General features: G+C 67.9%; 64 protein-coding genes and 2 tRNA genes (1 of these 66 running past the window's edge). 31 read left to right on the top strand and 35 right to left on the bottom strand.

Going from position 1 to position 55427, the window contains the following annotated elements:
- The 11 genes from EV648_RS11445 to EV648_RS11395 form a co-directional block, all read right to left on the bottom strand.
- Window positions 1–43, bottom strand: partial view of a hypothetical protein gene (locus EV648_RS11445; RefSeq protein ID WP_241995059.1) — the 5' end (the start) only. The gene continues 281 nt to the left of window position 1, outside the view; 43 of the gene's 324 nt are visible here — the first part of the coding sequence; it begins with the start codon at window positions 41–43; its stop codon lies beyond the left edge, outside the window.
- Window positions 13–861, bottom strand: coding sequence for a Rossmann-like domain-containing protein (locus EV648_RS11440; RefSeq protein WP_132288946.1), 849 nt, complete (start codon window positions 859–861; stop codon window positions 13–15). Before EV648_RS11440 ends, EV648_RS11445 begins: the two co-directional genes overlap by 31 nt.
- Window positions 862–871: 10 nt before the next feature.
- Entirely contained in the window at window positions 872–1933 is a 1062-nt protein-coding gene (locus EV648_RS11435) for a pyridoxal-phosphate dependent enzyme (protein WP_241995058.1), read from the bottom strand.
- Window positions 1930–2244: a hypothetical protein gene (locus tag EV648_RS44000; protein ID WP_241995057.1), complete on the bottom strand. Its 315-nt coding sequence runs from the start codon at window positions 2242–2244 to the stop codon at window positions 1930–1932. Before EV648_RS44000 ends, EV648_RS11435 begins: the two co-directional genes overlap by 4 nt.
- A gap of 586 nt (window positions 2245–2830) precedes the next feature.
- The gene (locus EV648_RS11425) at window positions 2831–3391 is read right to left on the bottom strand and encodes an NADPH-dependent FMN reductase (RefSeq protein WP_132288943.1); all 561 of its coding nucleotides are present in this window, start codon (window positions 3389–3391) and stop codon (window positions 2831–2833) included.
- 105 nt (window positions 3392–3496) lie between these two features.
- Entirely contained in the window at window positions 3497–3997 is a 501-nt protein-coding gene (locus tag EV648_RS11420; protein ID WP_132288940.1) for a MarR family winged helix-turn-helix transcriptional regulator, read from the bottom strand.
- 64 nt (window positions 3998–4061) lie between these two features.
- On the bottom strand, window positions 4062–5069 hold the full coding sequence (locus EV648_RS11415) for a CopD family protein (protein WP_241995056.1): 1008 nt from the start codon (window positions 5067–5069) through the stop codon (window positions 4062–4064).
- Window positions 5070–5071: 2 nt separating this feature from the next.
- Window positions 5072–5584 carry a copper resistance CopC family protein gene (locus EV648_RS11410; protein WP_241995055.1) on the bottom strand — a complete coding sequence of 171 codons (513 nt, stop codon included), beginning with the start codon at window positions 5582–5584 and terminating at the stop codon, window positions 5072–5074.
- A 2-nt stretch (window positions 5585–5586) separates the two neighbouring features.
- Window positions 5587–6273 carry a YcnI family protein gene (locus EV648_RS11405; RefSeq protein WP_132288934.1) on the bottom strand — a complete coding sequence of 229 codons (687 nt, stop codon included), beginning with the start codon at window positions 6271–6273 and terminating at the stop codon, window positions 5587–5589.
- Between the two features lie 59 nt (window positions 6274–6332).
- Window positions 6333–6956 (bottom strand): hypothetical protein, encoded by a 624-nt coding sequence (locus tag EV648_RS11400; protein ID WP_132288931.1) that lies wholly within the window; start codon window positions 6954–6956, stop codon window positions 6333–6335.
- A 99-nt stretch (window positions 6957–7055) separates the two neighbouring features.
- The gene (locus tag EV648_RS11395) at window positions 7056–7895 is read right to left on the bottom strand and encodes an alpha/beta fold hydrolase (RefSeq protein WP_132288928.1); all 840 of its coding nucleotides are present in this window, start codon (window positions 7893–7895) and stop codon (window positions 7056–7058) included.
- On the opposite strand from EV648_RS11395, the gene EV648_RS11390 reads away from it, so the two are divergent.
- Window positions 7894–8823 carry an ROK family protein gene (locus EV648_RS11390; protein ID WP_241995054.1) on the top strand — a complete coding sequence of 310 codons (930 nt, stop codon included), beginning with the start codon at window positions 7894–7896 and terminating at the stop codon, window positions 8821–8823. The two genes, EV648_RS11395 and EV648_RS11390, sit on opposite strands and share 2 nt — an antisense overlap.
- 26 nt (window positions 8824–8849) lie before the next feature.
- Window positions 8850–9536 (top strand): pentapeptide repeat-containing protein, encoded by a 687-nt coding sequence (locus EV648_RS11385; RefSeq protein WP_132288925.1) that lies wholly within the window; start codon window positions 8850–8852, stop codon window positions 9534–9536.
- 409 nt (window positions 9537–9945) lie between these two features.
- Here the strand turns inward: EV648_RS11385 and EV648_RS11380 are convergent, their stop codons facing one another.
- Complete coding sequence (locus EV648_RS11380; RefSeq protein ID WP_132288922.1) at window positions 9946–10710, bottom strand: TetR/AcrR family transcriptional regulator; 765 nt, start codon at window positions 10708–10710, stop codon at window positions 9946–9948.
- A gap of 61 nt (window positions 10711–10771) precedes the next feature.
- Between EV648_RS11380 and EV648_RS11375 the strand changes: the two genes are divergently transcribed.
- Window positions 10772–11656, top strand: a complete 885-nt coding sequence (locus EV648_RS11375) for an alpha/beta fold hydrolase (protein ID WP_241995053.1) — start codon at window positions 10772–10774, stop codon at window positions 11654–11656.
- A 24-nt stretch (window positions 11657–11680) separates the two neighbouring features.
- Here EV648_RS11375 and EV648_RS11370 read toward each other — a convergent pair whose 3' ends face one another.
- The 4 genes from EV648_RS11370 to EV648_RS11355 form a co-directional block, all read right to left on the bottom strand.
- Entirely contained in the window at window positions 11681–12703 is a 1023-nt protein-coding gene (locus EV648_RS11370) for a metallophosphoesterase (protein WP_132288919.1), read from the bottom strand.
- A gap of 86 nt (window positions 12704–12789) precedes the next feature.
- On the bottom strand, window positions 12790–13776 hold the full coding sequence (locus EV648_RS11365; RefSeq protein WP_132288916.1) for a LuxR C-terminal-related transcriptional regulator: 987 nt from the start codon (window positions 13774–13776) through the stop codon (window positions 12790–12792).
- Window positions 13777–13835: 59 nt separating this feature from the next.
- Window positions 13836–14759, bottom strand: coding sequence for a hypothetical protein (locus tag EV648_RS11360; RefSeq protein ID WP_132288913.1), 924 nt, complete (start codon window positions 14757–14759; stop codon window positions 13836–13838).
- Window positions 14760–15463: 704 nt separating this feature from the next.
- Complete coding sequence (locus tag EV648_RS11355) at window positions 15464–16222, bottom strand: DinB family protein (protein WP_132288912.1); 759 nt, start codon at window positions 16220–16222, stop codon at window positions 15464–15466.
- Window positions 16223–16509: 287 nt separating this feature from the next.
- Here EV648_RS11355 and EV648_RS11350 point away from each other — a divergent pair, with 287 nt between their 5' ends.
- A complete protein-coding gene (locus tag EV648_RS11350; protein WP_132288909.1) occupies window positions 16510–16857 on the top strand; it encodes a hypothetical protein in 348 nt (115 codons plus the stop codon).
- A 115-nt stretch (window positions 16858–16972) separates the two neighbouring features.
- Here the strand turns inward: EV648_RS11350 and EV648_RS11345 are convergent, their stop codons facing one another.
- A complete protein-coding gene (locus EV648_RS11345; protein WP_132288906.1) occupies window positions 16973–17509 on the bottom strand; it encodes a hypothetical protein in 537 nt (178 codons plus the stop codon).
- A 712-nt stretch (window positions 17510–18221) separates the two neighbouring features.
- On the opposite strand from EV648_RS11345, the gene EV648_RS11340 reads away from it, so the two are divergent.
- The 4 genes from EV648_RS11340 to EV648_RS11330 all read left to right on the top strand — a co-directional run bounded on the left by EV648_RS11340 (window position 18222) and on the right by EV648_RS11330 (window position 22643).
- Window positions 18222–19439, top strand: a complete 1218-nt coding sequence (locus tag EV648_RS11340) for an IS4 family transposase (protein WP_206751937.1) — start codon at window positions 18222–18224, stop codon at window positions 19437–19439.
- Window positions 19440–19567: 128 nt separating this feature from the next.
- The gene (locus tag EV648_RS43140) at window positions 19568–19822 is read left to right on the top strand and encodes a hypothetical protein (protein ID WP_199234550.1); all 255 of its coding nucleotides are present in this window, start codon (window positions 19568–19570) and stop codon (window positions 19820–19822) included.
- 1666 nt (window positions 19823–21488) lie between these two features.
- Entirely contained in the window at window positions 21489–21998 is a 510-nt protein-coding gene (locus EV648_RS11335) for a hypothetical protein (protein ID WP_132288903.1), read from the top strand.
- 174 nt (window positions 21999–22172) lie between these two features.
- Window positions 22173–22643 carry a VOC family protein gene (locus EV648_RS11330; protein ID WP_132288900.1) on the top strand — a complete coding sequence of 157 codons (471 nt, stop codon included), beginning with the start codon at window positions 22173–22175 and terminating at the stop codon, window positions 22641–22643.
- 167 nt (window positions 22644–22810) lie between these two features.
- Here EV648_RS11330 and EV648_RS42550 read toward each other — a convergent pair whose 3' ends face one another.
- From EV648_RS42550 to EV648_RS11290, 9 genes are all read right to left on the bottom strand, one after another.
- Window positions 22811–23029 carry a hypothetical protein gene (locus tag EV648_RS42550; protein WP_158293966.1) on the bottom strand — a complete coding sequence of 73 codons (219 nt, stop codon included), beginning with the start codon at window positions 23027–23029 and terminating at the stop codon, window positions 22811–22813.
- Between the two features lie 160 nt (window positions 23030–23189).
- Window positions 23190–23262, bottom strand: a tRNA-Ala gene (locus tag EV648_RS11325).
- Between the two features lie 69 nt (window positions 23263–23331).
- A complete protein-coding gene (locus EV648_RS11320) occupies window positions 23332–24156 on the bottom strand; it encodes a hypothetical protein (protein WP_132288897.1) in 825 nt (274 codons plus the stop codon).
- Window positions 24157–24254: 98 nt separating this feature from the next.
- The gene (locus EV648_RS11315) at window positions 24255–24872 is read right to left on the bottom strand and encodes a GNAT family N-acetyltransferase (protein WP_132288894.1); all 618 of its coding nucleotides are present in this window, start codon (window positions 24870–24872) and stop codon (window positions 24255–24257) included.
- Window positions 24872–25360 carry a molybdenum cofactor biosynthesis protein B gene (locus EV648_RS11310; protein ID WP_132288891.1) on the bottom strand — a complete coding sequence of 163 codons (489 nt, stop codon included), beginning with the start codon at window positions 25358–25360 and terminating at the stop codon, window positions 24872–24874. Before EV648_RS11310 ends, EV648_RS11315 begins: the two co-directional genes overlap by 1 nt.
- A complete protein-coding gene (moaC, locus tag EV648_RS11305; RefSeq protein WP_132288888.1) occupies window positions 25357–25839 on the bottom strand; it encodes a cyclic pyranopterin monophosphate synthase MoaC in 483 nt (160 codons plus the stop codon). Before moaC ends, EV648_RS11310 begins: the two co-directional genes overlap by 4 nt.
- Complete coding sequence (glp, locus tag EV648_RS11300) at window positions 25836–27062, bottom strand: gephyrin-like molybdotransferase Glp (RefSeq protein WP_132288885.1); 1227 nt, start codon at window positions 27060–27062, stop codon at window positions 25836–25838. Before glp ends, moaC begins: the two co-directional genes overlap by 4 nt.
- Window positions 27059–27538 (bottom strand): GNAT family N-acetyltransferase, encoded by a 480-nt coding sequence (locus EV648_RS11295; RefSeq protein WP_132288882.1) that lies wholly within the window; start codon window positions 27536–27538, stop codon window positions 27059–27061. Before EV648_RS11295 ends, glp begins: the two co-directional genes overlap by 4 nt.
- Entirely contained in the window at window positions 27531–28919 is a 1389-nt protein-coding gene (locus EV648_RS11290) for a UTP--glucose-1-phosphate uridylyltransferase (protein WP_132288879.1), read from the bottom strand. The genes EV648_RS11295 and EV648_RS11290 overlap by 8 nt, the downstream gene beginning before the upstream one ends.
- A gap of 90 nt (window positions 28920–29009) precedes the next feature.
- Between EV648_RS11290 and EV648_RS11285 the strand changes: the two genes are divergently transcribed.
- Entirely contained in the window at window positions 29010–29570 is a 561-nt protein-coding gene (locus EV648_RS11285; protein ID WP_132288876.1) for a 5-formyltetrahydrofolate cyclo-ligase, read from the top strand.
- On the opposite strand, the gene EV648_RS11280 is transcribed toward EV648_RS11285, so the two are convergent.
- Window positions 29567–32095 carry a penicillin acylase family protein gene (locus EV648_RS11280; RefSeq protein WP_132288873.1) on the bottom strand — a complete coding sequence of 843 codons (2529 nt, stop codon included), beginning with the start codon at window positions 32093–32095 and terminating at the stop codon, window positions 29567–29569. The genes EV648_RS11285 and EV648_RS11280 overlap by 4 nt on opposite strands.
- Window positions 32096–32174: 79 nt before the next feature.
- On the opposite strand from EV648_RS11280, the gene EV648_RS11275 reads away from it, so the two are divergent.
- The 4 genes from EV648_RS11275 (at window position 32175) to mscL (ending at window position 34350) form a co-directional block, all read left to right on the top strand.
- On the top strand, window positions 32175–32639 hold the full coding sequence (locus EV648_RS11275; protein WP_158293965.1) for a DUF1203 domain-containing protein: 465 nt from the start codon (window positions 32175–32177) through the stop codon (window positions 32637–32639).
- A gap of 97 nt (window positions 32640–32736) precedes the next feature.
- Entirely contained in the window at window positions 32737–33108 is a 372-nt protein-coding gene (locus EV648_RS45165) for an FmdB family zinc ribbon protein (protein WP_132288867.1), read from the top strand.
- 69 nt (window positions 33109–33177) lie between these two features.
- Window positions 33178–33801 carry a hypothetical protein gene (locus tag EV648_RS11265; protein ID WP_199234549.1) on the top strand — a complete coding sequence of 208 codons (624 nt, stop codon included), beginning with the start codon at window positions 33178–33180 and terminating at the stop codon, window positions 33799–33801.
- Between the two features lie 162 nt (window positions 33802–33963).
- Window positions 33964–34350, top strand: a complete 387-nt coding sequence (gene mscL / locus EV648_RS11260) for a large conductance mechanosensitive channel protein MscL (protein WP_132288864.1) — start codon at window positions 33964–33966, stop codon at window positions 34348–34350.
- Between the two features lie 67 nt (window positions 34351–34417).
- Here mscL and EV648_RS11255 read toward each other — a convergent pair whose 3' ends face one another.
- Genes EV648_RS11255 through EV648_RS11245 form a run of 4 tightly spaced genes read right to left on the bottom strand, consistent with a single transcriptional unit; the run spans window position 34418 to window position 36444 of the window.
- Entirely contained in the window at window positions 34418–34921 is a 504-nt protein-coding gene (locus EV648_RS11255) for an N-acetyltransferase (RefSeq protein ID WP_241995052.1), read from the bottom strand.
- 31 nt (window positions 34922–34952) lie between these two features.
- Window positions 34953–35519 carry an alpha/beta fold hydrolase gene (locus EV648_RS11250; RefSeq protein WP_199234548.1) on the bottom strand — a complete coding sequence of 189 codons (567 nt, stop codon included), beginning with the start codon at window positions 35517–35519 and terminating at the stop codon, window positions 34953–34955.
- Between the two features lie 45 nt (window positions 35520–35564).
- Window positions 35565–35705, bottom strand: a complete 141-nt coding sequence (locus EV648_RS43135) for a hypothetical protein (RefSeq protein ID WP_199234547.1) — start codon at window positions 35703–35705, stop codon at window positions 35565–35567.
- 55 nt (window positions 35706–35760) lie between these two features.
- Entirely contained in the window at window positions 35761–36444 is a 684-nt protein-coding gene (locus tag EV648_RS11245; RefSeq protein ID WP_132288861.1) for a hypothetical protein, read from the bottom strand.
- A gap of 243 nt (window positions 36445–36687) precedes the next feature.
- On the opposite strand from EV648_RS11245, the gene EV648_RS11240 reads away from it, so the two are divergent.
- From EV648_RS11240 to EV648_RS11210, 7 genes are all read left to right on the top strand, one after another.
- Complete coding sequence (locus EV648_RS11240; protein ID WP_241995051.1) at window positions 36688–37251, top strand: hypothetical protein; 564 nt, start codon at window positions 36688–36690, stop codon at window positions 37249–37251.
- Window positions 37252–37433: 182 nt separating this feature from the next.
- Window positions 37434–38792 (top strand): alpha/beta hydrolase, encoded by a 1359-nt coding sequence (locus EV648_RS11235; RefSeq protein ID WP_132288858.1) that lies wholly within the window; start codon window positions 37434–37436, stop codon window positions 38790–38792.
- A 92-nt stretch (window positions 38793–38884) separates the two neighbouring features.
- Window positions 38885–39379: a SigE family RNA polymerase sigma factor gene (locus EV648_RS11230; RefSeq protein ID WP_132288855.1), complete on the top strand. Its 495-nt coding sequence runs from the start codon at window positions 38885–38887 to the stop codon at window positions 39377–39379.
- Window positions 39376–39972: an META domain-containing protein gene (locus EV648_RS11225; RefSeq protein WP_132288852.1), complete on the top strand. Its 597-nt coding sequence runs from the start codon at window positions 39376–39378 to the stop codon at window positions 39970–39972. The genes EV648_RS11230 and EV648_RS11225 overlap by 4 nt, the downstream gene beginning before the upstream one ends.
- 235 nt (window positions 39973–40207) lie before the next feature.
- Window positions 40208–41371: a S1 family peptidase gene (locus EV648_RS11220; protein WP_241995050.1), complete on the top strand. Its 1164-nt coding sequence runs from the start codon at window positions 40208–40210 to the stop codon at window positions 41369–41371.
- A 143-nt stretch (window positions 41372–41514) separates the two neighbouring features.
- Window positions 41515–41587: transfer RNA gene (locus tag EV648_RS11215), tRNA-Arg, on the top strand.
- 108 nt (window positions 41588–41695) lie between these two features.
- Window positions 41696–42403: a GNAT family N-acetyltransferase gene (locus EV648_RS11210; RefSeq protein WP_241995049.1), complete on the top strand. Its 708-nt coding sequence runs from the start codon at window positions 41696–41698 to the stop codon at window positions 42401–42403.
- Between the two features lie 488 nt (window positions 42404–42891).
- Here EV648_RS11210 and EV648_RS11205 read toward each other — a convergent pair whose 3' ends face one another.
- Window positions 42892–43551, bottom strand: a complete 660-nt coding sequence (locus EV648_RS11205; RefSeq protein WP_132288849.1) for a GAP family protein — start codon at window positions 43549–43551, stop codon at window positions 42892–42894.
- Between the two features lie 439 nt (window positions 43552–43990).
- Between EV648_RS11205 and EV648_RS11200 the strand changes: the two genes are divergently transcribed.
- The 5 genes from EV648_RS11200 to EV648_RS11175 all read left to right on the top strand — a co-directional run bounded on the left by EV648_RS11200 (window position 43991) and on the right by EV648_RS11175 (window position 49387).
- Window positions 43991–45046, top strand: coding sequence for a molybdopterin-dependent oxidoreductase (locus tag EV648_RS11200; protein ID WP_132288846.1), 1056 nt, complete (start codon window positions 43991–43993; stop codon window positions 45044–45046).
- 645 nt (window positions 45047–45691) lie between these two features.
- On the top strand, window positions 45692–46558 hold the full coding sequence (locus tag EV648_RS11190) for a GNAT family N-acetyltransferase (RefSeq protein WP_132288843.1): 867 nt from the start codon (window positions 45692–45694) through the stop codon (window positions 46556–46558).
- A 398-nt stretch (window positions 46559–46956) separates the two neighbouring features.
- Complete coding sequence (locus tag EV648_RS11185) at window positions 46957–47736, top strand: class I SAM-dependent methyltransferase (protein WP_241995048.1); 780 nt, start codon at window positions 46957–46959, stop codon at window positions 47734–47736.
- A 92-nt stretch (window positions 47737–47828) separates the two neighbouring features.
- Window positions 47829–48323 carry an ATP-binding protein gene (locus tag EV648_RS11180; protein ID WP_305000054.1) on the top strand — a complete coding sequence of 165 codons (495 nt, stop codon included), beginning with the start codon at window positions 47829–47831 and terminating at the stop codon, window positions 48321–48323.
- Window positions 48324–48448: 125 nt separating this feature from the next.
- Window positions 48449–49387, top strand: a complete 939-nt coding sequence (locus EV648_RS11175) for an aldo/keto reductase (protein ID WP_132288837.1) — start codon at window positions 48449–48451, stop codon at window positions 49385–49387.
- 37 nt (window positions 49388–49424) lie between these two features.
- On the opposite strand, the gene EV648_RS42545 is transcribed toward EV648_RS11175, so the two are convergent.
- Both EV648_RS42545 and EV648_RS11170 read right to left on the bottom strand, forming a co-directional pair.
- The gene (locus tag EV648_RS42545; RefSeq protein WP_158293964.1) at window positions 49425–49571 is read right to left on the bottom strand and encodes a hypothetical protein; all 147 of its coding nucleotides are present in this window, start codon (window positions 49569–49571) and stop codon (window positions 49425–49427) included.
- 10 nt (window positions 49572–49581) lie between these two features.
- Entirely contained in the window at window positions 49582–49908 is a 327-nt protein-coding gene (locus EV648_RS11170; protein ID WP_132288834.1) for a hypothetical protein, read from the bottom strand.
- A gap of 627 nt (window positions 49909–50535) precedes the next feature.
- On the opposite strand from EV648_RS11170, the gene EV648_RS11160 reads away from it, so the two are divergent.
- The 6 genes from EV648_RS11160 to EV648_RS11135 all read left to right on the top strand — a co-directional run bounded on the left by EV648_RS11160 (window position 50536) and on the right by EV648_RS11135 (window position 54765).
- A complete protein-coding gene (locus tag EV648_RS11160; RefSeq protein ID WP_132288831.1) occupies window positions 50536–50820 on the top strand; it encodes a type II toxin-antitoxin system Phd/YefM family antitoxin in 285 nt (94 codons plus the stop codon).
- Window positions 50817–51065: a type II toxin-antitoxin system RelE/ParE family toxin gene (locus EV648_RS11155; protein ID WP_158293963.1), complete on the top strand. Its 249-nt coding sequence runs from the start codon at window positions 50817–50819 to the stop codon at window positions 51063–51065. The genes EV648_RS11160 and EV648_RS11155 overlap by 4 nt, the downstream gene beginning before the upstream one ends.
- Window positions 51066–51126: 61 nt before the next feature.
- Window positions 51127–52836, top strand: coding sequence for a SulP family inorganic anion transporter (locus EV648_RS11150; RefSeq protein WP_132288825.1), 1710 nt, complete (start codon window positions 51127–51129; stop codon window positions 52834–52836).
- A complete protein-coding gene (locus EV648_RS44740) occupies window positions 52814–53041 on the top strand; it encodes a DUF3560 domain-containing protein (RefSeq protein WP_132290495.1) in 228 nt (75 codons plus the stop codon). Before EV648_RS11150 ends, EV648_RS44740 begins: the two co-directional genes overlap by 23 nt.
- Window positions 52990–53499: a hypothetical protein gene (locus EV648_RS11140; protein WP_132288822.1), complete on the top strand. Its 510-nt coding sequence runs from the start codon at window positions 52990–52992 to the stop codon at window positions 53497–53499. The genes EV648_RS44740 and EV648_RS11140 overlap by 52 nt, the downstream gene beginning before the upstream one ends.
- Window positions 53500–53727: 228 nt before the next feature.
- Window positions 53728–54765, top strand: a complete 1038-nt coding sequence (locus tag EV648_RS11135; protein WP_241995047.1) for an NAD-dependent epimerase/dehydratase family protein — start codon at window positions 53728–53730, stop codon at window positions 54763–54765.
- 1 nt (window position 54766) lies between these two features.
- On the opposite strand, the gene EV648_RS44735 is transcribed toward EV648_RS11135, so the two are convergent.
- Window positions 54767–54901: a hypothetical protein gene (locus EV648_RS44735; protein ID WP_255512838.1), complete on the bottom strand. Its 135-nt coding sequence runs from the start codon at window positions 54899–54901 to the stop codon at window positions 54767–54769.
- Window positions 54902–55427 lie beyond the last annotated feature (526 nt).

Raw genomic sequence — 55427 nt, 5'->3', positions numbered from 1 at the left:
TCGATGCCCCGATCAACAAACAGAACGCGGCCAACGCGAACACGTTGCCGACGGCACCGAGCGCTCGCGGTAGCGGTAGAGGCTTGTCGGGCGGGAGCTGAACTGGGAGAAGGGGAAGGGCTCCGCCGACAGGGCAGTGACACCGGAGCCGAGGAAGGACCGGACCACGGCGCTTCCAGTCTGAGCATAGACCGCCAGCGGCTTCTCTTGCTCACGGCAACGATCAACGAGGACGTCGAAACTCCCGTTGCTCAAGGTCATTCCGGTCGCGACGACGGCATCGGCAGCATCGATAACCTCCGTCATGTCGCGAGAAACCGGCAACCCCGAAGCGGTCCGGCGGAGGTTGAAGTCGCAGGGCAGACAAGTTCCGCCGCGCGCGGTTATCGCGTCCACCAGCGGGTTCGCCACCCCGATCAACCCGACCTTCGACCCGTCACGGACATCGAGGAGCCCTGCGACCGCGGCATCACGCGCCCGCGCCCGGACGTCCGGCGTACCGGCTGGAAGGACGACCTCCTCGGCGCCCGGAGCAGCGTGATGCGGCACGACCGAGGCCAGGTAGGCGTCCAGCGCCGCGATCCGAACCGGCAGAGGCGCATCGGCGATCAGCCTGTCCAGCGGCAACCCCGAGGTCTCCTCACAGAAGGACGGGTCCAACTCGCCGGCCTCGAAGGAGCACGCACCGAAGACCTCACCGACCCGGAGCAGCACGTAGTAGTTCTGGTAGGTGACGTCGGCACCGGGCAGCCGCGTGGTGTGGTGCAACCAGAACGCACTGGTGACGTTCAGTCGAGCGGGCGCCGGCCCACGTTCCCCAGCGAGAACAGCGGCAGCGAGTGAAGCCACGGAAGTGGGCATGCTGATCACCTTAATGCGACGGGGTCGCAGATGGGAATTCTCGGCGCTGGGCCCAGGCCGACTCCCGCCGGTCCCAGGTCATCGCCGACCATGGCACCGCGAGCTCATCCAGCGACTCGATCTCGCGAGGGCGCATCGTGTCCATCGGGCGCGCCTCGGCGTGACGGGCGAAAGCGGACTCGACGTACCGCGTGCCGGTGTCGGCGGCCAGGAAGACGTGCGTGCGGCTGCTGTCGCAGGTGTGTTCCCACAGGGCGGACAGGTACGCCGCGCCCGCCGACAGCCCGGCGAACACCCCGGAGGTCCGGAGCAGGTCCACCGCCGCCGACATCGCGTAGTCGAACGACACCCAGTGCAGCCGGTCGTACAGCTCGTGCCGCACGTTGCGGAACTCGATCGAGCTGCCGATGCCCGCGATGATCATCTCCGGGTCCTGGGTGTGCCCGGCGCCGAAGGTGATGCTGCCGAACGGCTGTACGCCGACCAGGTTCACGTCCCTGCCCCGACCCCGCAGGTACTCCGCGATCGCGCCGGTGGAGGCACCCGTGCCGACTCCCCCGACCAGGCACAACGGCCCGGCGGGGACCAGTTCGGCGACGAGATCCGCGACCGCGCCGTACCCGAGGTAGTGGATGTCGTCGTGGTACTGCTGCATCCAGTGGTACGTCGGGTTGCCGCGCAGGATCTCGCCGATCCGCCGGACCCGGAGGTTCTGGTCGAGCTGCAGGTGGTTCGACGACGGCACCTGCTCGACCGTCGCGCCGAGGATCTCGAGCTGGATCTGCAGGGTCCGGTCGACCGTGGTGGACCCGACGATGTGGCACTTCATCCCGTACCGGTGGCACGCCAGCGCCAGCGCGTGCGCGTAGATCCCGCTGGAGCTGTCGATCAGGGTGTCCCCTGGACAGACGGCGCCCGTCTCCAGCAGATGCCGGACGGCGCCCAGCGCGGAGTACACCTTCATCGTCTCGAACCGCAGGCAGATCAGGTCGTCGCCGACCCGGATCGAGTCAGGATCCTTGATCGCCTCCGCCAGATGGTCGTGCAGTCGGGCAGGCCATCGATCGGTCACCGCGGGTCGCTCCTCGTGTCGGCACTACTGGTCAGCACGGGCGGAGGTGCGGGTTCTTCGGATAGTCGTCGGCCGACGCGGGCGGCCCTCACCAGCCACCGGGTCAAATCGGTGCGTGGCTCGGTCATCACCGCGGCCGGTGGTCCCTGCTCCACCACGCGGCCGGCGTCGAGCACCAGTACGTGGTCGGAGACCGCGGCGACGGGACCGAGATCATGGCTGATCCAGACCAGGGCGGCCAGGCAGGGCGCGAGGGTGGTCTTGCCACTGCCCGAGCGTCCTACTACGCCGAGGAAGCCTCCGGGCGGCACGGCGAGATCGACCTCCTGCAGGATCGGGGCCCCGGCCGCGGGTTCGAAGCGACGCGGACAGGTTCATTGCCTGGAGCAACGGTTCGGCGCCGCCGGTGGTTCCCGGCCCGGCCCGGCGGTCCGCTGCCGACGGCAGAACCTCGACACCGCCCGCCTCGATCACCCGGCCGGCCGCCAGTACTACGACGTGCTGGGCGAGCGCGCGCACCAGGTCGAGATCGTGACTGAGCAACAAGATCCCGAGGCCGCGGGCAGCCCGTCATCGCCGTCAGGCCCAGACCGCCGGCCAGGCCCGGGAACCTTCGTCTGTTCAGCGCTTCGGACATCAGTTTTCCGCACGGTGCGATGGGCTCCGGCGAGGTCCCTCCGCCGGCTCGAATCCTGCCGGTAATAAAAATCGTTGTCAAATTCAGCGCGCATCTGAACGACACCCATCATTCTTCCGGCACGCCGAGTCGCGCCGTCGCCCGTAACGGCGTGTCACCGACCGCTACCTCCGGGTACTGGCGGTCACGCCGGCATTCCCTGGACCTGACAGCGGCCCGGGGCCCGCCTGCTGGCGGGACCCGGGCCGGTGAAAGTTCGGTCAGGCGGCGCGGACTGTGGCCAGCGCGTTGCTCCAGGAGACGACCTGGTCGAGCATCGCGGCGACCTGTCCCTCCTGGTACTCCGCCGGGGTGAACTCGCTGAAGTTCTTGAAGTCGGTCATCAGCGAGAGGGTGACCTGGTTGCGCACGTCGGCGACCTTCAGCTCACCCATCACGAGGCGCAGGTGCTCGACCGCGCGGGCGCCGCCGACGGCGCCGTAGCTGACGAAGCCGGCGGCCTTGTCGTTCCACTCGGCGAACAGGAAGTCGATGGCGTTCTTCAGCGCGCCGGAGGTCGAGTGGTTGTACTCGGGAGTCACGAAGACGAAGCCGTCGAACGAGCCGATCTTCTCCGCCCAGGCCAGCGTGTGCGGCTGGGTGTACTGGCCCATCGACGGCGGGATCGCCTCATCGAGGTGCGGGAGCTTGTAGTCGGCGATGTCGACGAGCTCGAACTCGGCGTCGCCGCGCTGCTTGGCGATGTCCAGCACCCAGTGGGCGACGGCTTCGCCGTTGCGCCCCGGACGGGTGCTACCGAGGATGATCGCGATCTTAGGCATGTCTTTCCTTCAGGGAGGAGGTCGTCCGAGGGGGCTCGGCGACCAAGATGGTGATGTGTCACCAAAAATAGCAGCTCAAGATGACACGTCAACCAAAGTGTCCGGTCAGCAGCCGCCGGCAGGCGAGGTGGGCCCCTCGCGGCACAGGTCCCGGGCGGGCAGATCGGCCAGCACCCGGTCGAGCAGCTTGGTCAGGACTTCCTGCTCGTCACGGCTCAGCTTCGCCAGGAAATAGGCCCGTACGGCGTCCACGTGGTCCGGCGCCGCCGCCTCGATCGCGGCCCGGCCGGCGTCCGTCAACCGGACCATCGACCCGCGCGCGTCCGAGACACACTCCTCCCTGACCACCAGCCCGCGCTTCTCCATCCGGCTGACCTGGTGGGACAACCGGCTGCGCTCCCAGCCGACGGACTTGCCGAGGTCCCGCGTCCGCAGTACGCCGCTCTCCGCGGTCGACAGCGGGTGCAGCAGCGCGTAGTCGGCTCCGGACAGACCGGAGTTGCTGATCAGCCTGTTCTCCAGCGCACTGACCAGTTCGCGATAGGTGTCACGGTACGACTGCCACAGATGCGCCTCGCGCGCATCCAGCCACCGCGTGTCCGTCATCCGTCCATGATACGTACACCTGTTGACATGTCACCGAGCCGAGCCGTGGCGGTCCGATCAGGTTTCACGGGGTGCGCGAGAGGGCGACGGCCAGGCCGACGGTGGCGCACATCAGGACGAGTTCTCCGGCCGCGAGGCGCCAGAAGGCGGCCGGCTGGTTCGCGGCGAGTGCGGGGAGGGTGGCGCGGCGGTGCCACCAGCCGATCCAGACCAGCAGGGCGAAGGCGAAGGTCTTGGCGAACACGAGCGCGCCGTACCCGGTGGTCACCCACTGGGTGATCAGGCCCCAGCCGTCCTGGTGGCCGCCGAGGTGGATCTCGGCCGTCAGCAGACCGGTGATCCCGATCGAGATGGCGCAGACCAGGGCCAGCCGGCTGAAGGTCTCGATGGCCTTGAGGTAGTCCCGGCCGTAGCGCAGCAGTGCGCCGAGCCCGCCGATCCAGGTCGTCGCCGCGTAGACATGCACGACCAGCGATGCGGTCGCGAGGAGCGACCAGAAGGTGGTCCGCTCGATCGCGCCGTGCCCCGTCAGCAGCGGACCGGTGAGCGCCGCGGCCGTCAGCACGAGGGCCAGTCGCGCGACGGCGACCGTGCGGCACCCGCTCAACACGATCGCCAGCAAGGCGGTCAGGACGACCGCCGCCGCGAGCGCCCGGACCTGAAGCAACGACCCCGCGTCGCCGGCTCGGGCTGCCAACTGCGACATCGGGATCCCGAGGATGACCGTGGCCGTGGCGAGGAGGCCACCGATGCTCGCGACCGCCCACACGCCCGCGGCCACGGCGGCGTCCTGGCAGGCGCGAAGCCCTTGTGCGCCGAGCTTCCCGTCTGTTGCCGGGAGCAACACCGCGGCCGCGAGCACGGCACCACCCGTCGCGATGGCAGCCAGGTCGGCCAGCAGGCGCAGTACGGGGACGGCCCACGACACCGGCGTACCGGCTCCGGTCAGGCCCGCGGGCAGCGGCTTCGGGGCGCCGCCCGCGGCGAGCAGGGCGACGACCATCACCACGAGGCCCGCGGCAACGGCTCCGGCGGCGAGCACCTTGCCGGAGACGCGCGCGCCGGTCGCCACCGTCATGACGATTCGGGTCCCGGGCGGCGGCGCACGATCACGACGGAGAGTGCGACGACCACCAGCATCACCAGCACCGCCGCGACGATCACCACCGCGTTCGACCCGCTGTCCGGGGTCGCCGGAGTGGGCGCGGGTACGGCGGCATGACCGGCGTGCGTGATCGTGAAGCTGGCGGAGACCGTGATCGGGTGCCCGTCCGCGGACACGATCCGGGCGTCGACGGTGTACTTGCCGACCTCGATCATCGCGCCGACCGGCTGGGTGACCGACTTGTCGATCACCGTGAGCTGGCCGGTGGACACGTTGGCGCCACTCGGCGACTTGACCTGTACTTCGGCGCCGGTGCTGGCGACCGGTTCGTTGAAGGTCAGCACCACCTGGGTGGGCGGGGCGGCCTGGGTGGACCCGTCGGCCGGGGTCATCGATTCGAGCTTGGCGTGCGCCGCCGCCACCCCGGTGGAGACCACCAGGGTGAGCAGCGACGCCACCAGTACAGCTACCAAGCGGCGCACGATTACGACGTCGCCTTCCCACGCCCGGCGCGCAGCCCCAGACCGAGCCCAACCAGGCCGAGCAGCAACCCGGCGCCGCCGAGGACGCGGGCCAGCGTGTCCGTCCCACCTTCAGGTTCGACGTCCGTGGTGGCCGCGACGGGCGTGATCGCTGTGGTCAGCTTCAGCGACGGCGCGGGGTGTTCGGGCTTGTCGGCGCCGTCCTTGGCGATCTCCTCCCACTTGACCACCTCGCCGTCGCTGTAGGTCTGCACAGCCGGGAAGTTCAGTGAGTCGACACCCTCGGGAATCCTGCCGACGGACAGCGCGAACTCGTCGAAGTCGTTCGGCGGGACGCCACCGGTGGCAGCGGTCCAGGTGACGGTGGTGATCGCCTCGGTCAGCGTGACGTCGCCGACCTTGACCGGCGCGGGCAGCTTCTCCGTGGTCTTGACCACCTGCCAGCCGTCCTTGACCTGCGCGCCGACACTGCTGAAGGGACGGTCCTTGGGCAGCGAGACGACGAGCTTGGTGGTGCTGGCGGTGTCGGATTCGCTCGGCACCCGGAACACCAGCTTGGCGTAGCCGCCGGGCTTCGCGTCCGGCGACGACACCGTGACGTGCGCCGAAGCCGAGTTCGCCGCTCCGACGAAGACGAGCGCGGACGCCGCGGTGATCGCGGCAGCGCGCAGGACGAATTTCTTGGACATGACAGTGAGACCCTTTCGCGGGCGGTTCAGCCGGCCCGCGACTTGCTGCGCGCGGCCGGTCAGGACGAGGCGGTGAGGAGCGCCATCGCCGGCGGCCCGCGCCGCGACACGTTCGAGGTCAGCCACCGCTGCCCGAGCCGCGGAACATCCGGTACGCCGGTCAGGTCGCGGGCGAGAGTGGAAATCACCAGCACCACGGCCGCGGGAAGTTGCGGAACCAGGCGCGCCAGGACCCGCAGTACGCGCGAGGCCCATTGGTGTGCGCGGCCGATCAGCAGGACGCCGGCGAGCAGGACCAGCAGGTGAGCAGTGGTCATGGTCAACGCGCCGGTGACCCCGTCGTGCATGGCAGGCGGTGAGGTTGCCTCCGGCATGGGCATCGACATACCCGGCATGTCGTGGGTGTGGCTGTGACCGGTGTGCATCGCTGGTGGCGCGGCTGCTGGATGGGCGGCGTTCAGGGTCACGTGCACGATCAGCTGGATCCCGGCGAGCACCGCGACCGAGAGCCACCGACGGCCGGCGAGGTACTCACCGAGCAGCCAGCAGGCGGCCGCGAGCGCGAGAAGCCGCGGTACCACCGCGAGTGGGATCGACCCATCGCTGACCAGCACGTGCCCGACTGCCGCGACCGCGACGCTCAGCGTCACGACGGCGGAGGTCGCACTGGTCTCGGCACGCACTACCGGTCACCCTCGTCGGTTCGGAGAAGTCAGCGTGACCCGTTGGGCGGGCCTCGCTTCAGACCACTCTACGTACGGGCGGCATCCGGTGGTTCCCGATCAGTGCGCCGAGACGAAACCCAGTACCGCGGCGAAGAACGCCTGGGGCTCTTCCAGGTGCGCGAAGTGTCCGCTCTCGCCGAAGACCACGAGCTGCGAGCCGGGGATCCCGTCGTGCAACTGGCGGGCGAACTTCTCTCCGCAGATGAAGTCGGCCGCCCCGACCAGCACCAGCGTCGGCACGGTGATCTCGCCGAGCCGGTCCCGCACGTCCCAGAGGCTGGGCTGCCGGTTCGGGTCGAGCGTGAGGTCCAGGGTGGCCATCCAGTCGGCGATCCGGTCCTGGATGCCGCGGAAGTCCTTGAAGTACACCGGTAGCAACCGGCGGAGCGAGTCGAGGTGGGCAGCCTTGTCAGCCGGGAGGTCCGCGTCCTCCCGCCACGCCTGGACGACCTGGTCGGCGACCGGGTCACCCGGGTGCTCGGCGGCGTACTCGTCGACCCTGCGGCCGGCCTCCTCGCCGAGTTCGGGGCCGTTGAACGCCATCGAGTCGTAAACGATGATCCCGGCCAGGCTCTCGGGGTGGTCCAGCGCGAACTGCAGCGCCACGAAGCCGCCGTGCGAGTGGCCCAGGAAGAACACCTTCTCCTCACCGAGCTGGCGGGCCACCTCGTTGGCGTAGTGCGCGTAGTACTCCATGCTGTAGTCGCCGTCAGGCAGCAGGTCGGAGTTCCCGGTGCCGACAGGCTCGATGTAGACCATCGTGAGGTGGTGCTCCAGCTCCGGCATCCGCAGGTACTCGAAGTGGATCCCGGGTCCGCCCGAGTGGGCCAGGCAGACAGGTCCGGAGCCGGCGACGTGGTAGCTGACCTTCACACCGTCGACGATGAGTTCAGACATGTCCACAAGTCTGCCTGACACCCCTGGCCGGTCCGGAGCCATGGTCGGCTCGTCGTGGATGATGGGCCGCATGAGTGCGGGTGTGCCGGTGCTGGAGATCGGCGGGAGTCATGTGACGGCGGCGGTGGTGTCGCCGGCCGGCTGGGACGTCGAGGTGGTGGAACGGGCGAAGCTCGACTCGCAGCGATCGGCCGACGAGATCGTGGCCCAGCTGGTCGCGGCGGCGAAGCAGTTGCCGTTGGCAAGCGGGTTGGCGGTGGCGCTGCCCGGACCGTTCGACTTCGCGACCGGGATCGCCTGGTACCGCGGGGTGGAGAAGTTCGACTCGCTCTACGGGCACGACCTCGGCAAGAGCTTGCGGGAGTTGCTCGAGCTCGATCGGGTCGTCTTCCTGAACGACGCGGAGGCATTCTCTGTCGGCGAGTGGACCGCCGGGGAGTTGCGCGGGCTGGACAGCTGCGTGGGGGTCACCATCGGCACTGGCATCGGCACGGGTTTCCTCGATGACGGTCGAGCTGTCCGGACGGGCGATACTGTGCCGCCCGGCGGTGAGCTCTACAAGGTGTCCTACGAGGGGCGTCCGCTCGAGGACTGGATCTCGGCCCGCGCGATGCTCCGCTCGTACTTCGATCGGTTGGGCGCCGAGGAGGACGGGATCGGTGTGAAGGAGATCGCCGAACGGGCCCGGGGCGGCGAGGCCGTCGCCTTGGAGGTCTTGCTCGACGCCTTCGGGGTGTTGTCCCGGGCCCTCGTCCCGTGGCTCTCACGCTTTGGCGCCACCCGGGTCGTCCTCGGTGGGTCGATCTCCGGCGCCTTCGACATCGTCTCGTCGGTGTTCCCCTTCGACGTTGCTGCCACCGAGGACACGGAGCACTCGGCCCTGATCGGCGCCGCCGCGCATTACGTCCGCAGTACTGGCGGAAACTGACGGAGGGGGTCGCTACGGTGGCGGGCATGGCTTCTCGTAAACCCGCCGCCAAGCTCGCCGCGCCGCGGCTACGTTCCCAGCTCGACGAGACGACCGTCAGCGCGGACGAGGTGGAGGACGAGGCCAGGTTCACCGATCTGGCGCTTACCGAGCAGGATCTGAGCGACGTCGAGGCCGAGCACGTCGAGATCAGCGGGTGCCGGCTGACCAGGTGCAACCTGGGTGGGTCCGACCTGGAGAAGCTGATCCTGGTCGACCTCGAGCTGGATCACTGCGACCTCGCGAACGCCCGCTGGTCGGATGCCTCGGCGATGCGGCTGGCGGTGACCTCGTCACGGCTGACCGGGTTCGCCGGGCCGGGGATGAGCCTGCAGCACCTGACCGTGAAGGACTCGGTGCTCGACTTCAGTACGTTCCGGTTCGCGAAGTTCGTCAAGGCCGAGTTCACCGACTGCCGACTGCAGAACGCCGATTTCGTGTCGGCGGATCTGAGCGGCACGGTGTTCCGGCGCTGCGACCTGACCGCGGTCGACTTCTCGCAGGTCACCGCCACCGGCGCGGTCTTCGTCGACTGCACCTGGGACAGCACCCGCGGCATCGGCAGCCTCGCCGGTGCCACGATCGCCAACTCCTCACCCATCGACACCCTCGCCGTCACCATCGCGATGGCCTCGGCCCTGAACATCACCCTCGGCGACCCCGACGAGCTCTAGTCCTGATCGGCCAGGACGTTGATGGCACTTGCCGCCGGAGCGCTGACGGTTGTTGCTGGTTCGGGGTCTGCCAGTCCGGCCACAGCCTGCTCTGGAGTCGGGTCGCGGGCGCGGGGCTGGTGATCCAGCGGACGGCGTGGTTGGTGAGTGCTGGCCGTCCGGGCCACCCACCACCAGCCATCGCGGCCGCCCAGGTGTCTGCCCGGGCGAGCGCCTGTGTTGGGTTCGAACAACATGCCGGGACCTCGGACAACAAGTGGGGACCTCGCACAAGAAATGAGCTGTCCGAGGTCCCGATTTGGTGTCCCAACCCTCCACAACCACCGCCGCTCCCACAACCACGGGGCGCCGATCGGCCAGACCGGGTCGTTCTTGCCGACCAGTGCGCATCACCGCCGGCAGGGGGTGGTCAGGTGGTGCGGGTGGTGATGCCTTCGAGAATGAGGTTGATGGCTCCGGTGAAGGCTTCTTCGGCGGCGCGTTCCCAGGGCTTGTCGCCAAGGGTCGCCTGCCGGGCGGCGATCGCGAAGGAGTGCGGAAACCGCTCGGCGAAATCCGGCGCCGCCTCGGCCAGTGCTTGGGCGCGAGCTTTCCACCACTCCGGATCCTGGGCGTTGGCAGACTCGATGCGCTGACGAGCCGCACCCTGGACCACGCTGAACAGGGCACTCGTGGCGGCAGGGCGTTCCTTGAGTGGCAGACCCGACTCGGCGAGAACGGCCAGCAGCGTCTCGAGCGCGGCTTGCTCGTGCGGACCGAGCACCGGCCGGGCCGCCGAGATCTGCAACAACCAGGGATGCGTCAGGTAGAGATCACGAAGGTCGGTGCACCAGTGGGTGACGGCCTTCCGCCAATAGGCCCCTCGCCCTCGGCCCTTCGTCGGCGCGGGACCGATCGTCCCGAGATCCTGGTGAACGCTGTCGTACATCAGATCCAGCAACTCACCCCGCCCCGGCACGTAGGTGTAGAGCGACATCGCCGTGCGCCCGAGCTCCTGGCCGACCGCTCGCATCGTGACCCCGTCGAGGCCGTGGCGATCGGCGATCCGCACGGCCGCGTCCACGATCTCCTCGACGCTCGTGGCCTGCCGCGGACCACGCTTCGGCCCCGCCGCCTTGCCCCACAGCAGGGCCAACGTCCGCCCCGGATCACCCTGCCCGGCGTACTCGGTCACTTTTCTCCTTACAACGTAAAGTGTTACTCTCGAAAAACACTATACAACGTAAGGAGTTTCCGTGGCGACCAACAACAACACGGCCACGCAGCACGACGGGACCACGCAGCACGACGCGGCCACCCTGCATGACGGTGCGTCGATCGACTTCGAGGTCCACGGCGACGGTCCGGCCCTCCTCCTGCCGGTGAACCCGATCGCCCCGCCCGAAGGCCCCGCGACCGAACAGATGCGAGCCTGGGGAGCAGACCCGGCCCTGGGTCACGCCCTGGTCGAAGGCTTCAGCCGGCGCTTCCGCGTCATCGCCTTCGACTACGAGGGCCATCTCCAGGCCCACCCCAAACCCGACACCCTCACCCCCGACAACGTCGCCGCCGACTTCCTGGCCGTCGCCGACGCCGCCAACGCCGAGACCTTCGCGTACTACGGCTACAGCTGGCTCGGCATGATCGGACTGCAGCTCGCGATCCGCACCAACCGCCTGACCGCCTTGGCGATGGGCGGCTTCCCACCGCTCGACGGCCCATACGCGGCCATGCTCCAGGTCACCGAAGCCACCCACGAGATGGCCGGCGCCCCCACCACCGGAGCCGAGGTAGAAGTAGGCGACTGGGACTCCACAGAAGTTGCCATGAGCAAAGAGCAGACCCAGCAGTACGCCACCCTCTACCGCGCCCTGGCCACCTTCGACGACCACAGCGTCCAGGACAGGATCACCTGCCCCAAGCTCTGCATCGTCGGCTCAGCCGACAACATCCAGTACGGCGACCGCTGGAACAACGCCTACGTAGCCATCGGCTCAGCCGTCACCACCAACCGCGCACAGCTCGAAACCCTCGGCTGGACAGTACAAATCCTCGACAACCTGGACCACATGCAAGCAATGCATGCCGCCAAGATCCTCCCGGTCGTAGAACCCTGGCTTGCCGTCCAGCTCACCAGCTGAGCTGAGCGGCAAGCACCCCACGGCTCAGGAGGCGAAGGGCACCCGGGTCCAGCTGAGGACGTTCCGGTCGCGCGGGTCGATAGTCACTCGCAGGTAGTTGTCGACTCCGGTGGACCCGTCCACGGTCACCCGAGTCAGGTTGGTCACCGGCTTGGCGACGCCGTACAGCGAGAGCCACTTCGACCCCGCAGCGAGCGGCTGGTCGCTGTTGTAGACGTGGCTGTCGCCGTTCAGCAGATACACCGGACCGCGGAACGTCGCGGACTCCTGGGCGATCGCTTGCACGATCGGCTGGAAGGCGAAGTAGTCCGCGTACGACGGGATGCCGTCGGTCGGGGTGAACATGTCCGCCTGGGTCAGCAGAACCACCGCCCTGTTGTGGTCACGGCGGGCCTGCGCGAAGGTGTCGCGGATCTCCTGGATGCCGGCCGCAGTACGGGTCAGCACTTCGGCGCTCTGCTCCGGCGTCGGCGCGGTCTTGCCTGTCCACGGCGCCAGGCTGTTGTTGCTTCCGACGATGTGCACCGCGGCGAAGGCGACGTTCGCCCGGGTGAAGGTGACGTTCTCGGGAACACCCTGCGCGGCCTGCGTGGTCACCTTGGCCGGGTGCCGGCCGAGCGTCTGCCCCGGCGTCGGGAAGAAGACCGAGCGGACCTTGGCGAGCCGGTCGAGCGGGTTGTAGCCACCGTTGTTGGCGCGATGGCAGTCGGTCCACTCGTTGTCGCCGATGGTGTAGACGAGCGGGTCGGCGAAGTTGTCGAACTCCTTCTTCACCTGACCGAAGTACTCGTCGGTGCACAGCGACGACCCGTCCTTGATGTCACCGAGGTGGCTGACCAGCTTGACCTTCGGGTCGTCGTTGATCTGCTGCACGACGTGCGGGAAATCGGCGATCTGGGTCGGCCCGTAAGGGATGTCGCCGATCACGGCGAAGGTGTAGGTCTCGTCACCGTGACGGGCACTGGTCGCGGTGGCGGACGGCAGGCCCACACTCGCGACGACGAGTGCAACGCAGGCAGAGACAAGAGACGCGCGGCGAATTCTCACAACCACTCCAAGTCCGAAAGGGGAATCCAGCCCACCCAACGCCCCCTCGATGAACCACACGCCTCCCCCGAGTGAACTCCGGCCCCTCAGCGAGCGAGGTACTTTCGTACGTCGTCGGCGACCTGGCTGCGGTTGTCCAGTTCGTACTTCTTGAGGATCGTGCCGAGGTGCGACTTGACGGTGTTGAGGCTGATCCCCAGCTCCGCGGCGAGCGCATCGTTGTCGAGCCCCTGCACGAGGAGTACGGCGACGCCCTGCTGGGCCCGGGTGAGACTGCCGAACCGGCGTTCAGGCCCCTCGTCCGCGTCCAGCATCATCTCGATCAACTCGGACTGCGTTTGTTCCGCGGTACGGACGAGCCTGGCCAGGTGGCCCCGGATCGGCTCCTTCTCCGCCTCGGGCTCGGCCATCGCTTCGTCGGCGATGCCTCGCAGTAGTGCGATCCGGTTGGACAGGTACTCCATCACGTGGTCCGAGGTCAGCAGGTTGGGAGTGTCCTCGCCGGCCGGCAACAACCGCAACGCCTCGCGATCCTCAGCCTCCCGGGACAACACCCGCGCGACCATCCCGGTGAGCCACTCGAACGCACGGACGGCGTTGTCGTCGTACACGCCGCCCTGGTAAGTCTGCATCGACATCATGCCGAACAACTGCTCGCTGTCGTCCTTGCCGGTCCTGAACATCGGCACGATCACCGCATCGGCCGACCTCTTGGTCACATCACCGCACGGCACCCCGCCTTGCAGCACAGCACCGTTGTCATAGGCGAACCGGTAGGTCTGCCGATTCCTCAGCAACCAGGCCGTCGGCCCGTTCGGGCCGAAGTTGTGCGTGGCCGGATCGTCGTACTTGCCGTCCTCGTACCCGTACGGGTAGCGCACGCGGCTCGTCCCCTGCAGGAACCCGATGTAGAACGTGTCGACCTGCGCGAACTTCCCGGCCACCGCGCGCGCATAGTCGTACAGGCCGTAATGATTGCCCCGAAATGATGCCTCGATCTTGTGATACGCCTCGCGCAGAATGATCGCCGTACCAGCGTCGATCCGCACTGGTACGGCCTTCCCGTCCCCCATGTAGCCCCAGCCCCCAACCCACCAACTTCGCCCCCGAAGCAGTCAGCACTATGCCGTGGCTACGGACAGTTGCCAAGAGTCGAGCCACGATCCGGGCGGAGCCGAGCCCAGCTCCGGTCGTCGCCCCAGACCGACAGCGGGTCCAGGTAGGGCCGGATCAGCGCAGTGAGCTCCGGGTCGTCGTGACCCGCCAACTGGTCCGATGCGACCTTCCGGGCTACTCCCGCAAGGAAGTCGGCGACCTGGATGCGCGAGTCGGACGTTGAGTGGACGAGTTCAAGTCCGACCAGTCGGTCGCCGAGATCCAGCCGAGCGATCCGTTGCGGCGAGAGCGACGTCTGCCTGTCGTGAGCGATCGCGACCGGGTACTGGCCGTCACCCCAGTACTCCACCGCCCGCGCGATCGCCGGCAACAACGGATCGAGCGGCGGGATCGCAGTCGGGTCCGCGACAAGCCCGGCGCGGAATGCCTCGGCGGATGGTCTGGCCTTCTTCAGCGCCGCGACTACCTCGTCATCGATCGGCACCTGCTCCAGCGCCTTGAAGAACAACTCGACGGCGTCAGGCGTCTCCCGCGCCCACATCAGGTTGTTGGCCGCCTGCAGGAACCCGTCCCAAGCAGAGCCACCTGTACTCCGGCCCCCGGCGTACAGGCTGTTCGCCGGTCGGCCGACGAGCAGCTGGGTCAATCTGGAGACCAGGAAGAACGCCTTGTCCACCAGCTGCACCTGGGCATTCCCCAGCAGCGGTCCGGACGACCCGAGCAGCCAGAGCAACACCTGTCGGTTCTTGGACCGGAGTACGTGGTTGGCCTTGTACTCCGTCGCAGGCGACCGGATCCGCCGCCGCAACTCCGCGACACACTCCGCGGCGGTTGCCTCGTCCAGCGCCACACTGGCATGCGCGAACACATCGGTAACCCCGCCGACCAGCTTCTCGCCCTCATACCCGGACTCATCACAGGCAATCCCGACGAGACTCATCCCCCGACTCTCCCACCCAGCCGAGCCCACCGCACCCGATTACGACACGGCGAGGGGTGCTCGAGCCTCAGCTGCTGGGGGAAATGAATGTCGAGCGCCCGGATCCCTGAATCCGGGCGCTCCACCATTGGCCGACGCCCCGCCACCGACACAGGCCACCATCACCCCGGGACCAGCCCCTCCCCCAAGCCCCAACCCTGTCACTCAGCGTGTCCTCTGCCCATCCCCCTCCGAATGACGGCTAGCCGGTCCATCCATCACCCCGAGGATGAGCGGCGGTGAGGTCAGAACCGGAAGAGGGAGAAGCTGGCGCCCATGAGATTCGGGACGAGCGCCGCGACTGCCACCAGGATGCGCTTGGCGACTGTCGTACAGGCGAACTCCGGCAGCGAGGCATCACACCGGCCGTTGCCACCAGCCCCTACCCCGGGCGAGCCGCAGCTGTTGGAGCGGTCCCGACGCTATTCGGCAAAACGCCGGGACCTCAGCTGACCAACCCGGCCGGGGCTCACAGGAACAGCCGTAGCCCGCCGGTGCCCTCGGCCACAGACGACAAACAAACCGCCCACGCACCGAGAGCCACCACCCCCCCCCACCCCGACAGCGGCGGGTGCCATCATCGTCGCGGGCCTCCGGTGCGCCGACAATCTGAACGCCAAGGGCGTCATAACACTTGACGGCCACGCGTCAACTCGCGCGGGCAGTCACAGTGCCGGTCCACTCTCGATCGCGTCGAGGTCGCGTACGGCGTAGCGGTGGTGCTCCCACTCCTCCTCGAGGATCACGTGCAGGCAAGACAGGACGGTCTGGGGGTGGTCGGGGGCGTGGGGATTCCTGCGCGTCGCGGCCAGCATGTCCGGTGTGACTCCGGCGAGGAAGTCGCGCACCATCGCGACGCGACCCGCCCGCACCTCGAGCACCTCGGCGTACGACGGTGTGGCCGTCGTGAAGATCGACATATCCAAGCCGTCGTCCTCGGTGCCGGTGTCCGTTTGACCGATGGGGTGGAACGGCTGTTCTATCTCCAGGATCGCCTTGCCCAGCCACATGTCCGTGGCAAGGACCAGGTGCCGCAGCGTCTGCGCGAACGACCACTCGCCGCCCACCGAAACGTCGACCGTGCCGGCCGGCATCGCCGCGACCCGCTCGAGCGTGGCCGCCCAAGTGCGCTCGAGCGCAGCCCAGGCCGCGCGCAGACCATCCGGATCTGCGGCGCGCCGGTCGGCGCGGCCGGGAAAGCGGCGGTCGAGTTCGGCCTCGACGAAGGGGATCACGTCGACGCCGTTGACGCGCAAGAAGTTCTCGCCCTCGGAGAGCCACGGTGCGTCGATCTCCGTCCCCTGCATATCGACGCCGCGCATCACGACGCCGGACAGATCGGCCCCGACGAACCGGGCGCGACGCAGGTCCGCGTCGACGAACTCCGCTCCCTGCAGGTCGTCGGACCGGGTGAAAGTTGCCATGGCTTCTCCTTGTCGAGCGCCGCCCTGTTGCCGCTGGCGAAAGTTAAACACGGCGCTCCGACAACCAACCGCGCATCGCTCAGCAACCCCGGTCACCGCAACCCAGCCGCCGAAATGCAAAAGCCCTCCCCGATGACTCGGAAACGGCCTCTGACCTGGGTGGAGCTGAGGGGATTCGAACCCCTGGCCTACTCGTTGCGAACTCGGTGGACGTCGGCCAGCGACGGCCATCTGAGCGTGGGTCTCGGTCGTCAAAAGGGTGTCCAGGACCATGGTGGCTGGTCCGGTTGCTGTACTTCGTAGCTGCACAGCAGCGAGGTTTAAGTTCGACCAACCTCCGTCCGGCGCGGTTCGTCACGGTCCGCACCGCGCTCGTCACCTGGTTGCTGTATCCCTGGGAACGTGCGCGGATCGGGGTGAACTGCAACTACCCTGCGCTCGAGCCAAAGGGATTCGACGCCCTGACCACTTCTATGCGATGGGCGCGGGTCGCCTGTCCGATGCCCACGGTGCGTGCGCTATTCACCTTGTTTTGCGACGATCTGATGGACGAGTTGCGACGCGTTTCGACCAACTGTCAAGCGTTCGTCTGGGTGCGGATCTCCCAAATTTCTCCCATCCTCCGTCTTCGTTGACACGTACGGGCCACAAGAACGGTTGCATGTCTGCCGAACTGTCCAGCGCAAGCAAGGGGACGCGCCGAGGGGCGCGCCCCCTTGTCTCTTGGACGAGCCGCAGAGGACGAAGCGGCTAGCAGGTGAGCCGGATCGTCCCGCTGAATGGGTCGGTGGCGGAGCAGTTGAAGATCGGTGTACCCACCGGTTGCTCAATGACGAACTGGATGGACGTGACCGTCAGGACTGGGTTGACGCCGGTCCAGTTCGGGTTCGGACAACCAGCCTCTGCCCCCGTGACCGTCGCGGGTGCGGTCAAAGTGGTGGAAACCGAGACTGTCAGGTTGCCGTTCTTGATCGCCGAGGCCGGGAAGATGACCGGAGTGACAACCGGTCCTACCAGCACCTTGTTCTGACCGGCAGCGGTATTGCCGCCCTGGTTCTGACACTGGTAGACCGCGGTTCCGCTGACCGTCTGGATGACCCTCACGTCCTCGTTGCCGAGGCCGGCGAGGGTGGCATTACAGGTGACGGTCTGTGTCGCACCTGTGCCGGAGATGGTGCAGGCGGGCTCGCCGTTCTTCTTGAAGTGCGGGCTTGCGGCCATCGCGGTCGGAGCGGAGAGCGCCGACACAAACAACAGCGTAATGAGAAGCAAGACAATACGGCGCATGATTACTCCCTGGATAGCGCCGGAAATGCAGGTGTTGCTGAAATCTCTTCATCGGGGACTTCGTGTGATGATCCTGCCGCAAGACATGATGCGACCACGCCCGCGATGGGTGGTCCGCGAGCACGAGAGCACGCCGACGGGACCATGACTCCCCCATGACATCCAAAGAGTCGGCGTAGTCGGCTGGGGAGTTCTCCTCAGCGGCGCTACGCCTGGCGCGACCAGATGACAGTCCCCCAGGCCGCCTTGCCCCCAGAGAGCCCGGACTACGTACACCCGCTCGGCGTTGCCCGGGAGTTCGCACGTGAATTTACGCCCGCGACGGTGGGTGGGCAAGAGCATCGCGCCTATTTCGCAGTCGTATAAATTGAATACTTGTATCGGCCACGCGCTTCGTGGCCGATCCATTTCTCATCGTTATTGACAGCGATGTCCCTCGGAGACGAAGACAGCGGACCGTATTCCAGCCACTCCGGGCAGTCTTCACGCATCGCCCCGATAGCTGCCGACCTCAGGTCCGGATCGGTGCGGGTCAAGGGACGAGCTTGCTCGATCGCGCAGCAATGCCGCGTAGTTAAGGCGGTGGGGAGGTGTGTCAAGGCGGGGTTGGTGAAGGTTTGGCTGTGGGCGGTGTGGTGGTGGGGATGTGAGACGGAGCTCCTGTAGTTCAAGGGATTGTCTAGGTCGCCTTGAGTGCACAGGAGCTCCGTTGTTGTCTGAGTCTGCCACTGTCGTTGTGTCGCGGTCGATCAGGGTTGCTGGGGGTGTTTTCGCGCCGGGGCATCTGGGCGAGTTGACGCAGTATCTGCCGTTCGAGTTGGTCGATGACGTGTTGGAGCTGACCGGGGCGGTGCAGCGCAGGCTGCGGGATCTTCCGTCGCGGGTCGGGGTGTATTTCGTGCTGGCGTTGGTGATGTTCCCGGGGTTGGGGTATGCCCGGGTGTGGGCGAAGCTGACCGTCGGGTTGGCGGGGATGGCGGTGCCGTGTCCGTCGGAGAAGGCGTTGCGTGATCTGCGTCGCCGGTTGGGGGCCGCGCCGTTGAAGGCCTTGTTCGAGGTGGTGGCCGGGCCGTTGGCTCAGCCGCACACGCCGGGCGTGCGCTACCGGGGTCTGCGCACGGTGGCCTTTGACGGGTTGAACTCGTTGAAGGTGCCCGACACCGACCGCAATCGGTCCTGGCTGGGCCGGATCAGATACCGGATGGGCTTCGCGGGGTACCCGACGCTGCGGCTGCTGGCGCTGGTCGAGACCGGCACCCGCGGCCTGCTCGGCGCGGTCATCGGATCGGCGGCCGACCGCGACGAGGCCACCTTGGCCCGGCGCCTGCTGCCGCTGCTGCGGCCGGGCATGCTCGTGCTGCTTGACCGGGCCTTCGATGCCAATGCCTTCCTCGCCGAGGTTGCCGGCACCGGCGCACAACTGCTGGTCCGCGCCAAGTCGACCCGCAGCCCCCGGGTCCTGGGGCGGCTGCCCGACGGCTCCTACCTGTCGGTCCTGGACGGTCTGAGGGTGCGGATCATCGAGGCCGACCTGACCATGACCGGCGCCGACGGCACCCGTGTCCGTGACCAGTACCGCCTGATCACGTCCCTGCTCGACCACGACCGCTACCCGGCCGGTGAACTGGTCAGGCTCTACCACGAGCGCTGGGAGATCGAGATCGCCTACCTCGCGCTGCGCCACACCATCCTCGACGGCCACGTCCTGCGCTCCGGCGACCAGCACGGCCTGGAACAAGAGGTCTGGGCCCTGCTGACTGTCTACCAACTCCTGCGCATCGCCATGGTCACCGCAGTCGAGACTCGCCCCGGCACCGACCCGGACCGGGCCAGCTTCACCATCGCCCTGCAGACCGCCCGCGACCAGCTCATCACCGCCACCGGCATCTACCCCGACGACACCAGCGACCGATCGGCCGCGCCGTCCTGACCGCCCTGCTCCCGCCCCGCCGCCCCCGCTACAGCGCGCGGAAGGTCAAATGCTCCACCTCCCGCTACCTCAACCGCGACCACACCCGCCCCGACACCACGACCACCATCACCGCCATCACCATCACCGTGCACACCCCACCGCTCTCCCCGGCACCCCGCCGCGCCCACAACCCGTCGCAAACGCCCCGGATCCCGACCCGCCGCGACCGCGTCACCGCGATCATGACCACCGACCCCCACCGCGCCTGGACCGGCCGCGAACTCGCCGAACGACTCCAGATCAAACCCCGCAACCTGCTCACCCAACTCGGCCAATGGACCCGCGACGGCTTCCTCACCCGCACCGGCCACGGCACCTACACACTCGACACACCGCCATAGACCCTGGACAACCCCACCCAACCGCTAACTACGCGGCATTGGATCGCGCAGCGACGCCGGAGGCGCCCTTGAGGCGTGCCGGGCCGGACCCGCACTTCCCACGATCGCTAGCGGGGCGATGCGGGAGCCTACGGTCAGTCGGCGGATCACCTTAGCCGCGGACTTGGGTTGCCGGCCGATGGAGTGAGCAGTGCAATCGACAGGGTGTTGATCGTTGTCCTCCGTCGACTGATGCGCGACACCCGTCCGCCAACTGATGTGCGACAGTCGGACGCAGATCGCGGCAGAAGTGCGCGGTTGGTGTCAGGCGAACGCTTGCGGAACCTCGGATGACGCATGGCAGTGTGGGCAGGTGGAACCGCCGAAGAGAAAGGGCAGTTTGGCCGCGATGGCGGTTCGGTGGTTGGTATGTGCAAGACCAGTCCGTATGCAAACTCGGTGCCGTCTGCCGCGTGCTGCAGGTTCCTGGTGGCGACGGTGCGTAGCTCGGCCACCTCATGCTCGTAGCGCTGGCGAACTACAGCGGTGTCCTCTGGCCCATCGTTCGAGGCGATGATTGCGGCAGCCAGGTGCAAGGCGGCTATGGACCCGATCGGTGCGTGATGCGCGCGCATCTGCGCCAGCGTGGGGAGCGCGGCGTAACTCGCGCTGTAGACCGTGCCCTGGTGGCACGGACGCCCCCACAGTTCATCCCAGAGCCCCGAGTGAAGACACTGTCGGAATGCTTGCGGAAGCTGCAACCACGCTGAAGCGCCTGAACCTGGAAGACAATGCGGCTATGTTGCTCGAAGCCGCGAAGAAGTTTAAGAATGGGCAACAATACATGTAGTCTCCGCGCCACCTCAGAAAGCGCAGTCCTCCCGCATCGCCCCGATAGCTGCCGACCTTAGGTTCGGTGCGGTGCGGGTCAAGGGTCGGAGATCCCGGAGGGACGCCGTAGGCGCCCTTGACGCGTGCCGGGCCGCACCGTCCCTTCCATGATTGCTAGCGGGGCGATGCGGGAACCCACCAGCAGGCAGCGCAGGTCGATGCCGTGCGGGCAGCGGGTGGCCGGCCTTTCTGGGCGAGTGGTGCATTGACAGGGTGTCGAGCGTTGATGGCGAGTTGTGCTGTCTTCGACCCGGCACCCTGTTGGCACGTGCGCGCCAAGCCAAGGGACGCGCCCAGAACGCAGCGAAGCGGAGTGGCGGGCAGGCGTCCCGCCCTGTGGTGGCGGCGCGCTTTCGGGCCCTGGAGGGGCCGTCTTGAAGACGTAGAGAAATTTGTCAGGCGGACTCACCGGCACTAGGTGTCACCCCCGGCACGACATACGCTCGATGTGGCGCCGCGATGCATCGCGGCGCGCTCGCGCCAACACGCGACTCGAACCTGTCCGCACCAGACCAGGGTTCGGACCAGTGTATCCCCCGGGTTCGATCAAGCAGGTTGTCGCCGATGATCGACAGAAGCCGCGCTTTTCGCGGTTTCTGTCGAGGAGGTACCTGGTATGTGGACTAGAACTAGCACGTCGAGGAAGAGCAAACTGACGATCGCGACGATGGCAGGGCTCCTTTGCGCTGCAGGCGCTGTGGCAGCGGTCCCGGCGAACGCCGCTACACCCGGGTGCAGCCCGCACTGCATTCAGGTCTACAGCGCCAGGTACGGCTCCCCAACGAACCCTCGGTTCGTGGAGACCGTGTATGGCGGTACCGCGGAGGTGGGCACCCCGGCGGTCCTGGCGCCTCCGAGCACCACCAACCCCGCCGGCGACATCATCGTGAGGGTCGCCGGGTCGGTGACGTCCTTTTACGAGGTCGGCATGGTTTCCGCCGCTGTCAACGCACAGTACGGGCCCCTGGATGCTGTGCAACTCGAGTACGCGCCCAACGGCGTGCGCACCGGCCTCTGCTCGGGTCTGCCGGGGACGCCGTACCAGAACGCGGGCCTCACACTGCAGCCGTGCGACACTCCAGGGTCGACGGTGTTCATCCTCGACACCACCGACTCGCCGTCCACCGGCCCCCTGTACTTCCCCATCATCATGGGGAACACGACCGACTTCGAACACCCGTTCGCGATGACGCTGGTAGGTAACCCGGCCCACAAGAAGGTGCCCCAGATCAAGATCCAGCGCCTGCCGGGAAACCCGGACCACGTCCGCCGAAACCAGCTGTGGAGCGCGAACGTCTTGAACTGACGTCCACGGCCGGCACCAAGAGCCGGTAGAGGCCATCGATCTCGGGCGGTGGTGCGGCGGTTGCCCCCTCCATCTATCCTGCGCGGTCACCACCCCCGAGCCGTCAACCTCGCGGTGGTGCGCGACAGCCATCAGCATCACCAAAGCCCGATTAGCACCCCAGAAGGAGCCACCATGACTGTGAACAGCATTCCGTCGCCGCCCGAAGGACAGGACCTGGCCCAAGTGCCCCTGAAGTTCGAGGTGACGCGCATCCCGGTCACCGACTTCGACCGGGCCAAGGACTTCTACCAGCGCCTCGGATGGCAGCTGGACATCGACTTGCAGTTCACCGAGCAGGTGCGCGGCGTGCAGTTCACCCCGCCGGGCTCCCCGGCGTCGGTCCAGTTCGGCCCGCCCGCCGGTCCGCCGCTGGAGGGCCTGCTGCTGATCGTCGACGACATCGAGGCCGCCCACGCCGAGATCCGGAACCGCGGCATCGAGATCGGCGACATCTTCCACGCCGCCCCGGGCGGGAAGCCCGAGCCCGGGCGCGACCCCCAGGGTCGCTCGTACGTTAGCCAGGCGGCGTTCTCCGACCCGGACGGCAACACGTGGGTCCTCCAAGAGGTCACCGAGCGCATTCCCGGCAGGATCACCTACTAACCCCGCCGTCACGACCGCGCCCTTGCAGCAAGCATTGGGAGTGTCAAAGGCGTCTTGCCCATGTGGTCTGCAGGCTCCTAGGCCTGTCGCATATCAGCTGGCGGACATACGTCGCGGATCATCAGCTCGCTGGGAAGGGCGGAGCTGATCGCCTCACGACCACCTAGCTAATAGGTGCTCACGGTGGCTCCAAGCGGCCCAGAGACTGAAGGCCGTTTCCGGCGCAGTCGGCCCGAGGCTTCGAGCTCGCGGATGACCTCGGCTGTGAAGGGAACGTGCGCGGTCGGCTGGTGGCTACCGACTTGAACGACGGTTCCTTCGTCGTTGACCTCGACCAGCTCGGCGAAGATGTCATCGCAGATCCTCCGCCACAGCAAGATCGCCACGACGATGGAGATCTACACCCACATACCGTCAGAGGTGACTCGTCAGGCTCTCAAGCAGCTAGGGGCCAGCCTGGACGGGCTGGGCTCATGAGAGGGACCTACTGCTGTACTTCATGCAAAAAGCCCTTCCCGATGACTCGGAAAGGGCTTCTGACCTGGGTGGAGCTGAGGGGATTCGAACCCCTGGCCTCCTCGTTGCGAACGAGGCGCGCTACCAACTGCGCCACAGCCCCAGGTTGTCGCGGTTGTGCCTTGCGACCGCGAAACTCTAACACGCAGACGGTCGCCGACTGAAACCGGGATCAGTCACCGACCGCCCGGCGGATTTCGGGCTCCTCGACGGGCGCGGCGGGCTCCGGTACGACGGGGGCCGCCTCCTGCTCGGGGTCCGCGGTACGGGCTGAGGAGAAGACTTCCGGGCCGGACAGGCTGATGGTGCGGACGGTCCGGTCGGGGGCCTTTTCCTTCATCACGTACGTCGGGAGCGTCACCGGGACCGGGTCCCAGAGGCCTTCCGCCGGTGGTTCCGGCTTCTTCTCCACGACGATCTGCTCGGGCGCGACCGGGAGCTTGACTTCGATCGTCATCTCGTGGTCCGGGGACGACGCCGGGGCGGTTGCCGGGCCGCGGTCGTGGTGGGCCTCGGCGCGGGCACGGCGTTCGGCGGCCAGGGCGACGCGCTCGCGGGCCTGGCGGCGGAGCTGGACCCGGGTGAGTACGACGAAGGCGACGATCAGCGTGGCCGGGATCGCGACTGTCCACCAGAGCAGCATGCCCAGGCCGGCAAGCGCGGTCACCGACAACAGCGAAAGGGTCAGGATCGACAGCACCCGCCGGCGGCGCATAGCGGCCACCCGGCGGGCTCGGTTCGGGACGTATCGCGTCGGCGGAGATGGATCAGCCGTGACCGCGTCATCCGTGGCACCGGGCGCCGACGGAGGTCGTACGACGTAGCGCGCGCGGGCCTGGACGTCGGTCTGCCGCGACAGCACGCGGGCAGCCGACGACGAGTACATCTCCGCCGAGCGGCGCCTGCTCACCTCGTCGTTGCGCTTCAGCAGCATCGGGACGAGGTAGGCAGCCCACGCGGCGACGATCGCCACATAGATCAGCCCTGTCGTCCCCATGCGACGACGCTAAGACCACGGGAGGGTCAGTTCCGGTACGTGCGCCGGTGTGTCGCAAGAAGACTCGTGTGACTGGTGTGAATAAGCACGCAGGGTGATCAGCGCAGTCGAGCTAGCAGACCGGGCCCGACTTCCTCGGCGTTGAGGGCGAAGATCCGGTGGTCGCGCCACTCCCCGTCGATGTGCAGGAAGCGCGGCCGGTCGCCTTCATAGCGGAAGCCGAGCTTCTCCACGACCCGCAGACTCGCCTTGTTCTCGGGGCGGATGGCCACCTCGATGCGGTGCAGGCCGAGGTTGAACCAGCAGTGGTCGGCTGCCATCGCGACAGCCGTCGGCACGATCCCGCGGCCCGCGTACTGCTCGTCGACCCAGTAACCGAGGTTCGCCCAGCGCGCCGAGCCGTAGGTGATGCCCGACACCGTCAACTGCCCGACCAGTGGTCGCTTGGCGCGACTCCCCGCACCGGCGGCACCGGCGTACGTGATGACGAAGGGGAGCATCCGGCCGTAGCGGGCCTGGCGGTTCCAGTCGCGGGCCATGGAGCGGAAAGTGCGCGCGCCGTCCTCCGCGCCGGGCGGTTGGGTCGCGTCCCAGGGGCGGAGCCAGCTGATGTTGCGTTGCCGGGCGGCGCTCCACTCGGCGCCGTCCGAGGCCTTCAGCGGTCGAAGGCCGACCTGCCCGTGTTGGAGTTCCACGGGCCAGTGCACGACGGCCATCAGTCCTGATCCGTCCTCGGATGGTCTCCGCCGCGCACCTGTTCGACCGCATGGCGCAGGAGCGGCTCCAGTACGACGAGCCCGTCCTTCACGCCGCCCCGCGAACCAGGGAGGTTCACGATCACCGTCTTGCCGGCCACACCGGCCATACCGCGGGACAGCGACGCCGTAGGCACTCCCTGGGCTACTCCATAAGCACGGATGGCTTCGGCGATGCCCGGGATCTCCAGCTCGAGCACAGCCCTCGTACGCTCCGGTGTCTCGTCCGTAGGCGAGATCCCTGTGCCACCAGTGGTCACCACTACGTCGTACGACGCGGTGACCGCCGCGACCAGGGCTTCACCGACAGGAGCGCCATCAGGCACTATCTGGGGGCCGTCGACGGCAAAACCCCAGGTGGACAGGCGTTCCGCGATCAGTGGACCGGTGGTGTCCTCGTAGACGCCGGCGGCAGCGCGGTTCGAGATGCTGACGACAAGGGCTCTCACGGCCGCTCCCAGTGCCCGGTCTTACCGCCTTCTTTCAGCTCCACCCGTACGTCGGACAGCACGGCCGCCGGGTCGAGCGCCTTCACCATGTCGATGACGGCGAGTCCGGCCACGGCCACGGCGGTCAGGGCCTCCATCTCCACCCCGGTCCGATCGGTGGTCTTCACGGCGGCCACGATCAGTACTGCGTCGTCGGCGACCTCCAGGTCGACCTTCGCGCCGGTGATCGCGATCGGGTGGCACAGCGGGACCAGGTCGGGCGTCCGCTTCGCTCCCATGATCCCGGCGATCCGGGCGACCGCCAGCGCGTCGCCCTTCGGCACGCCCTCGCCGCGCAGCGCGGCGACCACCTCGGCCGAGACATAAACCTTGCCTGAGGCAACGGCCCGGCGGGCACTGGTGTCCTTGGCCGAGACGTCGACCATCCGCGCGGCACCGGTGGCGTCCACATGGGTCAGCCCACCAGCTGATTCCGTCATCCGGTCTCCTCGTCCAGCAGCCAGAGCTCCGCCTGGTCGCCGGCCTGGACGGCGGTGACGTCCTCGGGCACCACGATCAGCGCGTTGGAGCGGCTCAACCCGCCGAGCAGGTGCGAGCCGTGGCCGCCGACTGTACTGGCCATCCACCCCTTGTCGCCGGAGGTGGCCGCGGCGCGGACGAACTGGCGCCGCCCGGGCGGTGAGGTGAAAGCGTCCATCACCACCCCCTGGACGGCCTGGCGGCGGTACGGCATCGCCCCCATCAGCTTGCGCAGCGCGGGCCGGACGAACACCTCGAAGGACACGTACGCCGACACCGGGTTGCCCGGCAGCGTGAAGATCGGCACCTCGTCTTCGCCCATCACGCCGAACCCCTGCGGCTTGCCCGGCTGCATCGCGACCTCAGGGAAGTCGATCGTGCCGAGCTTGGTCAGCACTTCCTTCACCACGTCGTACACGCCCTTGCTGACGCCACCAGAGGTGATCACCAGATCCGCCCGGACCAACTGGTCCGACAGGGTGTCCATGATCTTCTTCGGGTCGTCGTCGACGATGCCGACCCGGTAGACCACCGCACCGGCCTGGCGAGCCGCCGCGGCGAGCGTGTAGCTGTTGGAGTCGTAGATCTGCCCCTCGCCCAGCCGGCTGCCCGGTTCGCGGAGCTCGGCGCCGGTGGACACGATGACCACCCGGGGCCGCGGCCGGACCTTGACCCGGGCTCGGCCGACCGCCGCGAGTACCGCGATCTGCCGCGGGCCCAGCACGGTGTCGGCGTCCATCACCTTGTCACCCGCCCGCAGATCCTCGCCGGCCCAGCGTACGGAGGCTCCCAGCCCGGGCGTCTGCGTGATCCGGACCGTGGCGGCTCCCCCGTCGGTCCACTCGACCGGTACGACGCTGTCGGCGCCGCGGGGCATCGGCGCGCCCGTCATGATGCGTACGCTGGTGCCGCCTGTCACCACGATGGGCTCGCTCCGCCCGGCGGCGATCTCGCCGACCACGGGCAGGGTGATGGGGTTCTCCTGGGAGGCACCGGCCAGATCGGCCGCCTGGACGGCGTACCCGTCCATGGCGGAGTTGTCGAAGCCCGGCAGGCTCACCGGCGAGAAGACGTCCTCGCAGAGCACCAGCCCGAGCGCCTCCATCAGCGGCTGCTCGAACGGCGGCAGCGGCCTCACCCGGCCGAGTACGACTTCCAGATGCTCGTCAACGCTCCGTCTCACCCAGAAGACTCTAGTCGTTCCGGGTGGGCGCCCCAGACCATGCGTACGTCCGGCACCCGCTCCTCGTTGGTAGCCCCGTCGGTACGCCGTACCTCCGTGAACCCATGGTGCCGGTAGAACGCCTGGGCCCGGGTGTTGCTCTGGAACGTCCACAGGGCGAGTCCGCCCGGCCGGAGGTCCTTCGCGAGGTCCACGAGCGTCGAGCCGACTCCCTGGCCTGCTACCTCCGGGTCGACGTACAGCTGATCGAGGTCGTCACCGTCGAGCGTGAGGACGGCGACGATCCGCCCGTCGTCCACCGCGACCCAGGTCTGTCCGTCGGGCAGCAGCACGTCCGCGAACCAACCGCGCACCTGATCCTCGCTGTGGATCGCCGGCGGCAACTGCGAGCCCACCGCGTGCCGCGAACGCCACCAGACGTCGGCGGCCTCGTCCGCGTCGTACGGCTCGAGCGGCCGGATCCAGACGTCATCCACGAAGCTCGGTCCCGTCGGCGATCATCTTCCGCTCGCCGGCCGGAGCCTCGACCTCGACGTCCCCCACCACGACCACGTCCTTGCCGAAGGCAACATCACCGCGAACCTCGAGCCGGTCCGCCCGGACCAGTGACGGCGGTCCGGCCTCGAACCGCGCCTCGAAGTCGGCCAGGATCTTGAAGTACTCCGGGTCCAGGTCGACGTACGGCTCGTCGCCCTCGTGCGTGGTGGTCAGGTCACCGGCCTTGTCGAGCTCGTAGACGTCGGAGCGCAGTACCAGCAGGTCGTTCGTGGTCTTCACCGGCTTGAACCGGCTGCGATCCACGACCACCGCCTGGGATCCCTCGAACGTCTCGATCGCGGTGCCCATCCCGGTCTCCAGCTGGATCACCTTCGGCGAGTCCGGATCGGCCGGGTCGAGCGTCTTGTGGTTCACGATGATCGGCAGGCCGAGGATGCCGTCGTGGCCGTCCATCAGCTCGGCCAACCGGTCCAGGTCGATCCACAGGTTGTTCGTGTTGAAGGTCTTGTGCCGGGTGACGTCCTGGAAGAGCTTGGTGTCATCGGCGTGCACCTGGGCGCTGTCCCGCAGGATCAGCCGGCCGTCGGACTTCCGGACCGCGACATGGCCGCCCTTGCGGTCCGAGCGGGTCCGGCGGCAGACCTCCATCCCGAACGGCACGTCGTGCTCAGCCATCCAGGCGGCGATCCGGCCGTCCGGGGTGGCGCCGAGGTTGTCCGCGTTCGAGATGAACGCGTGCCGGAAGCCCTTCTCGCGCAGCGCGTCGAGCGCGCCGGAGGCGACCAGCGCGGTGAAGAGGTCGCCGTGACCCGGCGGGCACCAGGCGAGCTCGGGATCGGCGGGCCACTCGGCCGGGGTCAGGTCGTCCTCGAGGAGCTTGGGCTCCATGTTCTGCAGGAAGTCCAGCGGCAACCCGTCGACCGGGAGGTCGGAGTACTCGCTCAGCACCGCGAGGGACTCCTCCTTGGTACGGAAGGAGTTCATCAGGACCAGCGGCAGGTCGACGCCGTAGGTCTTGCGAGTGCTGAGGATCTGCCGGGCGATGATGTCGAGGAAGCTCAACCCGTCCTTGACCGGGAGCGCCGACTTCGGCCCGGTGACGCCCATCCCGGTACCGAGGCCACCGTTCAGCTTGATCACCACGGTCTCGGCGAGTGCAGCCCGCATCGAGTCCGCGTCGGTGTCCAGGTTCTCGAGGTGAGGCAGCTCCCCCACCGGCTCGATGTCGTCCTCGCGGATCGTGCCCTGCTGGCCCGACTCGAGCAACCGGTAGTAGTGCGAGAAGACCTTGATCGCGACATCCGCGGCCCCCGCGGCGCGCATCTTCTCCTGGGCCTGCCGAAGTCCTGCCTCACTCATGTCCCAACACTAATGGCCTGGTGCAGGACATGAGGGACGGGCCGCCACGGCGACGTTAACTGCGTCACTCCTGGTCCGTAGGATCACTCTGTGTTCTCCCCAAAGGCCGCGCTGCGCCAGCAACTGCTGGACGCACGCCGGGCATCGGCCACCGCCTCAGGCCAAGGGCTACTCGCTGTAGCGCGCGAGCAGGCCGAGGTCGTCGCGGCCCGCCGGATCGCGCTGTACGTCTCGATGAGCCCCGAACCGCAGACCGGGCCGCTGATCGACTGGTTGCTCGCCTCCGGCCGCGACGTCCTGCTCCCGGTCTTGTACGCCGACAACGACCTCGGCTGGGGTCTGGCCCCGGGCGCGGCCGACCTGGTGCCCGGGCGGCTCGGGCTGTCGGAGCCGCCGGTGGACCTGGGCGCCGACGCGATCACCAGCGCGGAGCTGGTGATCTGCCCCGCGCTGGCAGTGGACCTCAGCGGAGTACGGCTGGGTCGTGGAGGTGGTTCGTACGACCGCGCGCTGGCTCGCGTCTCCCCCGGTACGCCGGTCTGGGCCGTCGTACACGAGCGGGAGATCCTCGATTCACTCCCGGCCGATCCCCACGACCGGCGAGTCCACGCGGCCCTGACCCCGTCCCGACTCGTCCGGCTGGGCCCTTAGCCTTCCGGTCTGGTGAAGGTGAGCGTGTGCTGGCGGGTCGCCTCGACGGCGCCCTTGGTGAAGGCCCACGGCAAGGTCTCGCCACGCGCCCAGAGGTCGGTCTGGTCGACGTAGTTCTTGGTGAACGCGTGTCCGGAGACGCCGGTCAGGTTGATCCAGCGGGACTTGTCGAAGTCGGACAGGTCGACCACCATCCGCATCGACGGGGTGGCAGTCACGGTATAGCCGTCAGCAGCGTCCCAGGCGGTCGCATCGACGGTTGACGAACCGCCGCCCAGCTCCCAAGGACCGCGGTTGAACAGCTTGTCCACCAGGCCGATGCCCGACTTGCCCAGCGTCTGGTTCGTCAGGGTCAGCTTGTGCAGCCGGCCCCACTGCCATTGCGAGGGCTCCCGCGCCATCTTCGTGGTGATCTCGGCGCGGCCGTCGATCAGCGCCTCGCGCAGGATGTCGTCGCGGTTCTCCCGCTGCGGCGTGGTCGTGTTGTCCCACCAGGAACTGTTCGGCTGCGACATCAGCGTGCGGACGACCTCGAACCAGCGCGAACCGCCGTCCGGCCAGGTCGACTCCGGCAACTGGTCGTGGAAGGTCAGCGCGAGCAGGTTGCGCCAGACGATGTTGAAGTAAGCCGCCGGCGCCGAGTCCGCCGGCTGGGTGAAGTCCCAGCCGCGCAAGGTGTCCTGGCCCTGCTTGTCGAAGTCGTCGTCGATCCCGATCTGCAGCAGGTACGGCACCAGCAGTTCGGCGTTGCGGTTCTTGGTGTCCAGCTGGATCGACGCCATCGCGTTGGCATCGAGCTTCCCCGCCGCGCGGATCCGGTCGAGGATCTGCTGCGACCGGTAGCCGTAGTCCCAGTCGTTGGTCAGGTAGTACGGGTACGACGTCGGTACGACGGCCTGGTTCGCCGTCACGATCACCCCGTCGGCCGGGTCGAACTCGGTGGGCATCGCCTGGAACGGGATGTAGCCCTTCCAGTGGTACCGCGCGTCCCAGCCGGGCGCCGGCCAGTCGCCGATGCCGCGGTTGCGGATCGGGATCCGGCCCGGCGCCTGGTAGCCGATGTGGCCCTCGCGGTCGGCGTACACGAGGTTCTGCGAGGGCACCTCGAACAGGGTCGCGGCCGCGCGGAACGCCTTCCAGCTCTGGGCCCGGTTGATCGCGAAGATCGCGTCCGCAGTCCGGCCCGGGGTCAGCGCCGTCCACTGGATCGCGACCCCGTACGGCCGCGGGTTCTTGTCCTTCGCCGCGAGCTCGCCGGTCTCGCGCTCGTCCTCGCCGACGTCGGAGATGATCGGCCCGTGCCGGGACTCCCGGACGGTGATCGTCTCCTCCTTGTCCTCGCCGGCCACCTTGAAGGTCTCTTTCCGGGTCTTCAGCGGTTCGACCCGGTTGTTGTAGACGACACCGTCGCCGCTGAACTTCTCCAGGTACAGGTCGGTCACGTCGGGGTCGAGGTTGGTGAAGCCCCACGAGATCGCCCCGTTGTGCCCGATCACCACCCCGGGCAGGCCGGAGAAGCTGAATCCGGACACGTCGTACGGGCAGCGTGCGGTCACCTGGTTGCAGTGCAGGCCGACCTGCGTCCAGATGCCCGGCATGGTCGCGCCGAGGTGCGGGTCGTTGGCGAGCAGCGGCTTGCCTGTGGTGGTGTGCTCACCGGACACGACCCACGAGTTCGAGCCGATGCCGTCGCCGCGGCCGAGCAGTTGCGGCAACCCCTTGGCGACCTTCTCCACCGAGTCGAGCGACTTCAGCAGGTCCTTGGTGAGCATGCCGCGGCGGGCGACGGACTCCACCGGGCTGGTGGTGAACTGCCCGTCCTGGTCGACGGCCGCGGTCGACAGGATCGGCTCGTTCCGGTCGTACGGGTACGGCGGATAGAGGCTCGCGATGTTGCGGGCGGGGAACGACGCGGCCAGCTTGGTCCGGGCGATCTCCTCGTCCATGTTGCCGCCGAGGTCCCACGCCATCGCCTTCAGCCAGGCGAGCGAGTCCGCCGCGGTCCAGGGCTCGGGGCGATAGTCCGTGCCCTTCAGCGACAGTACGGCGTACTCGAGGCTGAGGCCGGACCCGGAATGGGTGTTCAGGTAGGCGTTGACGCCGCGCGCGTAGTCGTCGAGGAACTGCCGGGTGGCCGGCGTGAGCAGGCCGAGCTCCTTCTCCGCGACCCGGCGCCAGCCGAGCGTGCGGATGAACTTGTCCGTCTCGAGCGCGTCCTTGCCGAACAGCTCGGCCAGCCGCCCGGAGGTGACGTGGCGGCGGAAGTCCATCTCGAAGAAGCGGTCCTGCGAGGCGACGTAGCCCTGCGCTGCGAACAGGTCGCCCGGTTTGTCCGCGTAGATCTGCGGGATGCCGTTGGCGTCGCGGACCACCTCCACGTCCGCGTCGAGGCCCGGTAGCTCCACCGTTCCGTCGTACGTGGGGAAGGAGTGACGGACCACGAAGATCCCGGTGCCGGCCACCACCAGAAGCAGGGCGGTGAGCACAATTCCGGACAGGATGATGACCCTCAGCAGGCGACGCACGGACCAAACTTAGAGAATGCCGCCGCGCACCCCAAATGCTGACCCCTCACAGAACCGGCCGGATCGGCGTTCTACGGACATGACTGAGCTCGAGTTCGTTCCCGTCCCGCCGGCCGACCTGGACCGGATCCGCTGCAACGGCCACGACGACTTCGGCAACCCGCTGGTGGTGAGATCGGTCGGTGCCGGCGCTCCGCTGCGCTGCTGCCTGACGCTCTCCCGCGACGGCGACCAGGTCGCCCTGATCGCCTACCGCCCGTCGTCCCTCGGCGGCCCGTACGCCGAGGTGGGCCCGGTGTTCGTGCACGCCGACGAGTGCCCCGGGTACTCCGGATCGTCGTTCCCAGCGGACTTCGCCGACCGACGCGCGGTACTGCGCCCGTACGACGCCGCCGGGTTGATGCTGGACGGCGTACTCGCCGAGCCGGGTGAGAGTGAAGGGGAGCTGAAGCGGCTCTTCGACGATCCTTCGGTGGCGCTGGTCCAGGTGCGGAACGTGATCGCGGGCTGCTGGAACTTCTCAGTCAGGCGTCAGGTGGCCTAGACCACCAACCGCGGGCCCGAAGTTGGAATACTTCGGGCCCGTGGCGCATTATTAGCAGTCGAGTAGTAGGAGTGCCAGAAGCCTGAAGGGGAATCACGTGCCGACGTACCAGTACCAGTGCACCGAGTGCGGCAACTCGCTCGAGGTTCGCCAGAGCTTCACCGACGACGCGCTGACGGTCTGCCCGTCCTGCGACGGGACGCTGCGCAAGGTCTTCAACGCGGTCGGCGTCGTCTTCAAGGGCTCGGGCTTCTACCGCACCGACAGCCGCTCCTCCGGCACGTCGACGGTGCCTGCCAAGAGCGAGTCGGCCTCTTCTTCGTCATCCTCGTCGGACTCCGGGTCTTCGTCCTCCGGCGCATCTTCATCGAACGGCTCTTCTTCGAGCGGGTCGTCCTCGGGTGGATCGTCTTCCGGTGGCTCGTCCTCGAACGGGTCGTCGTCGAGCAGCAAGACCAGCGCCGCCTGATCCCGCCGGCCTGAATTCCCCTTGTGGACAACGGGGATCAGGCCTTCGAAGGCTCGTACCTTCTCTGGCATGAGCCGAACGAATTCTGTACTGCGCGACGTCCTGAAGGCCGCCCGCTGGCACCGCCGGCTACTCGCCGGATTGTCCGCCGCGGCCGCGGTCTATTTCGGACTGGTCGCCCTGTCCCCTGCCCCTCCTCCTACCGTCGCCGTCGTCGGCGCCGCCCGCGATCTGCCGGGCGGAGCGAGACCAGCCGCGGCTGACCTGCGAACACTGCAACTCCCTGCGCCAGTGGTGCCCTCCGGAGCCCTACGCCCCGGAGCGGAGGTCGCCAAACGCGTCCTCGCCGGCCCCGTGCGCTCAGGCGAACCGCTGACTGACGCGCGCTTCCTCTCCCCCAGCGCCCTCTCCGGCGACCTGCTCGCCTATCCCCTGCGCCTCGACGACGCCGAGATCGTCTCGCTCCTCCACGTGGGCGACCGAATAGACCTGTACGCCGCGACCAGTACCGCCGTGGACTCCGCCAACCAGTTGGCTCGAGCCGTCTCGGTCGTCGCGCTGCCCGCCAGGTCTGCCGCCAGTAGTGCGGGCGCGCTGGTGGTGATCGCGGCCCGCTCCGAAGTGGTCAGCCGCGTCGCCCAGGCAACCGCGAACACCCGGATCACCGTCGCCCTGACCCCCGACACGAGTTAGCGGTGACGCTCCTGCCCGCGGGATGATCACTTATTGGACACACTCGACAGCGATCCGTAGCCGCGCGGCGCGGTAGCTCGCCTGGCGTATGCGATGGTCCTACCTTTTGCGGGTACTGACCGCCGCGGGTCCACCGGGCCCCGCATCGTGGAGGCAACAGAAATGCTCAAGGGTTTCAAAGAGTTCATCATGCGGGGCAACGTCGTCGACCTGGCTGTCGCGGTCGTGATCGGCGCCGCGTTCGGCAGGATCGTCACCGCCCTGGTCAACGGCCTGATCAACCCGCTCGTCGCCGCGATCTTCGGCAAGCCGGACCTCACCGGGGTCGGCAACTTCACCATCAACGGCGCCGAGTTCAGCATCGGGCTGATCCTGCAGGAGCTCATCAACTTCCTGTTCGTCGCCGCCGCGATCTACTTCATCATCGTGATGCCGCTGAACAAGCTCAACGAGCGCCGCAGGCGCGGTGAGGAGCCGGAGGCCGACACCCTCACCACCGACCAGGAACTGCTGACCGAGATCCGCGACGCCCTGCGCGCCCGGAGCTGAGCCGCCACCGCCTGGGCCGGGGGTGCGGAGCAGGTGCGCGTCGCCGGTCCAGGCGGTTTTGCGGGTTCTACGGCTTGGTGGGGTACTGGAGCCAGGTGTAGTTGATCGGCTGAGGTGCGTTCCACTCGGCGGCGAGAGCCTCGTCGACCGGTGTGAAGCCGACGCGCAGATAGGTGCGGATCGCCGGCTCGTTGTCAGGACGTACCCGTAAGAAGAGATCGGAGTACCCCGCATCCAGGGCCGGAACGAGCAACGCCCGAACGAACTCCGTCCCGATCCCCTTCGCTCGAAACTCCGGAGCCACGATGATCCGGGCCAGTTCGACCTCGTCCTCTTCGTCATCGAGCCACAGTTCGCCGTACGCAATCGGGTTCTCTCCGTCGTAGTACAAGTAGGCACGAATGTCGTCGGCGACCTTCCGCCAGCTGGTCATCAGCTCGGCCGGGAACGGATACTCATTCCGCCCGGAGAGCAGCGACACCTCTTGCGCCGAGCTCGCCCAACCCGCCACCAAAGCCGAGTGCTCACCCTCGAAGGCCCGCAACTCCATCACGAACTCCCCTCCCGACATCTGCCCACCCACTACGCCCGTCGAACCCCGATCAGTTCACGAAGGACGCCAGCGTCGCGACCAACTCGTCCCGGTGCGGTGGGAAGTCCGGAGTGGGCGGCTCTGGACAACCAGGCAACTCCCGGCTTTCCGGAATCAGAGTCAGCAGCGCGTCGACGGTCTTCCGCTGATGCGACGGATTCTCCGGCACAGAGGGCAACACAGCCACCGGGATTTCTAGCCTTGCAAGCTCGGAATCCTTCACTCCGCGCAGGGTCTCCGCACGCAGCAAACCCTTGACCACAGTCCCGGGGGCGCCTCGCTCGAGCAATCCCGTCTGGGTCCGGATGTCCACCAAGGTGTCCCCACCCGTCGCCGGCCAAGCGAGGACGAGCCGCTCGACGACTCGCGGATACGCCAGCGCCAACCGCACGGCTACCGTGCAGCCGTTGGACGCGCCGACGACGGTGACCAGCTCTGAAGGAAGGAGCGCCCCGAGCTCGTCGACCTCTTGATCCCACCCGTTGGGGAACCGTGGGCGATCAGGCGCCAGCACCGTGAGGCCGTGCGAATTCCAGGCCCGCCACGATTCCCGGAGTACGCCAGAAGTGTTCTGCATCCATCAAGTCCCACAGACCGCCATGGACCAAGAAGAGCGAGGCCATCACTGGTGGTGGGGCGGGACCTCGCGGAGGATGCGTTCGTCGTCGTCGTTGTCCGAGCCGCGCTCGCCCCAGCCGCGTGGGTCGTCGTCGCTGGTCTGGTCGGGCAGCAGCGGCTCGTCGTCTTCGTACGGGCTCGTCATACCTGCAAGATTACGCGAGTCGCCTGATCAGTCCGACCGCGCGATCAGGCCGGACTCAGTCCTGGCCGGGAATTCGCGGCAGGTCCTGCTGCTGGCCCTCCAACTGTCCTTGCGCCTGGCTCTCGGGCAACTGCTGAGGCGTGGTCGCCCCCTGTACCAACGGCGCGATCCCGGGCTCGGTCTGCCAACGGTCGCCGAGCACGGTCCAGGCGGTCAGGACGGACAGCGTCGGCACCGGAAGTCCACCGAGCCGCAGCGGTTCCGCGTTCTGGAAGCCGAAGGTGAGCGTCCAGTTCGCCGGATCGGGATAGAACTCCTGCACGGCGGTGTAGTAGAAGCTCAGCCAGCCACGCGCCGGCAGATGGCACATCAGCCGGTAGTTGGTCGCGATCAGCGGCACTTCCTGCAGATCGCGCCAGAGCAGTTGCATGTCGCGACGGGCCGCTGCCTTCTTGCTGGCGTTCACGGCGGCGGTCGCGGCCATCAGTCCGAGGACCATGCCGGGCCGGCCGAAGTAGATACCTCCGGTAGTCGAGTACCGGCCACTCCCGCCGTACAGCCGCGCATAGTGCACGGACGTCTGCAGGTAGGCCGTCTCGCCGGGCTCCAGGACGATCCCGTACAGCGTGAGGGGTTGCGGAGTGTTGCCGCCCATCAGCCAGCGCGCCCAGTCCTGACCCAGCTGCCACTCTTCGCGTTCTCTGCGAGCGAGTTCGGCGGCGTTCTTCCTCTTGCCCACGTCCGTCCTTTCTCCGGTTGCCCGGCAGATCATCCCATTCCAGCGGTCGGTACAGCCCGCACGCGTTACAGATCTGCCACTTTTGTCACTCGATTCGCCTCGTGACCAGATAGACGCCCCGCCGTGACAGTTCTGCCACGACCAGTGAGATCTCCCTCGATCATGATGGGGCCCTGCCCAACCCGGAAGGACCGAGTCGTGAGTGCATCAAGGACACGGGGCCTCATCGGAGCGTCGATCGTCGTGGCAGTTCTCGGGCTCACCGCCGCCTGCGGTAACGAGGACTCCAGCGGATCCGCCGCCCAGCCCAGCGAAACGCCGACCATGCCCGGCACCCCGCCAACTCTGCCCACCCTCTCCCCCAGCGGTACTCCGAGCATGGACTGCCCGGAGACCATCGCGGCCGTCCGCGCATCCGTCGAGAAGACCGTCTGGGGCAAGGGAGCGGCCAAGTCGCTGTTCCAGCCCGTCAGCGTGACGATCTGCCAGTACGACGCGCAGGCGACCGGCCAGGACTACGCCACCGTCACCACCAAGCGGAACGGCACGCAGACCGCCGAGCTCTTCGCCCTGGTGAACAGCGCGGAGCCGGTCACCAACAAGCCGAACATCTGCACCAAGGAACTGGGACCCACGTACGTCCTGCGGTTCACCGACAACGACCGCGGCGTGCTCTCGTACACAGCCGAGGCATTCGGCTGTCGACGGCTGGTGGCGACGTCCCTGGAGGGCCAGGGCAAGCCCGGCGAACTCGCGTCGCCGCGGCAGGTCTCGCCCGAACTGGTGAAGTCGCTCGGCCTGCGCTGACCGTGCCCCGGACGCGCCCCCCGAAGCCGTCCGGGCCGGGGCACCCGCCCGCCTTGCGGGTCACCTCTGGGGTCGACCCGCAAGGTGGGTGGCAAGGTGCCTCAGGCAGGTCAGTGACGGGCCCTTGCCACTGCCTGGCGTTGGCTGCACGCTGAGCGGCAGAACCCGCTCCGGGAGGCCGAATGCGGCTGGCGCGACTGGCCGTCGCTCTGCTGGTGATCTGCGCGTCCGCTGCCTGCGCGGGCCCGGCAGACAGCCCACCACGCGCCGCCTGCGCCGGCACCCCCGGCTTCACCTGTACGACGCTGCGCGTGCCGCTGGATCACCGCAAGCCTTCGGGCCCGATGCTGGAACTCGCAGTAGCTGCGGCAGACAACGTCGATGCCCCACGTGGCGTGCTCCTGATGCTCACGGGAGGCCCGGGCCAACCTGGTGTCTCCCTGCTCGCGCGGGTTCGCAACTACCTCGACCCGGCGGTCCTGCGCGAGTACAGGCTCGTCATGTTCGACCAGCGCGGCACTGGCTCCACCGGCATCGACTGCCCGGAGCTCCAGACGGCTATCGGCGGCTCGGACTTCCTGACTCCCCCGGCTGATGCCGTGGCTGCCTGCGCCAGGAAACTCGGCTCCACCAAGGACTTCTACGGAACACCCGACACGGTCGAGGACATCGAAGACCTGCGCCAGTTCCTCAAGCAGGACCACTTCACGCTCGACGGCACCTCGTACGGGAGCTTCACCGCAGCGCAGTACGGGCTCCGCTACCCCAGCCACGTGCGATCTCTCGTACTCGACTCCGTGGTGCCGCACGGCGGCATAGACCCGTTCGGCGTCGACCTGATGGCCGCCACCGGCAAGGTGCTCGCCGCCTCCTGCCGCCACGACCCCGCCTGTACTACGGACCCGGTGGCTGATCTGGCCTGGTTGGTGCGGAACGGCGAGATCGACGGTTCCCCGCTCAACGGGACGGCGCTGCTGGAGTCGCTGTCGATCCTGAGCCTGAATTCGGTCAACCCATCGTTTGAGGGCATCGCGAAGGTGCTCAACGACGCCCGCGCCGGCGACACCGCCGCGCTCAAGGAACTCTTCCAGCAGGCGACCAGTCGAGGCGCCGCCTTCGACGAACTCTCGGCCGGCCTCCACCTCGCCACGCTCTGCTCGGACCTCCGCTTTCCCTGGGGCGACTCCGCCACCCCACTCGCGGCTCGCCCCGCCGCCCTGGATTCCGCAGTACGACGTCTCGACCCGGCCCGGCTCTCTCCGTACGACGCCCGCACCGCACGCAACCAGTTGATGATCGAGGGGTGCCTGCGGTGGACCTCGCGCGCTTCGGAGTACCCGGCCGGGCAGGTGCTGACCCCGCGCACGCTGATCCTGCACGGCGGCAACGACCTGTTCTGTCCGCCGGGGTGGGCTGCCTGGACGAAGGACCACGCGCACGACGCGCGGCTGGTCGTCGTACCGGGCAGTGGGCACGGAGTACAGGGCAGCCGTTCGGACTCGACCGGGCGGGACCAGGTCAAGGCGTTCCTGCTGGGGTGAGACGCAACTGTGCGTGAAACCTTGCAGCACCCTGGGTAGCCCACTGCGTCTAATAGGTGTGAGGTGTTGTACGCCCAGCCGGGGAGTTGCGAGTGGAGTTCGAGGAGTACGTGTCCGCACGCGGGCAGGAACTGGTGCGTCTCGGGTTCACCGTCTCCGGCGACTACCAGCGAGCCGAGGACCTGGCCCAGATCGCGCTGATGCAGGCGTTCCGGGCCTGGCGCAAGGTGCAGCGGGCGGACGACCCGCACAACTACGTGCGGCGGATCCTGATCAACTCCTACCTGTCGATGACGCGCAGACGGTCCTTCACCGAGGCTCCGGCGGCCGAGATCGACACCGAGACCACGGTGCCCGACCCCGCCACCGACATCGTGAACTCCGACGATCTCTGGCGGGCCCTCGCTAGGTTGTCGGCCCGGGAAAGGGTCGTCCTGGTGCTGCGCTACTACCAGGACATGGACGACCGGACGATCGCCGATCTGCTCGGCATCAAACCGTCCTCCGTCCGCGCGACCGCGAGCAGAGCGCTCGCCGCGCTGCGGAAATCGAGGCAGTCCCACCGTGTTGATGAGAGGTTGTCGTGAGCAAGACAGAGCTCGAGGAAGACCTGCGCACCACCTTCGAACGCGCTGCTGCTTCCGTGCCCCTGGCCCCCGATCTAGCCAGCCGCGCGACCACCGGCGTCCGGCGCGCCCAGCGCCGTACGTGGCTCGCCGCCGGCGCTGCCGCCGCGGCGGTGGCCGTGGTCGCGGGCGTCGCCTTCAGTCTGAACGGGTCGTCCGCACCAGTTGCCGGGAGCCCGAGCGCGGCTGCCACCACGCCTGCTGCAACGACGCCCGTCACGACTATGCAGACCTTGGCCGGCAGTTGGCGGCCGGTGCGGCTGGACGGGTTCACCGCCCTCAAGGCCGCCCGCCCGGACGACCCGCTCCTGACCTTCAACTCCGACGGCACCTGGACCGGCTCCGACGGCTGCAACGGGCTCCAGGGCACGTTCACCATCGGCCAGCGTGGCGAATTCAGCGCCCGCGTCGGCGCTCAGCGTCTGGTCGGCTGCGACAACGTGCCACACACGGCGATCCTGCAGGCGGCGAAGCGGATCGTGAGCAACCAGGCGACGCTGCAGTTCTTCGCCGGCGACGGGCGTGAAGTTGCGAGATACGCTCGCGCGCGGTAGTCAAATTTGCTTGCGTACGGTGACCGGCTATTGACTATGAGCAGTCCTGACCGGACGATTCACGGAGGCCGTCCACCGATTGGGGAGCTAAGTGCGACTCTCAGCTACCGTCCCGCTGCTCGCTCTTTGCTCAGTGTCACTGACCGCCTTGTCGGTCTCGGCGCTTCCGTCGACCGCCGCGGTGAGACCACCAGCCGCCACGACGTCGCCCGTGGTCTGCAACCACGTGGACCCGATGACCACCTCGGCTGATTCCGCGCGGCTGTCCCAGCCGACCAGCTCGACCGACTCCCGACCGCTCGGCCAGGCCATCGGCGAAGGCGTCGCCGCCGCGATGCGCTCGATCGAGCCGCTCGATGCCACCGGCCGCCCGACCTCCGGCCTGCCGTATGGCCTCAGCCAGGGGATCGTCGGCGTACTCGGTACCACCGCAACGGGGTACAAGGTCGTCGTCGATGACTCGGTCGTCGACGAGAAGAGGTACCAGGCTGCCGTCGCGAAGAACGTGCCGGCCGCCGGGATGAAGATGCTGAAGGTCGAGCGGAGCTGCCGTTCCGCTCGCTCGATCGCCGCCGCCTGGAACGAGGTCGGCGGACGCGCTTGGACGGATGCCGCGAAGACCACCTACACGGTCGACCTGGACCCGGCCTCCGAGGACATCGTCGTCGAGTACGACAAGGCGACCACCACGCCGGCATCCCTCGCGGCCCTGCAGGCGATGGACGGAGTACAGGTCGTCGCCGGCGGCGCGGCCCGGCTGACCCGGCTCAACGACACCCCGACCGGTGGCCACTGGGGTGGTGCCCGGATCACCTCAGCCCTCAAGAACTGCACGGCCGGCTTCTCGGTCATCCGCCGCTCCACTGGCCAGCGCGGCTCCGTCACCGCCGGCCACTGCGGCGGTGTCGGCACCATCTGGCACTCCGGCAGCAACTACTACGGCACGACCACCATCCGGACGAACTACCCCGACTACGACCAGTCCCTGGTCACCGGTAGCTCGTACGGCGCGAAGATTTGGACGGACGGCCCCGGCGACTCCGTGGACATCCGCACTGTGAAGGGCGGCGGCGACCCGGCCATCGGCACCGTCGTCTGCCAGTCCGGCAGTTACAGCACGTCCCTTTGCGGCATCACCGTCCAGTCGCTCAGCGCGAGCTACTGCGACACCGACGGCTGCACCACCTACGTCATCCGAGCCACCCGAGGCGGCTCCGTAGCCATCATCGGCGGCGACTCCGGCGGCCCCGTCTACACCCGCCCATCGTCCACCGGCGCCACCATCCGAGGCATAACCTTCGCCGGCTCCGGCTGCTCCGCCTCCCGCTGCACCACCCTGTACGCCGAACGCTACGCCTCAATCTCCGGCCACCTAGGCGTCTCCGCCATCACGGGCTAACCACCCTGCGGCCATCACAACCGGTCATTCCGTCCAGCGGCCAAGCCCCGACCAACCCACCGGGGCCGAGCGGGGTAACTCCGTCACGTCAGCCGGCCCGCTTCCGCTAGGCTGTCCACGGCCTGCAACCAGGGCCATCGTGCGCCCCCGTAGCTCAGGGGATAGAGCGTCGGTTTCCTAAACCGTGCGTCGCAGGTTCGAATCCTGCCGGGGGCACAAATCTGATCTCTCAGGAGATCGGCTGTTTGTACTTGGGGTCTTGCTGCGGGTTCGCTAGCCGCGGGGGTCGAGCGTGAGTTCGCGCAGGAGTTCGCCGGTGTTGGCGTGGACGACGCGGAGCTGCAGGCCGCGGGCAGCTCCACACTGACGCTCGGCGGCGCAGCGACCGTCGCCGCCGACACGCTCACGGTCACGATCGACGAGCCGCGGTCGTGGCGAAATAGCGTGCCGGCGACATCGTACGATCGATCGGTGGTGCGACCGGCCTATCCCTTGGTGACTGCGCGGCTGAAGCTGCAGCCTTTTGCGGCCGCCGACTTCGAGGACCTGTACGCGATCAACTCGCGCCCGGACGTGACCCGCTACCTCTACTCGGAGCCGGGTGACGCTGCGCAGATGCGGGAAGTTCTCGATCAGAAGATCGGCGAGTCGATGCTCGACGAGGTCGGGCAGCGCATCTCGCTCGCCGTGGTCCGGCCGGAGCTCAACCGGATGATCGGCGAGGTCCACCTGCAGTGGTTGAGCTGGGAGCATCGACAAGGCGAGATCGGGTTCGTGTTCCACCCCGACCATCACGGCAAGGGTTTCGCCACCGAAGCAGCCGCGGTGGTGCTCCAGCTCGGCTTCGCCGATCTCGGGCTACACCGAATCATCGGCCGACTCGATGCCAGGAACCTCGGTTCGGCCCGAGTCCTGGAGAAGCTAGGCATGCGACGCGAGGCGCACTTCGTACACGACGAGTTCTTCAAGGGCGAATGGGCCGATCAGCTCATCTACGCGATCCTCGACGAGGAGTGGACGGCACGCCACTGAATTCTTGCCCCACTGCGGGCAACGGACGGCGACCACCTTTCCGGCAGTCGGTGTCGGTGTCGGTGTCGGTGTCGCAGAGCGTGGGCGCAACGTCCGGGATGGGCTGTGGCGGCCTGGTGGGAGGCCACGGGGTTCGTAGGCCTTGGTGGGGTCGAGGACCGGTTCGCGGAGCAGTTCGCCGGTAGCTGCGTCGATGATGGTGATCTGAAGGTCGTGGACAGGAGCACGACGCGGATTCGGGCGTGGGTTCGGCCGATGCCGATGTGGTGCAGGCGCCCGGCGCGGCGCAGGGTGACCGAGCCGGCGTCGTGGACGCGGTCGGTGCGGACCCCGCCGGAACCGGACCCGAGAGGCATCTCCTCGCTGAGACCTCATCACACTGGAATCTCCAGACGTCCGCGTCATCCATACGCTCTATGCTCCCTGCGATGCCCGCGACCGCACGACACAGAGCAGCGGGTGGTCTGTGACCGAGCCGCGCGGCGTGCTCAGCCGCTCACCCCGACGCCGATGACGAAGCCGCCGATCAGGATCATCATCGTGGCACCGACCGTGCTGGAGTGAGCGGCGATCCACCCCTTCGCCGAGAGGAGGCGAGGTTCCATCCGCCGCGGAAACAGGATCGTCGCGACGATGGGAACGCCTACGGTGCAGGTGGCGATCGCGGTGTAGAAGACCACCAGGCCGAGGTTGTCGTGGAACACCAGGTCCGCGCCGACGATCGCCAGGCCCGCGGCCGCCGCCAGGAGCACCGCCTTCGGACGAAGGTTCAGCGCCAGGCCGATGCCGAACACGGACAGGATGCCGAACGTGCCGATGCTGTCCAGCCAGGCCGGTCCATGTCCGCTCCCTGCGCGGGACCGACGCGCGAGGGCCACCACGCCCAGCAGCACAAGGGCAATGCCGATCACCACCTCCAGCTTCCCGACGAGGGCGTCATGTTCGCGCGGTCGTCCGGGAAGCGCCTGGCTAGCCACACTCGCCAACGCGACGATGGCGAAGGTGCCGAGCACTGTGCCGGCCAGGAAGCCCAGGCCAGAGCGGCTGCGGCTCTCCGACAGCAGGATGAAGATGGTGGCGGTGATGGGGACACTGCTCAGCGCCGCCGCGAGGGCCAGCGGCATCAACTGAAGCAGCGCCTGCCCCATCGCGTCTCCGATCTCGACCCCACGACGAGGCTTCCGGACTGGCGTACACGGCCGTCCCCGTCACCGGAAGTATCGCGCACCCGGCACGCAATGCCTCAGCGGGGAAGGCCGCGGCAGCAAGTCGGACCCGACAGACCAGCGCTGGCCCACGGCGAAGCATCGCGAGGACGTCTCCACAGCCGCGGCCTCGCCACCCAGGTCGAGCATCCTTGTGGCGATGCGATTGACGCCCAGGCGGTGTTCGATGGACAGGACGACCGCGGCCTGGACGCGATCGCCGTCGAACTGCGGTCAACCCAGCCGCGGATCTTGCTCGTCCAAGCCAAGTGGAACCATAAGGCAACGCCAAGTTCGGCGAGAACGAAGTCGAGCACAAGGTGACCGTGGGCTGCCCCGTCCGCGCGAGGCCTTCCTGAGCTGACCGCTGCACACTTGAGGTATGGGCCGGGAAGGTGGCGTCCGCCGACGTGCCGGGCGCCGTACCAACGTCGCCCTGCTGTTGCTGCTCGTTCTCGCGTTCGCGACCGGCTGGGTCGCGTTCGGCACGGGCACCACGACGCCCGGGCGGGTCATCACGCTGCTGCACGGCGCGGCGGGTCTGGCGCTGGTGCTGCTCGTCCCGTGGAAGACGCTGATCGTGCGGCGGAGCAGGGCATTCCGGTCGGCTTCCTGGCGTGCGGCTGCCGGCGTCGCCCTCGGGATTCTCGTCGCAGTGTCGCTTCTCGCGGGCGTCGTACACGTCCTCGGCGGCTTCCGGACCTACGCAGGTCTCACCCCGATGCGGGCGCACGTCGGCGCCGCGGTGCTCGCGGTGCCGTTCGCCGTCGCGCACGTGATCCGGTACCCGCAGCGGCCGCGGCGCACGGACCTGTCCCGGCGCACCCTGCTCCGCGCGCTCGGTCTCAGCGGTGGTGCGGCTGCGGCCTACCTCGCCGTGGAAGGTGTCGCCCGTGGGCTCTCGTTACCGGGGCAAGACCGCAGGGCGACCGGCTCGCACGAGGTCGGCTCGGATCGCCCGCACGCGATGCCCGTCACCCAGTGGGCACTGGACGCTGTGCCGGAAATCGACCGGGCCACATGGCGGCTGCGTGTCGAGGTGGCGGGTCGACAGGTGGCCGAGCTCGACCCTGACGCGTTGCTGGCGATGGCCACCGACGAGATGGAGGCGGTGCTCGACTGCACGGGCGGTTGGTATGCCGACCAGCACTGGCGCGGGGTGCGGCTCGACAGGCTACTGCCGGCATCGCTCCCGCCGGACGCACGCAGCGTCGTCGCGGTCTCCGTCACCGGGTACGCGCGGCGCCTGCCGTTGCGCGACTTACCACACCTGCTCGTCGCTACGCATGTCGCCGACCGGCCGCTGTCGATCGGGCATGGTGCGCCGGCACGACTCGTCGCGCCGGGTCGGCGGGGCTTCTGGTGGGTCAAATGGCTGGACCGCGTGGTCGTCGATACCCGGCCGTGGTGGTGGCAGCCGCCCTTCCCGTTGCAGTGACTCGGCCGATTTACCAGTCAGTCTCTCCGCCACGCCGGCCGCGAGCACACGACGCATCCGCAGAATGCGGCCCGCACACGTCCCACCAACGGCTTAGTTCACTTGCCGAAGGGCACGGGCACATACGCCCACGCCCAATCAGTTCAGCGTGGGAACACCGTGGGAACAAAGAGCTGTTGATCGGAGTCAACTGGCGTCAAGATCGGTCGAACTGGTGTGGGCTAGACACGCCTGGAGGGGCGCATGTTGACGGGGTGCGTCGGTTTCCTAAACCGTGCGTCGCAGGTTCGAATCCTGCCGGGGGCACCTACCAGATATCCCACATCTACAAGGGATATCGGCCTCTCCGCGTGCTCGCCCGATCTGACCGCGATCACGCCCGGCGCTACTACGGCGCTACTCGACTCGTATCAAGCGCACGCCGGTACGGCGACGGCAAGCCACCGGCACACGACGGTCACCCTCTGTGTAGCGCGACTACTCAGAGCTCAAGGATCGGAACGGTGCTGTGAGCTGCGGGCCTGCGTTGTGGACGGTGTCGTCGATGTCGGTGCCGTCAGTTCGTGTTGAGAACGCGGTGGGGGTGGCTGGCGTTCTTAGTTAATCGGTTGCACGCCACCGAGACGGGGGTGTCAGATCCCGGCTATGACGATTGTGCTGAGTACGCCGACGGCCGACGGGGTGCGCGAGGCTATTGCGGCGCTGCGGGAGTGGCAGCACGACGAAGCGCCGATGCAGCTGCATCCCGGGGACATCGGCTGGAACTACCGGTTCGGAACGGCCGAGACGGCCGCGGTGATCCGGACCTGGGGCCGGAACGGACGGATCCTCGCTGTCGGGATGCTGGATTCGCCGACGCTGGTGCGGATGACGGTCGCTCCTGACGCTTTCCAGGACGAGGACTTGGCGCGGCGGCTCGTCGAGGACTTTTCGCTGCCTGAGCGCGGCGTGCTGCCAGAAGGAGCGGTGTCCATCGAGGCGCCGCAGGGCCTGCTGCTCCACGACCTGTTGACCAAGGAGGGCTGGGGTATCGACGAGCCGTGGACGCCGCTCTTCCGCGACCTCGCCGAAGCGGTGGAAGACCCCGGCGTGTGGATCAAGGCGATCGGCCTGGAGCAGGCACAGGACTTCGCCGACGTCCTGCGGTCCGCGTTCAACACCACGAGGCCCACGCGCGAGTACCGGCACGAGATGTCCGCGGGACCGTTCTACGCCGACGCCCGATGCCTGGGTGCTTACGACGACCAGGGCAACCCCGCGGCGGTGGTGACGGTCTGGTCGGCCGGCCCGGGGAAGCCGGGACTGGTCGAGCCGATGGGCGTCCATGCGGACCACCGCGGCCGCGGCTATGGCCGGGCGATCACCGTCGCCGGGGCGGCCGCACTGCGGGAGATGGGCTCGTCGAGCGTGCGCGTCTGCACGCCGAGCTCCAATTTCGGCGGCGTCGCGACGTACAAGGCGGCCGGGTTCGCGGCGAGGCCGGAGATCGCCGACCGGATCCGGAAGGTCTGACGTCGGGGTCTCCGGACCATCTCACCATGCGGCAGCACCTCGTACGGCGCCTCCAGAGCAGTCGACAACACAGTCAGTGACCACAGCTACACAGTCCACGTCCCTCGTGGGCTACATCAAAGACATCGTTACGAAGGCTTAAGGGAACATACTTCGATTGACGGCATGCTGTGGCCATGTTCGGACGATTCAAGGTGCACGTCGCAGCAGGGGACTGCCAACGCCAACCAGTCCATCACCAGCGTCGCGAATCCGGCCCTGTGCCTGAACGCGGCGGGCACCGGAAACGGCTCCCCGGTCAATGTCGCGCCTGCAACGGAGACAGCAGCCAGGCCTGGACCAGAAGGTGAAGGTATGCGCCCCGGCGGCGCTCGTCGCCGGGGCGCTACCGTATGCCCGTGAGCGTTGATCCGGTAGCGCACAACCGCGCGGCTTGGGACCTTCAGGTCGAGAGCGGCAACGAGTGGTCGCGCCCGGTCACTCCCGAGACCGTCGCGCAGGCACGCGCCGGTGACTGGTCCGTCGTGCTCATCGGGTACCGGGCGGTCGACCGGGCGTGGTTCCCCGCCGACCTGTCCGATGTAGACATTCTCTGCCTGGCCTCGGGCGGTGGGCAGCAAGGCCCGACGCTCGCCGCGGCCGGCGCGCGGGTCACGGTCTTCGACAACTCGCCGCGTCAGCTCGCCCAGGATCAGATGGTCGCGGAGCGCGAGGGTCTGGAGCTGCGCACGGTACTGGGCGACATGCGCGACCTGTCGGAGTTCGGCGACTCCTCGTTCGACCTCGTCCTCAACCCGGTCTCGAACCTGTTCGTGCCCGAGCTCGCGCCCGTGTGGCGCGAGTGCTTCCGCGTGCTGCGGCCGGGCGGCGCGCTGCTGTGCGGCTTCCTCAACCCTGACGTGTACCTGTTCGACCACGAGGCCATGGACACCCGCGGCGAGCTGGTCGTCCGCCACCGCCTGCCGTACAGCGACCTGACGCACGTCCCGGCCGAGGAGCGCGAGCGGATGTGGGGAGCCAACGCGCCGCTGGAGTACAGCCACACGATGGCCGAGCAGATCGGCGGGCAGCTCGCCGCCGGCTTCGTGATCACCGGGTTCGACGAGGCCCCGCACCATTCCGACGCCACCGCAGGCTGGCTGCCCGGCTACTACGCCACCCGCGCCCTCAAACCCTGAGAGATATGGGCTACCGCGCCGTCCGCCGCGCGACGGGCGTCGTGGCAGCCCGAATCCAGGATTTTGTCTAGAGCGACCAGGCCTGCCGGTCGCTGCGGCTGCCGACGATCCGCACCCGATTCCCGGATCTGGTCGACCGGGCCGCGAACGACCAGATGTCGTATCGGGTATTCCTGGCCGAGCTGCTGCTGGCCGAATGCGACGACCGGGCACGGAGACGTTCCGAACGCCGGATCAAGGCTGCCCAGTTCCCCCGGGAGAAGTCGCTCCGCGCGTTCGATTTCGACGCCACCCCAACATCGACCCGGCCGTCATCAACCACCTCGCGACCTGCGAATGTTGCCCGCTACGGCCGCGTCGATCTGCTCTGCATCGACGAACTCGGATACATGAAACTCGACCGCCGTGCCGCCGAACTCCTCTTCCAGGTTCTCACCGAGCGCGAGGAGAAGAACTCGGTCGCGATCGCCTCCAACGATTCGTTCACCGGCTGGGGCAAGACCGTCACCGACCCCAGGCTCTGCACCGCCATCGTCGACCGGCTCACCTTCTGCGGCAACGTCATCGAAACCGGCATCGAGTCGTAACGGCTCACACATACCCCAACCTGACCGCTTCGGGCGGGTCTACCCCAGCCTGCCTTCCGCGAATCCGCAGCTCTCGTGAACTCGCGGCTTGACCTGGAGCGCGCTCCAGCAACGAGGCTGGAGCCATGAACAGACCCACGATGGCCCTCGGGACGATGTACTTCGGCACCAGGGTGGACGAACGGACCGCTTTCTCGATCCTCGACCGGTACGCCGAACTGGGCGGAGCCTTCATCGACACCTCCGACAACTACAGCTTCTGGACCTCCGAGACGGGCTTCGGCGGCCAGAGCGAGGCGCTGCTGGGCCGCTGGCTGGCGTCCAACTCCGGGGTCCGCGTCCGCCTCAGTACCAAGGCAGGCGCCCAGCCCACGCGGGTCGGCGGGTTCCCCGACCACCTCGAAGGACTGCGCGAGGACGTCGTGCGCGGAGCCATGGCACAGAGCTTTGAGCGGCTGGGCGTGGACGGTGTGGACCTGTACTGGGCGCACGTCGAAGACCCGACCGTTCCGGTGGAGGACCTGGTCGAGACGTTCGGCGGCCTGGTCCGTGACGGCCTGACCGCTCGCTGGGGCGTGTCAAACCACCCGTCCTGGCTGCTCGAGCGGATCCGGGCCACCGCCGAACGCGCCGGCCACCCGCAACCAGTCGCTTACCAGGAGCGCTACTCCTACCTTCAGCCCGCCGGCGGCATGGCCGTGGAGGGCCAGCCGATCCCGCTGGGAATGCTGTCACCGGACGGCCTCGACTTCCTGCGACGCAACCCGTCGTTTGACGGCTGGGTCTACACCGCCACCCTCCAGGGCCGATACGACCGCAACGACCGCCCACTCGAGACCGAGTACCGCCACCCCGGCACCGAACGACGGCTGGCGGCGCTGACCCGTGTCGCCACTGCGCGCGGACTCCGACCGGGCCAGGTGGTGCTCGCGTGGCTGGCCTCCGGGAGCCCGGCGCTGACCCCGATCGTCGGAGCCAGCAGCGTCAAACAGGTCGAGCTGGCCGTGGTAGGCGCGTCCACCATCCTCACCGAGGATGAACTGGCGGCGCTGGACGGCGCATAGGCGACGACGCGCGGACAGCCCCAATGCCGGGAGTGGGTCAGGACGTCGCATCCCCCGTCCGGCGGAGTTCCCCGCGGTACCAGTCCGCCTTCTCCTCAACTCGCGCGAGGATCGCGTCGAGCTCGGCGATCCTCGCCCGGATCGAGGCGGCGTGCTCCTCGAGCAAAGCGACTCGCTCCGGCATCGTGGTGTCGTCACGGATGATCGCGCTTCGCCTTGCGCAGCACCGCGCCCAGCGCAGCCGACTGCTCAGGCGACAACGGAACCGTCCGGCCGACCTGGACCAACTCCGAACCGCGATACCTCCCAGCGATCAGGACCTCCGGCTGCTTCAACGGCCCGATCACGCCACCAGCGATCACCTCGACGGTCTCTCTGGTCTTGTATTTGACCCAGCCGCGGCCAGCCACATAGCGGCTAGAGGCGCCCTTCACCACCAGGCCTTCCACCCCGGCAGCCCTGAAGGCCTCCATCCACTCGCGCGCCTCAGCGATGTCGGCCGTCGCCGGCGAAAGCTGCAACTGAAGACGACAGCGGCAGCCCCGCTAGCGACTGGTTGAGTTGGTTCTGGGCAGGGTTTCTACATCCATCGTGCGAGGTTGGTGCGGTGCGTTGGAGTGAGCGTTGTCTGAACGTGGTCGATCAACTGGGACCGGGCCGACAACTGGGAGCGCCGCAACAGCGACGCCCGCACCTCGCGCGGTTCGGGGACAGCGGGGGCTGATGCCGCCTGACCTCGATTCAATTCTGCGTTGCTGCGGCATCGGCGATTCGGTTGGATGCGGACATGGCATCGGACATCAGGCTGGTTCTGCTGTGTGGGACCTCGTTCTCCGGGAGGAGCACGGTGGCGCGGTCCCTGGCGCCGAGGCTGTCCGCGAGGATCGTGAGTCTCGATGAGATCAATGAGCGCCGCGGGGTTGTGGGGTGGTGACGGTATTCCAGCCGAGGAATGGATCCGGAAGCATGAGTAGGCCTCTGATGAGGTCCGTGGACTCCTAACCTCAGGGACGTGCGAGAACGTCAGGGAACCCTTACGGCGTCAATGTCTGGAGGGGTGTTGCGTCGGGTAGCCGATCGAGCACGCAGGCATGCCGCGAATTCCTGAAACTCAGTAATTTACTGAATCGAGGGGTATCGTGGGTGCCATGTCGACCATGTACAGCATGACCGAGGCGAATCGCCACACCGCGGAGATGGTCAACGCTGCCCGCTACGGGCACGAGCCGGTGATGATCACCGACCACGGCAAGGTTGCGGCCGCGGTGATCTCCCCGGAGATGTTGGCCCGATTCCAGGCACTCGAGGAGGCCGCGGACCAGGTCCTGATCGACGAGATCAAGGCGCGGGGCCCGAAGTGGATCCCTGCCGAAGAGGCCTTCCCGATGATGGAAGAGATGCTCGCCGAGGCTGAATCGGCCGAGGGCCGGTGACCGATCGGCCCCTGGTCCTCGAAGCCGGCTTCATCGACGGATACCGCGCGCTCGTCGCCGAGGACACCGTGGCCGCCCGCCGGGTGCTCACCGCGGTGAAGGGGCTGGTGAAGAACCCGACGCCGGAGGGCAGCGTGCATTGGGGCGACAGCCTGATCTACCGGCTCCACGTCGGCGACTACCGGGTCATGTACGAGGTGGATGACGTGGTGCGGGTGTGGTCGCTCGGCAGCGTGCCCCGCTGAGTCCTACACATACGACGAGACACGACGAGAAGGATCGGCTCACGCCGCGAAGGGAGCCGTGATGGGTCAAACCACATCGCGCCGGGGCCGCACGCTCGTACCGCTCATCGGCCAGTTGCGTGCGTACGACCGTCGCTGGCTTCGAGGCGACCTGGTCGCGGGCGTGGCGGTGGCCGCGCTGATCGTCCCGAAGAACCTGGGGTACGCGGGGATCGCCGGCATCCCGCTCGAGAACGGCCTCTACGCGGCCGCGGCGGGGGCGATCCTGTACGCCATCTTCGGCACGAGCCGCCAGATCTCGATGGGGCCCAGTTCAGGACTCGCCGCGATCGCGGCGAGCGCGGTGATCGCGGCAGGTCTCACGACAGAGCAGGATGCGGCTTCTCTGGTCGCCGGAGTGACCCTCGTCTCGGGTCTCGTCTTCCTGGTCGTGGCTCTGCTGAGAATGGGATGGATCGCACAGTTCCTGTCGCGAGCCGTCGTGACCGGCTTCCTGTTCGGCGCGGCGATCGACGTGGTGATCGGCGAGCTGCCGAAGCTCACCGGAACGGAGGTTTCGGGGTCCAACCCGCTTCAGGAACTCTGGTCCTGGCTCGGTACGCTCGGCGACGGGAACGAGGCCACGGCGATCGTCGGCGTCGTGGCGCTGGTCGTGGTCTTCGGCCTGCGGCGCATCGCGCCCCAGGTCCCGGGTGCACTCGTCCTGGTGGTCGGTGGTCTGCTGGCCACGTGGCTGTTCGACCTTGGTGAGCATGGGGTCGCGCTCGTCGGCGACGTGCCTAGCGGACTGCCTTCGCTGACGGTCCCGCCACTGGACCTGCTGTGGCACAACGCCGGCACGGTGAGTCTGGCAGCCGTAGCGCTCGTTCTGGTCGGCTTCTCGCAGACGGCCGGTGATGCCCGCTCTTTCGCGGCCCGGCACCGGTATCCGATCGACATCGACCAGGAGTCGGTGGCGCAGGCGATGGCCAACACCGGAGCCGGTCTGTTCCAGGGAATGCCCGTATCGACCAGCCTGTCGGCCAGTTCGCTCAACGACCATGCCGGCGCCCGGTCGAGCGTGGCATCGCTGACCTCCGGTTTCATGGTGGTGCTGACTCTGCTGTTCCTCGCACCGCTCTTCTCCGACCTGCCCAAGCCGGTCCTTGCCGCCTTGATCATCGAGGCGGTGGTGATGGGCATGATGGACGTCCCCGAGATGCGGCGGCTCGCGCGAGTCCAGCGATTCGACTTCTGGATCGCGGTGGCCGCGCTCGCGGGAGCCCTGGTGTTCGGCGTACTCGTGGGCGTAATGATCGGGATCGGGCTCTCCCTGCTCTGGCTCGTGTCGGTGGCCACCCATCCCGAGATGCCGGCGCTGGGCCAGGAAGCAGGTACGCAGGTCTTCCGCGAGCTCACGCAACATCCCGGCGACGAGCAGTTCCCCGAGGTCGTCGCGATCCGTCTGGATGGTGGCCTCTTCTTCGCCACTGCGGACGCCTTCGAGGACCGCATCCGGGAGGTCTCGAACTCGTCACCGGAGCTTACCGGGATCGTGCTCGACTGCGAGGGGGTCAACTTCATGGACTCGCAGGGTGCCGCCACGATGGACGACGTTCTCCGGCTTGCGGAGGACGCCGGGCTGGCCCTGCGACTGGCTCGGTTGAAGCCCGCCGTGCGAGCGGTGCTGGAGCGCGACGGCTTCATCGCCCGGCTCGGTGCCGATCGGGTCCACGGCGATGTCTACCGTGCTGTGAAGGCGCAGCAGGATCAGGTCAGCGGCACCGAGTGACCCACGGCCCGGTCGCACATCGGCGCGGCCCAGGGCGGCCCGGCGACAGATCAGCGATCACATCCCTCTCGGTCAGCCGATCCTTGTAGGCCACCACTCCGAGCGGCGGCACCGCCGCGACATCGAACGCATGGACCGCCTCATGCAACGACGGTGGAGTTGTCGCAGGTGGTGCGCGACGCGCAGCGGCGGGCCGACAATCTGACCGGAGCCACCGAAGCCCGCAACAACCCCCGCAACGTCGCACGGCGCATCGAGGACCTGGAGAAGAGCCACCGCGCCACCGCCCGACAGCTCAACGGCTACAGCTTCACCCGGTACGGCTACACCGAGACCCACGAACCCGCGACCGGCGACCGGGCGGAGCGGCTGCGGATCGAACTCGCCGACCTCGACCAGCAGCTCACCCACTGGCGGAAGGTCCTCGCCGACCTCACGACCGACGGGACCAAGATGTACGGCCCGGACGACATCAGCGTCGGCGACTTCGTCTACCGCAGCAGCAGGATGCGAGTGCTCCGGGTCAACAAGAAGTCCGTCACCGTCGAGTACGGGCCACTCACCTCCACCGTCAAGTACCACGACATCCGGGCCCACCGCCGCGCCGGGGACGCCGAGAACGAGGCGACGATCGAGACCAGGCCCGACCCGAAGGACACGTGACAGCCCGGGCGGTTCCCCTGTCCGCCTTACCCAGGCAGGGAACCGCCCCGTGGGCCGATTCCCACTTCATCGGGCATCGAGCCCTCAGCCGCGGCCAGCGCGCCAGTACGGCGGTCCAACCCAGACCAGGGCGGCCGAACCGGCGCGGTGGTGACCTGTGCCAGACATGATCCCGCCGGCCTGCGGCCGCACGATCGAGCCGACTCTAGCTGAGGAAGGTATCCCGCCATGTCCCTTCACGTGATCGTCGGCGCCGGCCCGGTCGGCTCGGCCACTGCGCGGCTGCTCGCGAGCAACGGTGAACAGGTCCGCCTCGTCACCTGCAGCGGCGGTGGCCCCGAACAGGAAGGGATCGAGCGGATCGCCGCGGATGCGAGCGCCGCCGACACCCTCGCCCGGTACGCCGCCGGCGGCGCCGCGCTGTACTCGTGCGCCGGCCTCGCCTACCACCGCTGGCCCACCGACTGGCCCCCGCTCGGTGCGGCGCTGGTCCATGCGGCCGAAACCAGTGGCGCCGTACTCGCCATCACTGCGAACCTCTACTGCTACGGCCAGGTCGACGTACCGATGACCGAGGACCTACCGCTGCGACCCAACTCGGTCAAGGGCCAGGTGCGGACCAAGCTGTGGACCGACGCACTGGCCGCACACCAGGCCGGCCGGATCCGGACCGTTGAGGTCCGCGGGTCGGACTACCTGGGGGCGGAGACTATAACGCCGTTCAACGCCATGGTGTTGCCCAAGGTGCTCGCCGGCCGGCGCAGTTCGATCCCGGCCGACCTCGATGCACCGCACAGTTGGACCTACGTCGGTGACGTCGCCCGCACCCTGGTCGCAGCCGCGGCCCGCGAGAACGCATGGGGCCGACCTTGGCACGTGCCAACCGCACCTCCGGTGTCGATCCGCGCGCTAGCCGCCCGTGCCGCCGAACTCGCGGGCGCGGCGCCCCCGGGTGTCGAAGATGCCGACCCTCGCACTCCGCCTCGCCGGACTGTTCAATCCGGCCGCGCGGGAGATGCTAGAGATGCAGTACCAGCTGCAGCGGCCGTTCGTCCTCGACTCGTCGGCCGCGACCGTTGCCTTCGGCATCCAACCAATCACGACCGACCAAGCCTTGAAGGAGACCATCGACGGCACACGCTAACCTGCCCCGCGCTGACGACGTCATTTGCAACCGTCAGCGACGATGACGCATGCAGAATCCCAGAGGGCTGCGTTGGCAAAGGACAGGAGCGCACGGGACGACCCACCGCCAGACTTGACTAGTTCAGTGAAGGAACCCATCCCACTTCAGCTCGTACCTCGATCCGCCGGGCATGCCGTGCTGGCCAGACAGCTGTTCGACGGCCCGGGCCAGCTCCAACCCAACCGGCCCGAGCAGATCGGGCGCCAGCTTGCCCACCCTCCCAGTGTTGCCCTAGGCAAGCGCTTCGCGCCACCCCACGCTGTCTCGCCCCAGGTGTTGAGTCCAGCGCGCAGTCGGGCGAGGTGGAGCCGCCTGTCGGAATCGAACAGGCGACCTTCTCATTACGAGGAAGAACTACAGCGTCGCATCTGCTCTCTACCAGCGCTTCTAGCAACACGCCCGCCCCCAGCGAGCGCGAGATTCCCCATGCGTATCCGTCTTTTCGTGCCACGAGTCATGCCATGCATCTCGACCGCCCTCAGTCGCGGCTCACGCCTGGTCGGGGCCGACCAGGCGCACCGGGCGCCGGCCGTCTGATCTGTAGGAGCCTGCACGTGCTCGCTGCTACCCAGCCCGAATCCCGAGATGAACACATTCCGGAACTCGCACCGCTCGCAGGGCATGGTCGCCGTGGAGCTCTCACTTAACCTCGATCCACCGATGGGCAGATTGTGGTTCGTGGATGTCGTTGACGGTACTGCTTGGGAGGGTGGGCGTGGGTGATCGCCTGGCGTTGCTGCCA

Source organism: Kribbella sp. VKM Ac-2568 (assembly GCF_004345365.1).
In the GTDB taxonomy this organism is placed as follows: domain Bacteria; phylum Actinomycetota; class Actinomycetes; order Propionibacteriales; family Kribbellaceae; genus Kribbella; species Kribbella orskensis.
Note: the sequence above shows the minus strand (reverse complement) of the source record. Positions and strands in the feature narration are given on the sequence as shown.

What these genes read in the sequence shown, in the direction of transcription:
- EV648_RS11385 (WP_132288925.1), top strand. Translation starts at nt 8,850, where the DNA reads ATGGCTTCTCGTAAACCCGCCGCCAAGCTCGCCGCGCCGCGGCTACGT.
- EV648_RS11440 (WP_132288946.1), bottom strand. Translation starts at nt 861, where the DNA reads ATGCCCACTTCCGTGGCTTCACTCGCTGCCGCTGTTCTCGCTGGGGAA.
- EV648_RS11255 (WP_241995052.1), bottom strand. Translation starts at nt 34,921, where the DNA reads ATGTCGGGAGGGGAGTTCGTGATGGAGTTGCGGGCCTTCGAGGGTGAG.
- EV648_RS11330 (WP_132288900.1), top strand. Translation starts at nt 22,173, where the DNA reads ATGACTGTGAACAGCATTCCGTCGCCGCCCGAAGGACAGGACCTGGCC.
- moaC (WP_132288888.1), bottom strand. Translation starts at nt 25,839, where the DNA reads ATGACGGAATCAGCTGGTGGGCTGACCCATGTGGACGCCACCGGTGCC.
- EV648_RS11315 (WP_132288894.1), bottom strand. Translation starts at nt 24,872, where the DNA reads ATGGCCGTCGTGCACTGGCCCGTGGAACTCCAACACGGGCAGGTCGGC.
- EV648_RS11265 (WP_199234549.1), top strand. Translation starts at nt 33,178, where the DNA reads ATGAGCCGAACGAATTCTGTACTGCGCGACGTCCTGAAGGCCGCCCGC.
- EV648_RS11160 (WP_132288831.1), top strand. Translation starts at nt 50,536, where the DNA reads ATGTCGACCATGTACAGCATGACCGAGGCGAATCGCCACACCGCGGAG.
- EV648_RS11220 (WP_241995050.1), top strand. Translation starts at nt 40,208, where the DNA reads ATGACCACCTCGGCTGATTCCGCGCGGCTGTCCCAGCCGACCAGCTCG.
- EV648_RS11275 (WP_158293965.1), top strand. Translation starts at nt 32,175, where the DNA reads ATGACTGAGCTCGAGTTCGTTCCCGTCCCGCCGGCCGACCTGGACCGG.
- EV648_RS11395 (WP_132288928.1), bottom strand. Translation starts at nt 7,895, where the DNA reads ATGTCTGAACTCATCGTCGACGGTGTGAAGGTCAGCTACCACGTCGCC.
- EV648_RS11235 (WP_132288858.1), top strand. Translation starts at nt 37,434, where the DNA reads ATGCGGCTGGCGCGACTGGCCGTCGCTCTGCTGGTGATCTGCGCGTCC.
- EV648_RS11200 (WP_132288846.1), top strand. Translation starts at nt 43,991, where the DNA reads ATGGGCCGGGAAGGTGGCGTCCGCCGACGTGCCGGGCGCCGTACCAAC.
- EV648_RS11365 (WP_132288916.1), bottom strand. Translation starts at nt 13,776, where the DNA reads ATGGGGGACGGGAAGGCCGTACCAGTGCGGATCGACGCTGGTACGGCG.
- EV648_RS11135 (WP_241995047.1), top strand. Translation starts at nt 53,728, where the DNA reads ATGTCCCTTCACGTGATCGTCGGCGCCGGCCCGGTCGGCTCGGCCACT.
- EV648_RS11355 (WP_132288912.1), bottom strand. Translation starts at nt 16,222, where the DNA reads ATGGCAACTTTCACCCGGTCCGACGACCTGCAGGGAGCGGAGTTCGTC.
- EV648_RS42545 (WP_158293964.1), bottom strand. Translation starts at nt 49,571, where the DNA reads ATGCCGGAGCGAGTCGCTTTGCTCGAGGAGCACGCCGCCTCGATCCGG.
- EV648_RS11425 (WP_132288943.1), bottom strand. Translation starts at nt 3,391, where the DNA reads ATGCCTAAGATCGCGATCATCCTCGGTAGCACCCGTCCGGGGCGCAAC.
- EV648_RS43135 (WP_199234547.1), bottom strand. Translation starts at nt 35,705, where the DNA reads ATGACGAGCCCGTACGAAGACGACGAGCCGCTGCTGCCCGACCAGACC.
- EV648_RS11360 (WP_132288913.1), bottom strand. Translation starts at nt 14,759, where the DNA reads ATGAGTCTCGTCGGGATTGCCTGTGATGAGTCCGGGTATGAGGGCGAG.
- EV648_RS11175 (WP_132288837.1), top strand. Translation starts at nt 48,449, where the DNA reads ATGAACAGACCCACGATGGCCCTCGGGACGATGTACTTCGGCACCAGG.
- mscL (WP_132288864.1), top strand. Translation starts at nt 33,964, where the DNA reads ATGCTCAAGGGTTTCAAAGAGTTCATCATGCGGGGCAACGTCGTCGAC.
- EV648_RS11420 (WP_132288940.1), bottom strand. Translation starts at nt 3,997, where the DNA reads ATGACGGACACGCGGTGGCTGGATGCGCGCGAGGCGCATCTGTGGCAG.
- EV648_RS11320 (WP_132288897.1), bottom strand. Translation starts at nt 24,156, where the DNA reads ATGGGGACGACAGGGCTGATCTATGTGGCGATCGTCGCCGCGTGGGCT.
- EV648_RS11345 (WP_132288906.1), bottom strand. Translation starts at nt 17,509, where the DNA reads ATGCGCCGTATTGTCTTGCTTCTCATTACGCTGTTGTTTGTGTCGGCG.
- EV648_RS11205 (WP_132288849.1), bottom strand. Translation starts at nt 43,551, where the DNA reads ATGGGGCAGGCGCTGCTTCAGTTGATGCCGCTGGCCCTCGCGGCGGCG.
- EV648_RS11250 (WP_199234548.1), bottom strand. Translation starts at nt 35,519, where the DNA reads ATGCAGAACACTTCTGGCGTACTCCGGGAATCGTGGCGGGCCTGGAAT.
- EV648_RS11405 (WP_132288934.1), bottom strand. Translation starts at nt 6,273, where the DNA reads ATGTCCAAGAAATTCGTCCTGCGCGCTGCCGCGATCACCGCGGCGTCC.
- EV648_RS11290 (WP_132288879.1), bottom strand. Translation starts at nt 28,919, where the DNA reads ATGAGTGAGGCAGGACTTCGGCAGGCCCAGGAGAAGATGCGCGCCGCG.
- EV648_RS11150 (WP_132288825.1), top strand. Translation starts at nt 51,127, where the DNA reads ATGGGTCAAACCACATCGCGCCGGGGCCGCACGCTCGTACCGCTCATC.
- EV648_RS11390 (WP_241995054.1), top strand. Translation starts at nt 7,894, where the DNA reads ATGTCCACAAGTCTGCCTGACACCCCTGGCCGGTCCGGAGCCATGGTC.
- EV648_RS11190 (WP_132288843.1), top strand. Translation starts at nt 45,692, where the DNA reads ATGACGATTGTGCTGAGTACGCCGACGGCCGACGGGGTGCGCGAGGCT.